General features: G+C 38.2%; 53 protein-coding genes and 2 pseudogenes (2 of these 55 cut by a window edge). 45 read left to right on the top strand and 10 right to left on the bottom strand.

Translation table 11 applies throughout. The features are described 5' to 3' along the window. The 21 genes from ACFQRG_RS20925 to ACFQRG_RS20825 all read left to right on the top strand — a co-directional run. Window positions 1–1,185, top strand: partial view of a glycerol-3-phosphate dehydrogenase/oxidase gene (locus ACFQRG_RS20925; protein WP_380969864.1) — the 3' portion only. 480 nt of this gene lie to the left of the window's left edge; only the last 1,185 of its 1,665 coding nucleotides appear in the window; its start codon lies off the left edge, out of view; its stop codon occupies window positions 1,183–1,185. A gap of 181 nt (window positions 1,186–1,366) precedes the next feature. Continuing rightward, window positions 1,367–2,530 carry a S8 family peptidase gene (locus ACFQRG_RS20920; protein ID WP_380969861.1) on the top strand — a complete coding sequence of 388 codons (1,164 nt, stop codon included), beginning with the start codon at window positions 1,367–1,369 and terminating at the stop codon, window positions 2,528–2,530. Between the two features lie 391 nt (window positions 2,531–2,921). After that, window positions 2,922–3,683, top strand: coding sequence for a LamB/YcsF family protein (locus ACFQRG_RS20915; protein WP_380969859.1), 762 nt, complete (start codon window positions 2,922–2,924; stop codon window positions 3,681–3,683). 106 nt (window positions 3,684–3,789) lie between these two features. Then, window positions 3,790–4,953, top strand: coding sequence for an NRAMP family divalent metal transporter (locus ACFQRG_RS20910; RefSeq protein WP_380969953.1), 1,164 nt, complete (start codon window positions 3,790–3,792; stop codon window positions 4,951–4,953). Window positions 4,954–4,971: 18 nt separating this feature from the next. Then, window positions 4,972–5,763 (top strand): putative hydro-lyase, encoded by a 792-nt coding sequence (locus ACFQRG_RS20905; protein WP_380969857.1) that lies wholly within the window; start codon window positions 4,972–4,974, stop codon window positions 5,761–5,763. A 15-nt stretch (window positions 5,764–5,778) separates the two neighbouring features. Further along, complete coding sequence (gene pxpB / locus ACFQRG_RS20900; RefSeq protein WP_380969854.1) at window positions 5,779–6,519, top strand: 5-oxoprolinase subunit PxpB; 741 nt, start codon at window positions 5,779–5,781, stop codon at window positions 6,517–6,519. Beyond that, a complete protein-coding gene (locus ACFQRG_RS20895) occupies window positions 6,516–7,514 on the top strand; it encodes a 5-oxoprolinase subunit C family protein (protein ID WP_380969852.1) in 999 nt (332 codons plus the stop codon). The genes pxpB and ACFQRG_RS20895 overlap by 4 nt, the downstream gene beginning before the upstream one ends. Window positions 7,515–7,537: 23 nt before the next feature. Beyond that, the gene (accB, locus tag ACFQRG_RS20890; protein WP_380969950.1) at window positions 7,538–7,987 is read left to right on the top strand and encodes an acetyl-CoA carboxylase biotin carboxyl carrier protein; all 450 of its coding nucleotides are present in this window, start codon (window positions 7,538–7,540) and stop codon (window positions 7,985–7,987) included. A gap of 30 nt (window positions 7,988–8,017) precedes the next feature. Continuing rightward, entirely contained in the window at window positions 8,018–9,370 is a 1,353-nt protein-coding gene (accC, locus tag ACFQRG_RS20885) for an acetyl-CoA carboxylase biotin carboxylase subunit (protein WP_380969850.1), read from the top strand. Between the two features lie 138 nt (window positions 9,371–9,508). Next, the gene (locus ACFQRG_RS20880; RefSeq protein WP_380969848.1) at window positions 9,509–10,264 is read left to right on the top strand and encodes an IclR family transcriptional regulator; all 756 of its coding nucleotides are present in this window, start codon (window positions 9,509–9,511) and stop codon (window positions 10,262–10,264) included. Window positions 10,265–10,555: 291 nt separating this feature from the next. After that, a complete protein-coding gene (locus ACFQRG_RS20875) occupies window positions 10,556–11,347 on the top strand; it encodes a DUF4396 domain-containing protein (protein ID WP_380969845.1) in 792 nt (263 codons plus the stop codon). 109 nt (window positions 11,348–11,456) lie between these two features. Continuing rightward, window positions 11,457–11,783 (top strand): metal-sensing transcriptional repressor, encoded by a 327-nt coding sequence (locus tag ACFQRG_RS20870; RefSeq protein ID WP_380969843.1) that lies wholly within the window; start codon window positions 11,457–11,459, stop codon window positions 11,781–11,783. 17 nt (window positions 11,784–11,800) lie between these two features. Then, complete coding sequence (locus ACFQRG_RS20865; protein WP_380969840.1) at window positions 11,801–14,203, top strand: heavy metal translocating P-type ATPase; 2,403 nt, start codon at window positions 11,801–11,803, stop codon at window positions 14,201–14,203. Window positions 14,204–14,230: 27 nt separating this feature from the next. After that, window positions 14,231–14,440, top strand: a complete 210-nt coding sequence (copZ, locus tag ACFQRG_RS20860) for a copper chaperone CopZ (RefSeq protein ID WP_380969838.1) — start codon at window positions 14,231–14,233, stop codon at window positions 14,438–14,440. 228 nt (window positions 14,441–14,668) lie between these two features. Next, window positions 14,669–17,455, top strand: coding sequence for a sigma 54-interacting transcriptional regulator (locus tag ACFQRG_RS20855; RefSeq protein ID WP_380969836.1), 2,787 nt, complete (start codon window positions 14,669–14,671; stop codon window positions 17,453–17,455). Between the two features lie 85 nt (window positions 17,456–17,540). Beyond that, window positions 17,541–17,960 (top strand): PTS sugar transporter subunit IIA, encoded by a 420-nt coding sequence (locus tag ACFQRG_RS20850; RefSeq protein WP_380969834.1) that lies wholly within the window; start codon window positions 17,541–17,543, stop codon window positions 17,958–17,960. A 21-nt stretch (window positions 17,961–17,981) separates the two neighbouring features. After that, on the top strand, window positions 17,982–18,452 hold the full coding sequence (locus ACFQRG_RS20845; protein ID WP_380969832.1) for a PTS sugar transporter subunit IIB: 471 nt from the start codon (window positions 17,982–17,984) through the stop codon (window positions 18,450–18,452). A 25-nt stretch (window positions 18,453–18,477) separates the two neighbouring features. Then, entirely contained in the window at window positions 18,478–19,260 is a 783-nt protein-coding gene (locus ACFQRG_RS20840) for a PTS mannose/fructose/sorbose/N-acetylgalactosamine transporter subunit IIC (RefSeq protein ID WP_380969830.1), read from the top strand. Continuing rightward, complete coding sequence (locus ACFQRG_RS20835) at window positions 19,238–20,104, top strand: PTS system mannose/fructose/sorbose family transporter subunit IID (protein ID WP_380969828.1); 867 nt, start codon at window positions 19,238–19,240, stop codon at window positions 20,102–20,104. Before ACFQRG_RS20840 ends, ACFQRG_RS20835 begins: the two co-directional genes overlap by 23 nt. Window positions 20,105–20,131: 27 nt before the next feature. Next, a complete protein-coding gene (locus ACFQRG_RS20830; protein WP_380969826.1) occupies window positions 20,132–21,241 on the top strand; it encodes an SIS domain-containing protein in 1,110 nt (369 codons plus the stop codon). 335 nt (window positions 21,242–21,576) lie between these two features. Continuing rightward, on the top strand, window positions 21,577–22,236 hold the full coding sequence (locus ACFQRG_RS20825; protein WP_380969824.1) for an HAD family hydrolase: 660 nt from the start codon (window positions 21,577–21,579) through the stop codon (window positions 22,234–22,236). A gap of 206 nt (window positions 22,237–22,442) precedes the next feature. Here ACFQRG_RS20825 and ACFQRG_RS20820 read toward each other — a convergent pair whose 3' ends face one another. Further along, window positions 22,443–24,098: a flavin-containing monooxygenase gene (locus ACFQRG_RS20820; protein WP_380969822.1), complete on the bottom strand. Its 1,656-nt coding sequence runs from the start codon at window positions 24,096–24,098 to the stop codon at window positions 22,443–22,445. Window positions 24,099–24,314: 216 nt separating this feature from the next. Here ACFQRG_RS20820 and ACFQRG_RS20815 point away from each other — a divergent pair, with 216 nt between their 5' ends. The 9 genes from ACFQRG_RS20815 (at window position 24,315) to ACFQRG_RS20775 (ending at window position 31,295) form a co-directional block, all read left to right on the top strand. Next, entirely contained in the window at window positions 24,315–25,037 is a 723-nt protein-coding gene (locus ACFQRG_RS20815; RefSeq protein ID WP_380969819.1) for a GntR family transcriptional regulator, read from the top strand. Window positions 25,038–25,200: 163 nt separating this feature from the next. Further along, window positions 25,201–26,709: a peptide MFS transporter gene (locus ACFQRG_RS20810; RefSeq protein WP_380969817.1), complete on the top strand. Its 1,509-nt coding sequence runs from the start codon at window positions 25,201–25,203 to the stop codon at window positions 26,707–26,709. A 47-nt stretch (window positions 26,710–26,756) separates the two neighbouring features. Beyond that, window positions 26,757–27,878 (top strand): NAD(P)/FAD-dependent oxidoreductase, encoded by a 1,122-nt coding sequence (locus ACFQRG_RS20805; RefSeq protein WP_380969815.1) that lies wholly within the window; start codon window positions 26,757–26,759, stop codon window positions 27,876–27,878. Window positions 27,879–28,402: 524 nt separating this feature from the next. Then, window positions 28,403–28,738, top strand: a complete 336-nt coding sequence (locus ACFQRG_RS20800) for a hypothetical protein (protein ID WP_380969813.1) — start codon at window positions 28,403–28,405, stop codon at window positions 28,736–28,738. 514 nt (window positions 28,739–29,252) lie between these two features. Beyond that, complete coding sequence (locus ACFQRG_RS20795; protein ID WP_380969811.1) at window positions 29,253–29,903, top strand: CS domain-containing protein; 651 nt, start codon at window positions 29,253–29,255, stop codon at window positions 29,901–29,903. Between the two features lie 44 nt (window positions 29,904–29,947). Continuing rightward, a complete protein-coding gene (locus ACFQRG_RS20790; protein WP_380969810.1) occupies window positions 29,948–30,193 on the top strand; it encodes a hypothetical protein in 246 nt (81 codons plus the stop codon). Between the two features lie 29 nt (window positions 30,194–30,222). Next, window positions 30,223–30,468, top strand: coding sequence for a hypothetical protein (locus tag ACFQRG_RS20785; RefSeq protein ID WP_380969808.1), 246 nt, complete (start codon window positions 30,223–30,225; stop codon window positions 30,466–30,468). 31 nt (window positions 30,469–30,499) lie between these two features. Further along, entirely contained in the window at window positions 30,500–30,748 is a 249-nt protein-coding gene (locus ACFQRG_RS20780; protein WP_380969806.1) for a hypothetical protein, read from the top strand. Window positions 30,749–30,899: 151 nt separating this feature from the next. Then, a complete protein-coding gene (locus tag ACFQRG_RS20775) occupies window positions 30,900–31,295 on the top strand; it encodes a hypothetical protein (protein ID WP_380969804.1) in 396 nt (131 codons plus the stop codon). A gap of 52 nt (window positions 31,296–31,347) precedes the next feature. On the opposite strand, the gene ACFQRG_RS20770 is transcribed toward ACFQRG_RS20775, so the two are convergent. Continuing rightward, window positions 31,348–31,587 carry a hypothetical protein gene (locus tag ACFQRG_RS20770; RefSeq protein WP_380969801.1) on the bottom strand — a complete coding sequence of 80 codons (240 nt, stop codon included), beginning with the start codon at window positions 31,585–31,587 and terminating at the stop codon, window positions 31,348–31,350. A 610-nt stretch (window positions 31,588–32,197) separates the two neighbouring features. Here ACFQRG_RS20770 and ACFQRG_RS20765 point away from each other — a divergent pair. The 6 genes from ACFQRG_RS20765 (at window position 32,198) to solA (ending at window position 37,722) form a co-directional block, all read left to right on the top strand. Further along, window positions 32,198–32,521 (top strand): (2Fe-2S)-binding protein, encoded by a 324-nt coding sequence (locus ACFQRG_RS20765; protein ID WP_380969798.1) that lies wholly within the window; start codon window positions 32,198–32,200, stop codon window positions 32,519–32,521. Then, window positions 32,511–33,620: an NAD(P)/FAD-dependent oxidoreductase gene (locus ACFQRG_RS20760; protein ID WP_380969797.1), complete on the top strand. Its 1,110-nt coding sequence runs from the start codon at window positions 32,511–32,513 to the stop codon at window positions 33,618–33,620. Before ACFQRG_RS20765 ends, ACFQRG_RS20760 begins: the two co-directional genes overlap by 11 nt. Window position 33,621: 1 nt before the next feature. Further along, on the top strand, window positions 33,622–33,957 hold the full coding sequence (locus ACFQRG_RS20755) for a (2Fe-2S)-binding protein (protein WP_380969795.1): 336 nt from the start codon (window positions 33,622–33,624) through the stop codon (window positions 33,955–33,957). Next, window positions 33,950–35,041, top strand: coding sequence for an NAD(P)/FAD-dependent oxidoreductase (locus tag ACFQRG_RS20750; protein ID WP_380969794.1), 1,092 nt, complete (start codon window positions 33,950–33,952; stop codon window positions 35,039–35,041). The genes ACFQRG_RS20755 and ACFQRG_RS20750 overlap by 8 nt, the downstream gene beginning before the upstream one ends. A 1-nt stretch (window position 35,042) precedes the next feature. Next, entirely contained in the window at window positions 35,043–36,458 is a 1,416-nt protein-coding gene (locus ACFQRG_RS20745) for a sodium:solute symporter family protein (RefSeq protein WP_380969792.1), read from the top strand. A 139-nt stretch (window positions 36,459–36,597) separates the two neighbouring features. Further along, the gene (gene solA / locus ACFQRG_RS20740) at window positions 36,598–37,722 is read left to right on the top strand and encodes an N-methyl-L-tryptophan oxidase (RefSeq protein ID WP_380969790.1); all 1,125 of its coding nucleotides are present in this window, start codon (window positions 36,598–36,600) and stop codon (window positions 37,720–37,722) included. 155 nt (window positions 37,723–37,877) lie between these two features. On the opposite strand, the gene ACFQRG_RS20735 is transcribed toward solA, so the two are convergent. Both ACFQRG_RS20735 and ACFQRG_RS20730 read right to left on the bottom strand, forming a co-directional pair. Then, window positions 37,878–38,465, bottom strand: coding sequence for a YdeI/OmpD-associated family protein (locus tag ACFQRG_RS20735; RefSeq protein WP_380969788.1), 588 nt, complete (start codon window positions 38,463–38,465; stop codon window positions 37,878–37,880). 512 nt (window positions 38,466–38,977) lie between these two features. Then, entirely contained in the window at window positions 38,978–39,730 is a 753-nt protein-coding gene (locus tag ACFQRG_RS20730; protein WP_380969785.1) for a class I SAM-dependent methyltransferase, read from the bottom strand. Between the two features lie 629 nt (window positions 39,731–40,359). Here ACFQRG_RS20730 and ACFQRG_RS20725 point away from each other — a divergent pair. Next, window positions 40,360–40,869, top strand: a complete 510-nt coding sequence (locus ACFQRG_RS20725) for a DoxX family protein (RefSeq protein WP_380969783.1) — start codon at window positions 40,360–40,362, stop codon at window positions 40,867–40,869. Between the two features lie 375 nt (window positions 40,870–41,244). Here ACFQRG_RS20725 and ACFQRG_RS20720 read toward each other — a convergent pair whose 3' ends face one another. Then, window positions 41,245–42,060: a glycerophosphodiester phosphodiesterase gene (locus ACFQRG_RS20720; RefSeq protein ID WP_380969780.1), complete on the bottom strand. Its 816-nt coding sequence runs from the start codon at window positions 42,058–42,060 to the stop codon at window positions 41,245–41,247. Window positions 42,061–42,445: 385 nt separating this feature from the next. Here ACFQRG_RS20720 and ACFQRG_RS20715 point away from each other — a divergent pair, with 385 nt between their 5' ends. Both ACFQRG_RS20715 and ACFQRG_RS20710 read left to right on the top strand, forming a co-directional pair. Next, window positions 42,446–43,249, top strand: coding sequence for a sugar phosphate isomerase/epimerase family protein (locus tag ACFQRG_RS20715; protein WP_380969778.1), 804 nt, complete (start codon window positions 42,446–42,448; stop codon window positions 43,247–43,249). A 113-nt stretch (window positions 43,250–43,362) separates the two neighbouring features. Beyond that, window positions 43,363–44,739: an MFS transporter gene (locus ACFQRG_RS20710; RefSeq protein ID WP_380969776.1), complete on the top strand. Its 1,377-nt coding sequence runs from the start codon at window positions 43,363–43,365 to the stop codon at window positions 44,737–44,739. A 249-nt stretch (window positions 44,740–44,988) separates the two neighbouring features. Here ACFQRG_RS20710 and ACFQRG_RS20705 read toward each other — a convergent pair whose 3' ends face one another. Further along, window positions 44,989–46,059 carry a PrsW family glutamic-type intramembrane protease gene (locus tag ACFQRG_RS20705; protein ID WP_380969774.1) on the bottom strand — a complete coding sequence of 357 codons (1,071 nt, stop codon included), beginning with the start codon at window positions 46,057–46,059 and terminating at the stop codon, window positions 44,989–44,991. A 478-nt stretch (window positions 46,060–46,537) separates the two neighbouring features. Here ACFQRG_RS20705 and ACFQRG_RS20700 point away from each other — a divergent pair, with 478 nt between their 5' ends. From ACFQRG_RS20700 to ACFQRG_RS20685, 4 genes and pseudogenes are all read left to right on the top strand, one after another. Continuing rightward, entirely contained in the window at window positions 46,538–48,682 is a 2,145-nt protein-coding gene (locus ACFQRG_RS20700; protein WP_380969771.1) for a glycosyltransferase family 39 protein, read from the top strand. A gap of 62 nt (window positions 48,683–48,744) precedes the next feature. Further along, window positions 48,745–49,713, top strand: a pseudogene (locus tag ACFQRG_RS20695) (glycosyltransferase family 2 protein). Window positions 49,714–50,023: 310 nt separating this feature from the next. Further along, window positions 50,024–50,701: a response regulator transcription factor gene (locus tag ACFQRG_RS20690; protein ID WP_380969768.1), complete on the top strand. Its 678-nt coding sequence runs from the start codon at window positions 50,024–50,026 to the stop codon at window positions 50,699–50,701. A gap of 3 nt (window positions 50,702–50,704) precedes the next feature. Next, window positions 50,705–51,932, top strand: a pseudogene (locus tag ACFQRG_RS20685) (sensor histidine kinase). Between the two features lie 41 nt (window positions 51,933–51,973). Here ACFQRG_RS20685 and ACFQRG_RS20680 read toward each other — a convergent pair. The 4 genes from ACFQRG_RS20680 to ACFQRG_RS20665 are packed head-to-tail and all read right to left on the bottom strand — an operon-like array spanning window position 51,974 to window position 55,577. Continuing rightward, on the bottom strand, window positions 51,974–52,918 hold the full coding sequence (locus tag ACFQRG_RS20680) for a siderophore ABC transporter substrate-binding protein (protein WP_380969765.1): 945 nt from the start codon (window positions 52,916–52,918) through the stop codon (window positions 51,974–51,976). Between the two features lie 13 nt (window positions 52,919–52,931). Continuing rightward, window positions 52,932–53,690: an iron ABC transporter ATP-binding protein gene (locus ACFQRG_RS20675; RefSeq protein WP_380969763.1), complete on the bottom strand. Its 759-nt coding sequence runs from the start codon at window positions 53,688–53,690 to the stop codon at window positions 52,932–52,934. Continuing rightward, entirely contained in the window at window positions 53,684–54,634 is a 951-nt protein-coding gene (locus ACFQRG_RS20670; RefSeq protein WP_380969761.1) for an iron chelate uptake ABC transporter family permease subunit, read from the bottom strand. Before ACFQRG_RS20670 ends, ACFQRG_RS20675 begins: the two co-directional genes overlap by 7 nt. Continuing rightward, a complete protein-coding gene (locus ACFQRG_RS20665) occupies window positions 54,624–55,577 on the bottom strand; it encodes an ABC transporter permease (protein ID WP_380969759.1) in 954 nt (317 codons plus the stop codon). The genes ACFQRG_RS20670 and ACFQRG_RS20665 overlap by 11 nt, the downstream gene beginning before the upstream one ends. 593 nt (window positions 55,578–56,170) lie before the next feature. On the opposite strand from ACFQRG_RS20665, the gene mdcH reads away from it, so the two are divergent. Beyond that, window positions 56,171–57,103, top strand: coding sequence for a malonate decarboxylase subunit epsilon (mdcH, locus tag ACFQRG_RS20660; RefSeq protein WP_380969757.1), 933 nt, complete (start codon window positions 56,171–56,173; stop codon window positions 57,101–57,103). Between the two features lie 42 nt (window positions 57,104–57,145). Continuing rightward, window positions 57,146–57,671, top strand: the beginning of a protein-coding gene (gene mdcA / locus ACFQRG_RS20655) for a malonate decarboxylase subunit alpha (RefSeq protein WP_380969754.1). It continues 1,121 nt past the right edge of the window; the window shows 526 of its 1,647 coding nt (coding positions 1–526); it begins with the start codon at window positions 57,146–57,148; its stop codon lies beyond the right edge, outside the window.

The following is a 57,671-nucleotide window of genomic DNA, read 5'->3' as shown; positions in this document are numbered from 1 at the left end:
GGATATTACGTAGAATATCGAACTGACGATGCCAGATTAACAATTGAAGTGATGAAAGAAGCCGTTTCCCGAGGGGTTAAAGCTGTTAATTATACGAAGGCCGAAGATTTACTTTACGATGATCATGGGAAGGTAACAGGTATTAAAGCAGTCGATCAATTGACCGGCGAATCATATGACATCTATGCTAAAAAGATTGTCAATGCGGCGGGGCCTTGGGTTGATACATTAAGAGAAATCGACCATTCGAAAAAAGGGAAGTATCTGCATCTGACAAAAGGTATTCATATTGTTATCGATGGCAAACGTTTTCCTATGAAGCAAGCAGTATATTTTGATACAACAAATGGGGACGGCCGTATGATTTTTGCTATCCCTAGAGAAGGTAAAGTATACGTTGGCACTACAGACACAACTTATACAAGTGATCCAATTAATCCGCGAATGACGTCTGAAGATCGCGATTATTTAATTGAAGCGATAAATGGGATGTTCCCAAGTGTTAAGCTGACAGCTGAAGACGTTGAGTCGAGCTGGGCCGGGGTCAGACCGCTTATTCATGAAGAAGGCAAGTCGCCGTCTGAAATTTCCCGTAAGGATGAAGTTTTCCTATCTGATTCAGGGTTAATCACAATTGCCGGCGGCAAATTAACCGGTTATCGGAAAATGGCTGAACGTGTGGTGGATATTGTTTCTGAACAGCTTCATCAGGAAGAGGGGCAACAATATCCGAAATGCGCAACAGACAGTATTAAACTTTCCGGCGGTAATGTTGGAGGGTCAGACAGTTTTAATGCCTATATAGAAGACAAGATAAAAACAGGAACGGCCATGGGGCTCTCACACGAACAGGCTGAGCAATTGGTTAAAAAATACGGTTCTAATGTTGAACAATTATTTGAGATCATTGAAAAAGAAAAAGATCATGCATTAAAATACAATATACCCATTAATATTCTTGCAACTGTCATTTATGGCATTGAAAACGAAATGGCAGTCACTCCGGTTGATTTCTTTTTAAGAAGAACAGGGGCGCTGCTGTTCCATATTGATTGGGTTCGCCAATGGAAAGAGCCGGTGATTGAATTTATGGCAAATTACTTTAAGTGGACAACGGAAGAACAAAGAAAATATACGGAAGAGCTTGACCAGGCACTTGACCAGGCGGTTCATCCAGCGGATTAAAGGAACAGGGTTTACTCCTGTTCTTTTTTTTGAAAGCTAATACCAATAATTGATATGGAAAGTAAACGTATAATCCGATTCTCCTATTTTTAGATAAATTTAAAGGGGTTTGTAGAATCTTGTAGAAGCTTTTATCTAACCAAGTGTATGTGCTTGGCAAATAGATAATAGGAGTGAGTAGATGATTAAGCGTTTCAAAGCTTTTATTATGTCATTAGCCTTATTAGCAGGCCTTGCTTTGCCCGTTTCGGCTGCAGAAGCAAATACGAACCAACCCGCTTCTGACCAGCAGGCTGCTCCGCATGAACTTATTATACATTTTAAGAAAACAGCTTCTGCAGCTTTATCAAAGGATGTTGTTTCAAAGGCCGGCGGAAGGATCGTTGATAAAACTAACAATTTTGTCGTCGTCAAGGTGAATGGGAATCTAACGGATGCTGTTAAAGCATTTGAACAGCAAAATTCTGTTGATTATGCTGAACCAAACACCATTTTCCACGTAAGCTATGTTCCAAATGATCCTGCTTTTAGAACTTTACAGTATGCACCGGAAAAGGTTGGAGCTGAACAGGCTTGGGATGTCACTCAAAGCTCTCCAAGGGTTAAAATTGCCGTGGTTGATACAGGCGTGGATTATAACCATCCTGATTTAATCGGAAAGGTGATAAAGGGCCGTGATTTTGTTGATAAGGATAACGATCCGTTGGATGAAAATGAACATGGCACACATGTTGCAGGAATCGCTGCTGCTAACACAAATAACGGCCAAGGAATTGCAGGACTTGCACCAAAGGCTTCAATTTTAGCTGTTCGTGTATTAGATGCAAGCGGCAATGGTACACTTGATAATATTGCACAAGGTATTCGCTATGCGGCTGATCAGGGAGCCCAAGTTATTAATTTGAGTCTTGGAGGAAATACGGGTTCCAAAACGCTGCAAGATGCGGTGAATTATGCATGGAACAAGGGATCTGTCGTTGTTGCGGCTGCCGGTAACGCTGGATCAACACTGCCAAGTTACCCTGCTTACTACTCTCACGTCATTGCAGTTGCAGCGACTGACAAAAATGATAAGTTAGCCTCTTTCTCAAATCGTGGTAAATGGGTAGATCTCGCTGCACCTGGTGTTGATATCTATTCGACGGTACCCGGGGGGAATTATGCCAGATTGTCGGGTACGTCCATGGCTTCTCCGGTTGTAGCCGGAATAGCGGGATTGCTCGCATCACAAGGGGAAAACAATTCGCAGATTGTTTCTTCTCTTGAAAACACAGCTGATAAAGTTCCCGGTACAGGGACGCTTTTCCAGAATGGGGTTGTGGATGCAGCAAAAGCGGTTAAATAGTAAAACATTTCTTGAGATATTATAAGGACTGACATTTGGCTTTATTATTACAACACTGTATTTTTTAAGATACACAGGAAAATAAAAAGGCTCCTAATCGCTTTAGCGATATAGGAGCTTTTTAATGGCTGTAATTAGTCGTGTACCTACTGTTAAATTCTGAAATAGAACATATTTTTGTCGGATACTAATAAAAGTCGAATCAAGGGGAAATAAACGGACAATTCTTATATATTGTTGCGTAAATAAGAAAATTATGATAAAGTCAATATGTAACCAAAATTCGGAACTTTTATACCGTTTTTCGGAACTTCATGATATTTAGCAAGGTTTATACGATTTATTTATTTATTGAGTAATGATATCGCTTACAAATTGGGGAGGAATAATCATGAGCATAGTTGATTTAAATTGTGATTTAGGTGAAAGTTTTGGAGTTTATAAGATTGGTAATGATGAAGACATTTTAAATGATGTCACTTCAGTGAATGTTGCTTGCGGGTTTCATGCGGGTGATCCGTCTGTGATGAGAAAAACTGTACAACTTGCTTTAAATAAAAATATCCGAATCGGCGCTCATCCAGGGTTGCAAGATTTAATCGGTTTTGGTCGAAGAAATATAAAAATTTCGCCAAAAGAAGCTTTTGATATCGTGGTTTATCAAATTGGTGCATTAAACGGTTTTTTACAAGCTGAAGGCGGTCGTATGCAGCACGTTAAACCGCATGGCGCATTATATAATATGGCTGCAAAAGATAAGGATTTATCTGAAGCGATTGCTGAAGCGGTTTACAAAGTGAACCCTGAACTGATTTTATATGGCTTATCAGGCAGTGAATTAATACGGGCAGGGCAGGCCATTGGCTTACGGACCGCAAGTGAAGTTTTTGCCGACCGAACATATCAGCAAGATGGTTCATTAACGCCCCGTACTGAAGAAAATGCCTTAATTGAAAAAGATGAAGATGCTGTTTCCCAAGTTATCCGAATGGTTAAGGAAGGGAAAGTTATGTCACAACAAGGTGTCGATGTACCTATACAAGCCGATACCATTTGTATTCACGGGGATGGCGCGCACGCCTTAACCTTTGCCCGCTACGTAAGATCGTCTTTGGAATCGTCGGGAATTACAGTTAAAGCAATTACCGGATAAACAATTCAGGAGGTATGATATGGCAACTAATAAAACATCCCATAAAGTTGAATCGCCGAAAAAATCATCGTCAAAAGGCGCTCCTCGGAAAGTAAGCTGGGCTTTAATGCTGGGTGCGGCATTTCTTATGGCTACATCAGCCATTGGCCCAGGCTTTTTAACACAAACGACAGTTTTCACTCAAAGCCTTGCCTCGAGTTTTGGATTTGTCATCTTTATTTCTATAATTATTGATATATTTGCACAAACAAATGTATGGCGTATTATTGCTGTTTCTGAAAAAAGGGGCCAAGATATTGCAAATATGGTGCTTCCCGGACTTGGTTACATTATCGCGGCGCTTATTGTTATAGGCGGACTCGCATTTAATATCGGGAACATTGCAGGAGCCGGACTTGGCTTGAATGTTATAACTGGCATATCTCCAAAGACTGGCGCGTTAATCAGCTGCGTCATTGCTCTCTTAATTTTCTTGGTCAAAGAGGCCGGTAAGGTCATGGATCGCTTTACACAAATTGCCGGACTTATAATGATCGTCCTCATGGTATTCGTTGCATGGAAAACAAGTCCTCCAATAGGCGAAGCGGTTATCAAATCATTTGCACCGGACAAAATTGATGTTTTCTCAATTATTACAATCGTCGGCGGTTCAGTTGGCGGCTATATTACATTCGCAGGCGGACATAGATTATTAGATTCCGGAACCAAAGGGATCAGCGCATTGCCTGAAGTTACAAAAAGCTCTGTGATCGGTATTTTAATAACAGCTGTCATGCGAATTGCGTTATTTTTAGCTGTTCTGGGTGTTGTATCTAAAGGTCTGCACATTGATTCTAATAACCCTTCCGCATCAGTTTTTCAGCTTGCAGCAGGAAACATTGGTTATAAAATTTTCGGTATTATCATGTGGGCCGCATCCATCACATCAGTCGTCGGCGCTGCTTATACGTCGGTTTCCTTTATTAAAACATTCAGTAAAAAATTAAATCGAAATTCAAAATGGATTATTATTGGTTTTATTGTTTTTTCAACATTGTGTTTCTTATTTATTGGACAGCCGGTTAAAGTATTGGTTTTAGTTGGTGCACTTAACAGCATGATTTTACCGATTGCCCTTGGTGTCCTTCTAATTGCTGCTTACAAGAAAAAAATTGTTGGTGATTATAAACATCCTATTTGGTTAACCATTCCAGGTGTTCTGGTTGTCATCGTTTTGTTCTTAATGGGCGGCTATACAATGATAGAACAGCTGTTATCACTTTTTAAATAATTTTAGGAGGCATATCAAATGATTAATCTTTCACAAGCAAAACCGTCCGAACTTCGTGAAATGATTCGCGGCAACCAATTAGTTAAACCAACTGCAGGTATGGCGGGCGGTTATGCTCAAGCCAACTTAGCTATTTTGAAAAAAGAACATGCTTTTGATTTCCTTCTGTTTTGCCAGCGCAACCCTAAGCCATGTCCTTTGCTCGATGTAACAGAAGCTGGTTCGCCGGTTCCTAAATTTGCCGCGCCATCTGGTGATATTCGTACGGATATACCAAAATATCGGATTTACAAACATGGAGAGCTGGCGGAAGAAGTAACAGATATCACAGACTATTGGAAAGACGATATGGTGGCATTCTTAATCGGCTGCAGTTTTACATTCGAACATGCCCTTTTAAACAATAATATTTCGGTTCGTCATATTGAAGAAGACCGCAATGTACCAATGTATAAAACAAATATCTCATGTATTGAAGCAGGCATATTTCACGGGAAAATGGTTGTAAGCATGCGCCCGATTCCTCAAAAAGACGTTGTACGGGCAGTGCAAGTGACTTCACGTTTTCCTGATGTTCACGGTGCACCTGTTCATATAGGAGATCCCGGTGCCATCGGCATTAAGGATATTCAGAAGCCTGATTTCGGTGATTCGGTAACGATTCGTGAAGGAGAAGTGCCGGTCTTTTGGGCATGCGGAGTTACTCCGCAATCTATCGCAATGGAAACAAAGCCGTCTATTATGATTACCCATGCGCCAGGTTATATGTTTATTACGGATATTCGTGATGAAAAATTAGGTGTTATATAGAAAGCGGTGAGCATTATGTCACAAGCCCCTTTAAATAAATCCACATTTGATCTGTCACCTTTAGGCGATTGCGCCGTTGTGGTTACTTTTGGGGATGAAATCAAGTATGAGACTCATAAAAAAATAAAAATGTTTATGGATTTACTTAAGAAGGAGCCATTTACTGGATTTATTGAATGTGTTCCTGCTTTTGTAAATTTGACAATCTATTACGATCCGTTTGTTGTTTATAATGAGCATAAAAAAAATTCACCTTTTGAAGTAGTGAGTTCAATTATTGAAAAGAAATTAAAGAAAATAGAATCTGATAAAGAGCTCAATCATCGGACAATGTCAATACCCGTATGTTACGGCGGAGAATTTGGGCCTGATTTGGAATATGTGGCCCGTTCTAATGATTTAACGACTGAAGAAGTGATTCATATTCATACTAATGGCGAGTATCTTGCTTACATGATTGGATTTGCGCCAGGCTTTCCGTTTTTAGGAGGCCTTTCAGAAAAAATTGCCACGCCTAGACGCTCCTCTCCAAGAACTTCAATTCCGGCAGGATCTGTTGGCATTGCCGGCATGCAAACAGGCGTTTATCCTATCTCAACGCCGGGGGGATGGCAGCTCATTGGAAAAACACCAATGAAACTATTTTTACCAAATGAAAATCCCCCGAGTTTATTGCAGGCCGGTGATATGATCAAATTTTATCAAATCTCCCGTAAGGAGTATGAAGAGATGGTTCATAAGGAGGGGGGACAATGAGCTTTCGTGTCATTAAGCCAGGGCTGTTAACAAGCGTTCAGGATCTTGGAAGGAAAGGGTTTCAGCAGCATGGTGTGATTGTCAGCGGCGCCATGGATGCATACTCATTTCGAATAGCCAATTTATTAGTCGGAAATAACGACAATGAAGCAGCACTTGAAATAACGTTAACGGGCCCAACGCTAAAAATAGAAAAAGATTGCTTAATTGCCATTACAGGCGGGGATATATCACCTAAAATTGACGGCCAGCCCGTTCCTATGTGGAAGCCTGTCTATGTTAAGAAAGGAAATACCCTTAAATTCGGATCGTGTCAATCCGGATGCCGTGCATACTTATCTGTTTCGGGAGGATATCAGATACCGGAGATTATGAACAGTAAAAGCACCTATTTAAGGGGTGAACTTGGCGGATATAAAGGAAGAGCATGTCAGGCGGATGATGTTATTCCCTTTAATGAACATGATCATTACCACAACCAGTTTCAAAAGGAAGAATTTACAGGTGCATTTACTGCTGCAAATTGGTCTGTTAATTATAAACAATTTATTCCGCTTATTGACAACCCGGTCATTCGTGTGACAAAAGGCAGGCAATTCGGCTATTTTACAGACTCCAGTCAAGAAGAGTTTGTGAAAAAGCCATTTGTCGTTTCCAATCAATCAGATAGAATGGGATACCGATTAACAGGGCCTTCAATGGAATTAGAAAATAAACGCGATTTATTGTCCGAGGCTGTCTCAAATGGCTCCATTCAAGTAACGCCTGACGGAAATCCTATCATTTTGCTGGCGGATCGGCAAACAACAGGCGGATATCCAAAAATTGCTCAAGTGATTACGGCAGACTTACCTTTAATCGCCCAAGTCAAACCGGGACAGTCTCTGAGATTTTCATATGTTTCTTTAGAAGAAGCAGAGCATTTATATATACAAAAAGAACAACAGCTGCAACAATTAAAGATTGCCATTTCATTGGCTTTTAAAGATAAATAATCGTATGTCAAAGGAGCTTTATGATGATAAACGTACGCGAACTAGAAGAAGTTATTCATTTAATGGATAAGTCATCGATTCGGAAAATTCATGTAGAACATGAAGGAACGAAAGTCATTATTGACAAAACGGAAGGATCTAGTGCTCCCATAACTAGTGAACATAAAGAGCACAACCAAACACAAGTAACAACTGCCGAAGAATATTCTGAAGCGAAAGAAGAAAAGGAAGAAAGTCATACTCAACAAATTCTCTCCCCTATGGTCGGTACCTTTTATTCCCGGCAGGAAGAAGGGGCTGAACCGTTCGTGCAAATAGGGTCACAAGTAAAAAACGATGATCCTGTTTGTGTTATAGAAGCTATGAAATTGTTTAATGAAGTCGAAGCCGGCGTGACCGGCGAAGTGATTGACATATTAGTTGAAGACGGACAAGTTGTAGAATACGGACAACCGCTTTTTGTCGTAAAATAAGCCATTTAATTGTAAAAAGGGGCAGTAATCATGTTTAAAAAAATTGTAATTGCGAATCGCGGCGAGATAGCGGTTCGTATTATTCGTACTTGCCGGGAGATGGGGATTGCGACGGCAGCTGTTTATTCAGAAGCGGATAAAGAAGCTTTACATGTTAAATTAGCAGATGAAGCTTTTTGTATTGGAAAAACATCTTCTAAAGACAGTTATTTAAATATCCGCAATATAATAAGTGTTGCTAGTGTAACTAATGCGGATGCCATTCACCCCGGATACGGTTTCTTAGCGGAGAATGCAGAGTTTGTCGATGTTTGCAAATCATACGATGTGACATTCATCGGGCCGGAAGCGGATGCGATCCGTAAAATGGGTGCAAAGGCAACAGCCAGAGAAACAATGAAACAAGCCGGTGTGCCAATTGTACCTGGATCGGACGGGATTATTCAACATCTAACTGATGCCATCCGTAAAGCTAAACAAATTGGCTATCCCGTTATCGTAAAAGCAACTGCCGGCGGGGGCGGAAAAGGCATGCGGATAGCGCATACCGAAGAAGAATTGCAAAAAGCGATTCGTCAAGCACAGCAAGAAGCGGAAACAGCATTTGGGGATGGCGGTGTTTATCTTGAAAAATATTTAGAGGAACCTCGGCATATTGAAATACAGATCATTGGTGATGAAGATGGCAACGTTGTTTACTTAGGTGAACGTGACTGTTCAATCCAGCGCCGGCACCAAAAACTTTTAGAAGAGGCGCCTTCTCCTGCTTTAAGTGAAGATCTGCGGGAAAAAATGGGCAAAGCCGCAGTATTAGCTGCAAAGGCCGTAAACTATACAGGAGTTGGAACAGTCGAGTTTTTATTAGATAAAGATGAAAAATTTTATTTTATGGAAATGAATACACGTATTCAAGTCGAACACCCCGTTACAGAGCTTGTCACAGGCATTGATTTAATCAAAGAACAAATCTCTGTTGCGGCCGGCAATGCATTGCCGTTTAGACAGGAAGATATCAAGTTAGACGGCTGGGCTATTGAGTGCCGTATTAATGCGGAAAATCCAGCCAAAAATTTTATGCCTTCCCCGGGCAAGGTTGACATGTATTTACCCCCGGGCGGTTACGGCGTCCGTGTTGACAGCGCTGTTTACCCCGGGTATGACATTCCGCCTTTTTATGATTCCATGGTCGCCAAACTGATTGTAAAAGGCAAAGATCGTGATGAGGCCATTCGCCGAATGAAACGGGCGTTAGATGAATTTGATATTGCCGGTATTCATACAACGATTCCGTTCCATAAAACATTATTAGATAATCCTTTATTTATAAAAGGAGATTTCAGTACAAAGTTCTTAGAGGAAAATCCTATTTACTGTGAAGTATAGAATTAGGTTTTTGCATGCTGTTTTTCTTTAGTCCGTAAAGTTTTATAATAAGGAGAAAGGAAGGGGCGACATTTATATAGGCCTTCTTTTCTATTAAGCCCTGAGCTTTGAAATATAGTAATATAAAGGAGAAATGCTATGCAGGCCAGTAATAAAACGGTTGTAAAATCTATGAAAATACTTAAACTTTTCCTGAACCATTCAAAGCTCACTTTTAATGAAATGATGGAATACTCAGGTATTCCGAAAACCTCTTTACATCGGATGGTTGGTTCGCTTGAAGAAATGGGATTCTTAACAAAAGATGAAGAAGGTTATTATTCACTTGGATTATTATTTTTACAGTTCGGGCAGCTTGTAGCCGATCGTCTGGATATTCGGACAATTGCCCGGCCCATCATGAAAGAACTTAGGGATGATGTGGAAGAAGCTGTGAATCTGATTGTCAGATACGGGAACGAAGCGATGTATATTGAAAAATTAGATACACCGCAACCTGTACGTTTATATACTTCAGTTGGACGACGGTCGCCGCTCTATGCCGGCGAATCCCGAATTATTCTTGCCTATCTGCCAAAGGGTGAACAAGAAACTTATATTGAAAATACAGATTTAAAGCCGATTGGAATTGGCACGATTACAGATAAGCATGTGCTCCGTCAATCATTAGATGAAGCAAGAAAAAATGGTTATGTCGTTACCCGATCTGAATTAGAAAATTATACAGCATCTGTAAGTGCGCCAGTATTAAATGGTCAAAATCAAGTGGCTGCCGCGATTAGCGTTGCCGGAATTGAGGCGCGTTACCAAGAAGACCGTTTGCCGGAATTAATTAAAAAAGTAAAGAAAGCGGCTATGGAGATCTCTAAAAAGCTGGGTTATTCTTATCTTTGAAAAACTATTATATAAACACTAAAGCTGAATTTTATTTGTTGAATAACGGTTTAACGGTCAAACCTTTTAGGAATAAGCAGCGGAGAAGTCCTGGAAAAATATATAATAAAATACATTAAATAAAACGGGCTGCCTTAAGGCAAGCTCGTTTTATTATGTAGATAAGTAAAGATTATTTTTGAAAAAGGCTAAGGTGATACCCTAATATTTTCGCATAGAATTTCGATTCTATGCGAAAACTTTTTATAATAAAATGTGTTTACTTTAATACATAACGGGGGTATTGTATAAATGGTTGAATTAATTTTAATTGAGGGAGATTCGAGAATGATTTGGTTAAACATTATTTCCTACGCGGCAATTGCAATAGGAATTTTCCAAGCTATCATTATTCTCATTGATATCATTCGTTATCCGCAAAAAATGATGCCGATTATGAATATCGTTTGGCCGTTAACAGGTTTATATTTTCCGGTCTTTGGTATATGGGCTTATTTTAAACTTGGTCGGGAAAAAGGAAAAATGAATATGGATATGAGCCATATGGATATGAGCCATATGGATATGGAAACGGGAATGGATATGAGTTTGGACATGCCGCATCATGAGCACATGGTCCATCACAGCCACAGTAAAAAACCGTTCTGGCAAAGCGTACTGGTATCAACCACACATTGCAGCAGCGGCTGTTCGCTCGGCGATTTAATCGGTGCGCCGCTCGTATTTGCGTTAGGTTTGACAATTGCCGGAAGTATGTTATTTGCTGATTATGTTGTTGAATTTATTTTGGCGTATCTCTTTGGCATTGCTTTTCAGTATTACGGAATGGGGTTCCAAAAACATGATCATCCCGGGGAAGCGTTGAAAGATGCAATAAAAGCAGATACGTTATCGCTTATCTGTTTTGAAATCGGTATGTTCATTTGGATGGCGCTTGTCCACTATGTCTTCTTTACCAGCCCGCCCATGCCTAATACTGCCGTCTTTTGGTTTATGATGCAATTGGCAATGATGTTTGGTTTCTGTACAAGCTACCCGGCAAACTGGTATCTTGTCAGAAAAGGAGTTAAACATGGGATGTGAAACCTTATACCCCTATTGAGTTTTAAAAAAACAATAACATCAAACAAAGGGTTTGCGTAAAATACATTACCGGGGTATAATACAATCAAACGATAAAGAGGTGAAGGCAATGTGTGAACATCATTTTGAAGATATAGATATGCAGCCGGAAAAACAGCCAAAGATTCCGAGAAGTGAACAAGAAAAGAAACAAATTGTCAATCGGCTGAAAAGAATCGAGGGCCAAGTTCGAGGGCTTCAAAAGATGGTTGAGGATGACCGTTATTGTGTTGATATTTTAATTCAAATTTCTGCTATTCAAGCCGCTCTTAAAAAAGCTGGGTATTCATTGCTTGAACGCCATACGAAAACATGCGTAGCCAGTGCTATTAAAGAAGGAGAAGGCGAGCATCACATCGATGAATTGATGAAGGTTATCCAGCAATTCTCTAAATAAGCTGGGAGGTGGAAGATATGAGCAAGGAATTAAAGCTTGGCATTACGGGTATGACATGTGCTGCTTGTTCATCTCGTATTGAAAAAGTATTGAATAAGATGGACGGCGTTAATGCTAATGTCAACTTGGCTTTAGAAAAAGCTAATGTGAAAATTGATGAAGATCAAGTGAACCCTAATGATGTTGTATCCAGAATAGAGAAACTTGGCTACGGCGTTAGAAAAGAAAAAGTTGATTTGGATATTAAAGGGATGACATGCGCGGCATGTGCCAACCGTATTGAAAAAGGTCTTAAGCGTATGGACGGCATTACAATGGCTAATGTTAACCTGGCGGCAGAATCAGGAACCGTTGAATTTGAACCAGGTATTGTTAATTTAGAGGACATTACGAATAAAGTGAAAAAACTTGGCTATGAGGCTGTTCTTAAACAAGATCAAAAAGAAAAGGAAAATGCCAAGGAGAAAGAAATCAGGGCTAAGGAGATAAAGCTGATCATTTCAATCATTCTATCTCTGCCGCTTCTTTACACAATGGCAGCCCACTTGCCTTTTGACACAGGATTACCTGTGCCGGGTATTTTAATGAACCAATGGTTTCAATTTGTTCTTGCTACTATTGTTCAATTTTATATTGGCGGACCATTCTATATCGGTGCATTCCGGGCACTCTCAAATAAAAGCGCCAATATGGACGTGCTGGTTGCTTTAGGCACTTCCGCCGCTTATTTTTACAGCTTGGTCGAAGCGGTACGCTATCAATTTGGCGCGCTGGCAAAACCTGATTTATACTTTGAAACAAGTGCCATTCTAATTACTCTTATTCTATTAGGAAAATTATTTGAAGCTAAAGCAAAAGGACGAACGACTGAAGCAATTAAAAAGCTTCTCGATCTTCAAGCAAAAGAAGCAACCGTCATTCGCGACGGCCAAGAAATTAAGATTCCAGTTGACCAAGTGCAAGTCGGCGATCAGCTTCTTGTTAAACCCGGCGAAAAAATACCTGTAGACGGTACCGTTATCGAAGGCCGCTCCTCGATTGATGAATCGATGATTACCGGCGAATCGCTCCCTGTTGAAAAATCCGCAGGTGATACAGCTATCGGTGCAACTTTAAATAAAAACGGAACGATTAAAATGAAGGCCGAGAAAGTTGGCAAGGATACTGCTCTTGCAGGTATTGTTAAAATCGTCGAGGAAGCGCAAGGATCTAAAGCGCCTATTCAACGCTTAGCTGATGTTATTTCAGGCATTTTTGTTCCAATTGTTATTGGTATAGCCGTTCTTACCTTTTTATTATGGATCATTTTTGTATCACCAGGTAACCTTTCACAAGCGTTAGAACCTGCCATCGCTGTTTTGGTTATTGCTTGTCCATGCGCTTTAGGGCTCGCGACACCGACTTCAATTATGGTCGGTACAGGAAAAGGAGCTGAACGCGGTATTCTCTTTAAAGGAGGTGAATACTTAGAAACAACGCAAGGACTGAATGCCGTTTTACTAGATAAAACAGGTACAATTACTAAAGGAAAACCTGAAGTGACTGACTTCTTACCTTTAAATAAGGAAGAAAGTTCAATGATCCTGTCGATGGTATCAGCCGCTGAAAAATCAAGCGAACACCCATTAGCCCAAGCAATTGTTGACTACTCAGATGAACAAGGCATTGAAAAAACCAAGATTGATTCGTTTGAAGCGGTACCCGGTCATGGTATTCAGGCTGAGGTAAATGGAAAATCATTGTTCATCGGCACCCGCAGGTTAATGAAACAAGAAAACATTGATTATGCCAGTCTAGAAGATAAAATGTCCCAACTTGAATCAGAAGGCAAGACAGCAATGCTGATTGCTTATGATCATGAGATAAAGGGCATCATAGCAGTCGCGGATACTATTAAAGAATCTTCGGCTCAAGCCATCAAAAAGATGAAAGAACTTGGCATTGATGTCTATATGATCACTGGTGATAACGCGCGAACAGCCCATGCCATTGCTGAACAGGCGGGTATTGATCATGTCTTCGCGGAGGTTCTTCCCGAAGACAAAGCAGAAAAAGTACAAATGCTGCAAAAGAAAGGCATGAAAGTAGCGATGGTTGGCGATGGTATTAATGATGCACCTGCCTTAGCCGCTGCCGATATCGGCATGGCCATTGGCACAGGTACTGACGTAGCTATTGAGACAGCTGACATTACGCTTGTCGGCGGGGACTTAGATCATATACCGAGAGCGATTGAGCTGAGCCGAAAAACAATGGGAAATATTCGCCAAAATCTATTCTGGGCACTTTTCTATAATGCTATCGGTATCCCAATTGCAGCAATCGGATTACTCGCCCCATGGGTTGCCGGAGCTGCAATGGCATTCAGCTCCGTATCAGTTGTAACAAACTCATTGCGACTCAAGCGTGTAAAAATATAAATCATGATAAAAGAGGAGATTTTAATTATGGAAAACACAACACTTAATGTTCAAGGTATGACATGCGGCCATTGTGAAGCAGCTGTGACAAGCGCATTGAAAGAATTAAACGGTGTATCCGATGTTAAAGTACATCTTAGCGAAGGTAAAGTTGACGTGAGCTTTGACAGCAGCAAAGTCTCTATTGATCAAATGAAAGAGGCTATTGAAGATCAAGGTTATGATGTCGTTGCATAATTGAATCATGTGAAAAAACACAGCGCCTTATGCAAATAGGCGCTGTGTTTTTTTGTTGGGATATAATGGGGAAAATATTTTAAAATCGTAAATTTAAACCGATTGTTATAAGAGTATTAATTTTTGAAAAAAACCATTTAAATGATATGGTAACATGTAATTGTCAATCAATCAAATTAAGCAATTGATTGAAAACATTATACTGTATTACTTTAGGTGGTGAGTAAGATGTTAAAAGAAGATTTGCTTTCGTATCTTGATAATGAAACAAGCCAATTTAATTGGGATCATCCTTCAGAAAATTTTACCGCTACGAGGATATCTGAAGTTTTTCATGTGAAACGGAACACGGTCAGTCATTACCTGAATCGAATGGTTAAAGATGAACTCGTCATTAAAATTAATACTAGACCGGTATATTTTTTAAGCCGGGCTGTTTTTGAGCAAAAGTTTTTTCGGCTGCTCACTTGTACATTTGGAAGTTTCCAGGAACTAAAAGAGAGCAGGGTGGAAACAAAGATTAATGATGATTTATTTGATCGTTTAATTGGGTCTGATGGAAGTTTATATAAATCGATAGAACAGATAAAGAGTTCAATTTTTTATCCTGACGGCGGGCTGCCAATTATATTAAATGGACCAACTGGTGTTGGAAAAAGCTTTATAGCTAACCTTATTTTTCAATACAGTATTGAAAAAGGAGTCCTTTCTAATGATGCACCGTTTATAAGCTTTAATTGTGCCCAATATGCAAATAATCGGGAGTTGCTGTCAAGCAATTTGTTTGGTTATGTAAAAGGAGCCTTTACAGGTGCCGATTCAACGAAAAAAGGAATGCTTGATGCGGCTGACGGCGGAATTCTTTTCTTAGATGAAGTGCATCGGCTAAATGAAGAAGGGCAAGAAAAATTATTTACTTTTATGGATCAAGGTGTTTTTCGGCGAATGGGTGAAAGTGATGGAGGACACAGAGCTAATGTCCGTCTTGTTTTTGCAACAACAGAGAATTTAGAAGAGAGTTTTCTAAAGACATTTATACGCCGTATTCCAATTCGCGTATGGATTCCCGGGCTTGATGAACGAGGAGAGAAAGAGAAAAAACAAATGGTCTATCTGTTTTTAATTGATGAAGCCCGAAAACTTGGTTTACCGTTAAAAATTTCCAGCCGAACGCTCGATGTTTTAATTAAGCATAGTTATTCCGGAAATATAGGAGATTTGAAAAATACGATTAAATATATCACAGCTGCTGCCTTTATGAAAAAAACGAACGAACAAGAAGTAGCAATTACGCTTCATGACTTGCCCGAGGATATTTTAGAAAACACCATTCGTTACACTGATAATAAATATAAACAGAATAATGAAATCGTGATTTCGCCAGGTTCTACGTTGGATCAGCTCTATGAATCAAGTCTATCAAGATTGCAACTGATCAAAAAAACATATGATAATATCTTAGACCTCTTTCAAGCTTACTTACTGAAAAAGAGTGATCAAACCTTTTTTGAACAACATGTTTTTAATGAGATACTTGTTTTATTTGATAACCTTATTTTTAATACATCTAAGGAAAATACAGGAATTATGTTGGAATTTACAACGGTTAATGTTCAAGAAATTATTCGCTTTCTTGAAAATACGTATAATGTTAAATTTAACGGCAATAGCGTTTTTGCAATGGCGCACTTTCTATATTATAAGGGGAATACAGAATTACGATGGACGGATAAACAGAAAGCCGTCATTGACAAAATCAATCAATTTGTAGACTCGAATTGGAAAATGGAACAGCAATTGGCCAAACAGTTTGTTCATCTCTTACAAACTAAATTGGATGTCAAGTTATATAAAATTGATGAAATATTCCTTGCTTTTTATTTAAAAAGCATGTCTATTGAATGTACGAACAGCAAAGTAAAGGCAGTTATTCTGGCTCATGGCTATGCAACGGCAAGCAGTATAGCGAACGTTGTGAATCGGTTGTTGGGGTGTAATATTTATGAAGCTTTTGATATGCCAATTGATGTTTCTGTAGAAGAAATTTCAACTAGAGTTTTGAATTATATTGAAGCCAATGATGTATCGAGGGGTCTCGTTATTTTAGTAGACATGGGTTCATTAAAGGACATCTATTCGAAATTTCAGGATCATGTTAATGGTCCAATCGCTATTGTTAATAATGTAACGACACAAATGGCCTTATTCCTTGGCGAATTGCTTGATAAGGAACTGTATTTGGAAGAAATCGTTGAGAAACTTCAACATGCCAACAAAACAGAGTATAGCATCATCTACCCTCAAAGCGACAAAGAAAAAGTGATTGTTACTTCATGTTTGACTGGCATGGGAACAGCCATTCAAATTCAGAAATTGCTTGAAGCAAGTATCCCTGAGGATTTATCAATCAAAATTATTGCTCACGATTATCATCGGTTAAAGGAACATGGGACATCGGAAGCCATTTTTCAAATGTACCAAGTCATGGCGATTGTGGGTACGGCTGATCCGGGTCTTAAACAAGTCGATTATATTTCTCTTGAAGACTTAATTTCTGGTCAAGGTGAGGCAAAAATGCGTAAAACGTTTCAGCGTTTTTTCAGTGATGACCAGATTCAAGAAATTAACAATAATCTTATACGAAATTGTTCGCTTGAACGTGTCATAGAGTCTGTTACGATTTTAGATACTCAAAAAATCCTAACCCATGTTGAAGAATTCATTAATCGGTTAGAAATGCTTTTAAACAAACGGCTGACAAATGATAAAAAGATAGCATTATATGTTCATATTAGTTGTTTGGTCGAGCGTTTAATTAGACAAGCTCCGATTGAAAACTATGCAAATATCGAGGAACTGGAACAGTGTCAAGAGGAAATGATTAATCATATAAAAGAAGCATTTAGTGTCATAGAAAATATTTATAATGTCAAAATCAATCTTGCTGAAATTGGTTATATCTATGATTATTTAGTTGAGGAAACCCAGTACAGCAATGGAAGTTTGAATTTTTAGTCAATATGAAATTATAAAGCCACTGATTGGCACATTTTTTGCTTATAAAAAAATAAAAGCTTTTATAAAAGGGGGGAGACAATCGGTGAGATATTTTTTATTTGCATCGCACGGACGATTTGCTGATGGGATTCTCGATTCAGTAGAACTTATCATGGGAAAGCAAAATAACATTCGGACCATTAATGCTTACACCAAAGAAAATAAAGACATTAAGTCTGAAATTACAAAAATCATAGAGAGCATATCCGCCGAAGATGAATTAATAGTGGTAACAGATATCTTCGGTGGAAGCGTTAACAATGAATTTATGAATTTATTAAATGACCGGCGTATCTATTTAATTGCTGGGTTAAATTTACCGTTAGTGATTGAACTTATTTCACTTAGCCGGGTGAATAGTGATACCGATCAAATGATAAAGACTGCACTGCGTAACGCAAAAAATTCAATCCAATATTGCAACTATCAGTTATCCCAAGCGGGAAAAGATGAAGACTTTTAAAAAGGAAAGGAATGTTTTTAAATGATTAAATTGTTACGTGTTGATCATCGGTTATTACATGGACAGGTGGCTTTTTCCTGGACTCAAAACTTAGGGGCGGATTGCATTTTAATAGCGAATGATGACGTGCCGGTTAATGAATTGCGGAAAACAACGATAAAATTAGCAAAACCACAAGGCGTTAAATTAGTGATCAAGAATATTGAAGACTCAATTAAAGCGCTGCAAGATGGCGTTACTGATAAATATAAACTTTTTATTGTGGTTGAATCAGTGGCAGATGCCGAAAAACTTGTTAGCGCCTATCCGGAAATTCGGCAAGTTAACTTAGGCGGTGTTAAAGCAAAAGAAGGCACCCGCAATATTTCTAAAGCCGTTAATCTTACACCAGAAGAGGAAGAGTTAGTGAAAAAGATGGTCAAGCAAGGAGTTGAAGTGGAAATCAGACAAGTTCCAAATGATAAAAAGATTTTCACCGAAAGTGTTCTATAAAAATTCTAATAAAGGGAGTTAGAATATGGTTACTGCGCTTTTACTAGGGCTCGTGGCTTTTGTTGTCACATGCGAGTTCGCCTTAGGAACATGTCTTTTAACACGGCCTATTGTCACCGGATTGCTGACAGGAATGGTAATGGGTGATATCAAAACGGGTATTATTATGGGTGCTACCTTGGAATTAGCTTTTATCGGTTCATTTTCTGTTGGAGCAGCACTTCCGCCCGATATGGCTACAGGAGGAATATTAGGTACAGCATTTGCAATTTCTTCACATGCTGGGGCAGAAACAGCATTATTGCTTGGATTGCCAATCGCAACATTAACACTTATTTTAAAAAATATTTATATCGGGTTTTTTTTACCGATGCTGTCACATAAGGCTGATAAATACGCGGAAGAGGCGAATACGCGAAAAATTGAAATGATGCATTTAATCGGCGGGTTTGGCCAATCTCTTTTGATAGCTATAATTGTGACTGTTTCATTTTATTTAGGAAGTGATGCAATTAAGCATGTATTAGATGCTATTCCAGGTTTTGTTAAAAATGGATTGCAGGTAGCAACAGGGATTCTCCCAGCACTTGGCTTTGCTATGTTAGCAAGATTACTTATCAATAAAAAAGTTGTCCCTTATTTCTTCTTAGGTTTTATCATTGCTTCATATTTACATGTTCCTGTCACAGGTATTGCAATATTTGGCGCTATTGTTGCTGTTATTATGGTTAACGTGATGCAAACCAAAAAGCCGCAAATGGCTGTGAGCGAGGGAGGAGTCATTGATGACGACGATGAAGACTTCTGAACATGAACATCAAACGCCGGTTGAAAATAAACCATCTAATGAATTAAGTAAGAAAGATCTCAATCGCTTGTTTTGGCGCTCGTTTCAAATGGAATTTTCATGGAATTACGAAAGGCAGCAGAATATTGGTTACGTATATGCTATGATACCAATTTTAAAAAAGTTATATAAAAAGAAAGAAGATTTATCGAAAGCATTGAAGCGTCATTTAGAATTTTTTAATACAACACCATATATCGTAACGATGATGTTAAGTGTATCAGCTGCCATGGAAGAGCAGAATGCAAAAAATCAGAAGTTCGAATCGGATTCAATTAACAATGTAAAGGCTTCCTTAATGGGACCGCTTGCAGGCATAGGCGATTCTTTCTTCTGGGGAACGCTGCGTCTTATCGCAACAGGTATTGGTACATCGCTTGCTTTACATGGCAACATCCTTGGCCCAATCTTATTTTTACTAGTTTTCAATATACCTCATATTGTTATTAGATATATTTTAACAGGGTTTGGTTATAAGTTGGGAACCGGGTTTTTGCAGCGATTGCAACAAAGCGGAGCAATGGGCAACTTGACGTTTGGTGCAGCCATCCTGGGATTAATGGTGATTGGCGGAATGAGTGCCACAATGATTAATATGCATGTTCCATTGAAGATTGGCAGCGGTCATAGTGCTTCGAGTGTCCAAGGAATATTAAATAATATAATGCCGGGATTGTTGCCGTTATGTGCGTTTGGCATTATTTATTGGCTGCTTGGCAAAGGGGCAAAGGCAACAAGTATTCTAATTGGGATTGCCGTTGTTAGTATATTAGGAACATGGATTGGAATTTTCGGAGTAAAATAATCGTTTTAAGAAAGGATTTGAATAATAATGAAAGAAACGATGATGACCTATATTCTTGAGGAAGAGCAAACCTGCCGCAAAATTTTAAATAACTATGAAAATAATTTAAAGCCTTTTAAACAACTGGCAGCAGAAAAAAAACCAAAAAACTGGCTTATTTTAGCCACTGGTTCTAGTTTAAATGCCATGTTAAGCGCAAAATATTACATTGAAAAGTCTGCAGGTGTATCCATTGAAATTAAAGAGCCGTTTAATTTTGTCCATTATGAAAAAGTAAGTGATGCAACAGATTTAGTTATTGCCGTTTCTCAAAGCGGGCAAAGCTATTCCACGATTGAGGCTTTGAAAAAAGTTCATGAAAGTGGAAAACTGTCGACAGTTGCTTTAACGTCACGGTTGGACAGCCCTATAACCCACCATACGGATAAAGTGATTGATATTGGCTGCGGTATTGAAAAAGTAGGATTTGTCACAAAAGGATTTACGGCAACTGTGCTGACAGCTATGTTAATAGGCATTACTGCTGGATTAACTGTTGGTTATTTAAAAAAAGAAGATGCAAAATCAGAAGTTGGAAAATTGGAAAAGTTAACAAAGCAAATTCCGTTTATCATTGAAAAATCGGAACAGTTTTATAAACAACACGCAGAGGAACTTACTTCTATTCCGCGCTTTTCAGCCATTGGATACGGCCCAACAGTCGGAACAGCAAAAGAATGTGAAACAAAATTCACTGAAACGATTAGGGTACCGTCACAAGGATTTGAGTTAGAAGCTTATATGCATGGTCCATATTTGGAATTAAACGATACGCATGGTTTGTTCTTTATTCAAACCGATAGTGCGGTTACAGAGAGATCCGAAAAATTGAAACAGTATTTCCGCCCTTATACCGAACATTGCTTTACAATTACAAGTTTAGGTGACAAAGCGGACGAAAAAACACTTGCATTAGATATTGAGGTTGACGAACTCATGAGCCCGCTTTTGATGGTCATGCCGTTTCAGCTATTAGCTTATCGGATTGCAACAGACAAGGGTATTGACTTAGGGGTAAAAGTTTTTAAAGACTTTGATCAAGTTTTAAAAAGTAAAGTTAAAAATCAAAATATGAGTGAATGTGATATGAAAATTTAACGAAAATGCTTGTATTATGTTATTTATTGACAGGTTCAATATTTTAAAAATACACCAGTCGATTGAACATTAATGAGAAATGGATCCAATATCTATTGGATCCAATTTCCGATTTAGAATAACTACTGGGATTTAATTTGAAAAAATAGTAAGTCATGCAGTAGAGACTGGTAAGAAACAAATTGATGTATTTAAATATAATTGAAACAGCTGGGTGAATGAATAGACTTTTCATGTATAGACATCAATCTTTGTTTTAGTATCAACCTTTTCTATAATTAAACAGAGCCTATTGTAAGTTTGTAAAGCCGAGCTGAAAAAGGATGTGAAGTTGAATGATTAAAGCGGTGATTTTTGATTTTGACGGATTAATTATTGACACGGAAACACGACACTTTCAGGTGATTCAGGAGCTGTTTCGAGAATATAAAGCAGAAATGCCGCTTAGTGTGTGGCAAAGATGTATCGGAACACATTTGGATGATTGGGATGAAATAAGCTATCTTGAAATGCAAATTTCTCAATCCATTGATAGGGATAAGTTTAATACCCGTTGGCAGAAAAAAGTTTTGGCTAAATTAGAAACAGACAAGGCAAGACCCGGTGTAGAAAATTATTTACTAAAGGCAAAAGCGCTTGGGTTAAAAATTGGTCTTGCAACAAGCTCAGGTTACGATTGGGTGAGTGGGCATCTGGAACGGCTCGGGTTATTGCAATCCTTCGATTGTATTCGTACAAGAGACGATGTGAAGCGCGTGAAGCCGGATCCGGAGTTATACTTAACAGTTGCTGAATGTCTTGGTGTCAAACCGGAAGAAGCGGTAGCATTCGAAGATTCATTAAACGGCTCGCTTGCAGCAAAACGGGCTGGAATGTATTGTGTCATTGTACCGAATGAGGTTACTGCAACAATGTCATTTGGCGATGTGGATCATCGTATGGAATCAATGGCAGACATAGAATTAAAAGAATTGATTGATTTTTTGAAGCGTTAAAAGGAATTCGCCTATTGACATTTATAATACTGTGAAATAATCTCTTCAGATCAAGGTTTGAGGAGGTTTTATATTTTTTGATATGAATTCTCTATGAGAAGGCCCTCTTTCTAAAAGTATTGGTCTGGGTAAACGGACGTTTAATAAAGGGGCCTTCTCCTTTTTTCTGGTAATTTTGTCCAAGAATAATTACATTATTAAATTTATTAACGTAACGCCGTCTTACCAGACGACATCAAAGAAAATCCCTTATAACCTTTATCCGCAACGTCGTTACATATCTTCCGGTATTGATCAACACCGCCAAGATAAATAAGAAATCCGCGGGGCTTACCGGCGATATTCGCACCCGTATACCAGGACTCCGTTTTGGAGTAGAGCGTGGCGTCGGCGACATCTTTGCAATGCTTGCTCCAAGCCTCTTCTGCTTCCGTCTTTGCCTCAATTGTTTCTATATTATGAACTCGAAGATACTGAAGACAATCCGCTATCCATTCAACATGCTGCTCAATTGACACTGGCATGTTGCTGATGACAGAAGGACTTTCAGGTCCGGTAATCATGAAGAAGTTCGGGAATCCGGCGGTTGCGATTCCAAGGTACGTTCTCGTCTGTGCCCCATTGTCCCATTTTTCCTTTAGTGCTTTGCCTTCTTTACCACAGATATCTATTTTAAATAAGGGTCCTGTCATCGCATCATACCCAGTGGCAAAAACTAAAGTGTCCAATTCATATTCCGTTTCTGTCGTTTTCACACCTTTAGATGTGATCTTCTCAATAGGTGATTCCTTAACATCTACTAAGGTAACATTCTCACGGTTAAAGGTCTCATAATAATGTGTGTCACAGATTGGACGTTTGGCAAGATAATAGTACGATGGCATTAATTTCTTGGCTGCCTCAGGGTCATGGACTTTTTCTTTTATCTTAACGCGGATGAATTCGGCTGCCGTTTCGTTAGCCGCTTCGTTTATTGCCAAATCATTATAGGCAGCTCCGAGTGTCCAAATGCCTCCTTTATTCCATGCCTCCTCAAATTTCAGCTTGCGTTCTTCAGGTGTATCATCCAGTGCCGACCGATCGTTACGCTTTATAGGTATACCAACCCTGGATTCAAGCATTTGCTTTTTAATTTCGCTGTAATTTTCTTTCGTTTCCCGTATGAATGCTTCATTATACGGATGATTTCTTGCCGGGACGCTGTACTGCGGCGTTCGTTGAAATACCGTAAGGTGTTTTGCTTCTTTTGCAATAACTGGTATGGATTGAACACCGCTAGAGCCGGTACCAATGACACCAACTCTTTTACTCTCGAAATCTACCTTTTCGTGCGGCCAGTTTCCGGTATGGTACCACTCGCCCTCGAACCTGTTTAATCCCTTAAAGTTAGGTATATTGGCAGAAGAGAGGCAGCCAACTGCAGTAATGAAATAATTTGCTGACACACTTGTGCCGTCGTCCGTGAGAACATTCCACATGCTATTCCCGTCATTATAGTGGGCAGATGTGATTCTTGTTTTGAATTGGATGTCTCGGCGCAAATCAAACTTATCTGCAACAAAGTTGAGATAACGCAGAATTTCCGGTTGCTCAGGATATCTTGAAGACCATGTCCATTCTTTGATAAGTTCATCAGAGAATGTGTAATTATAATAAATGCTGTCCGAATCACAGCGTGCCCCTGGATAACGATTCCAATACCAAACGCCGCCGACACCATCGGCCGCTTCATAGATACGGGCTGAGAAACCAGCTTCACGCAAACGATAAAGCATGTACAATCCCGAAAATCCCGCTCCAACGATGACTGCGTCAAAGCGGTCGGCCTGATCCGTCAAAAATTCCTGTTGATTAGATTTCATTTTGTTTCTGCCTCCCATAATAAAATGAACATTTTTAAACTCTTAATTACGAAATTCATTTAGTGTTAAATTAAAACCATGTAAACAAAAAAGTAAACAATTATAAATAACAACATCATGGTTTGATTATATTATAATATTCCAAAAATATTGACATCAACTAATTGAGAAAGTAATATAAATGATAAAGTTATAACTTTATTTGGAGGAACAGAAATGGAAATTAACAAGGACTTACCGACTCCATTATATTATCAGGTACAAGAAATTCTTGAAGATAAAATAATTTCCGGAGAATGGGCAGAAGGCTATCAATTACAAACAGAGAAGGAACTTGCAAAGCTTTATAACGTTAGCACGATTACAGTGAAGAGGGCTCTTCAAGAACTAGTCAATAAGGGGAAACTTTATCGAGTTAGAGGTAAGGGAACCTTTGTTTCAAAACAAGTAAAAGAAAATAATATTTTTAATGTCGTGACATTCGGGACGGAAAATGAAGAAGTCAATCCCCATAAGCTTTTACATTATTCAATTGGTAAAGCTGAGAAAACAGTCGCAAAAAAACTAGATTTAAGCGAAAGAGATCAGCTGATTCATTTAATTCGTCTGAAATTTGAGGATGAGGTACCTGCAGCATTAGAGTTTTCCTATCTTGTCTATGATTTGTGCCCAAATTTTTCACCGCTGCTTACTGAAAAAGACCTTATATACAATGTCGTTCAAGAAAATGATGATGTTCAGCTGGAAAAAGTAAAAATTCATTTTTCAACAATCAGTGCTAATGACTATGAAGCAGATCTTTTGCAAATTGAAGAAGGGACGCCGCTTATTGTATTAGAAAGGGTGACTTATGCGGATAAAGGAAGGCCAGTGGAATATTCGAAATTTATTATTAGACAAGATAAGGCAAACTACTATATTGAATTTAACTTAAAATAGTTTTCTTAAAAAATAATAGTTTATAAAATTATAATATTATAACTTTATGATAATACCGTTATTATTGATCCTAAATTTAAAATAAAATGCTATTTATTCACCGCTTCTTTTTATAAACAATGTACTGAATATTTTTAAAATAGTCGAAAAGGGGTGTTTTAAGGTGGATTCCAATGGAGATACTGGATTGAATTCTAAAAAAACTGAAGTACCCCCGCCGCCGCAATACGGTTTCTTCGGTCACCCGCTGGGCTTATCAACATTGTTTTTTACCGAGTTGTGGGAACGATTTTCCTATTATGGTATGCGGGCAATCCTTTTGTATTACATGTACGATCAGGTAAGTCACGGAGGTTTAGGGATCAATCAATCAACAGCTATTGCTTTGATGTCAGCATATGGCGCGCTCGTATATATGTCAAGTATTGTCGGAGGATGGGTTGCCGACCGGTTGTTAGGATCGCGTCGCTCTATTTTTTACGGCGGTGTTTTGATTATGTGCGGCCATATTGTACTGTCAATTCCCGGCGGTGTAACAGCATTATTTATTTCAATGGCATTAATTGTTTTAGGAACAGGGATGCTTAAACCTAATATTTCCACAGTTGTCGGCGACTTGTATGCTAAGGATGATCTGCGGCGGGATGCTGGTTTTAGCATCTATTATATGGGCATTAATATTGGCGCTTTTATTGCCCCGTATATTGTCGGAACCTTTGGGCAAAAGGTTAATTATCATCTCGGTTTTAGTTTTGCGGCTATCGGCATGGCATTAGGGCTCGCCGTTTATATGTTCAGCGGCCGGCGCACGCTTCCAGCTGTATCGTTATCTCCTAAGAATCCTTTAACATCGGAAGAACGTTCCCGGGTGTTATTTCAAGTCGGCGGGGGTATTTTGTTTGCCGTCATATTGATCGCTGTTCTTGAATTAACCGGTCTATTGGGGATAAAAAGCATCGTAAATATCATAACAATTCTCTCACTCGTCATTCCAATCATTTATTTTGCAGTCATGCTGTCAAGTAAAAAAACAACTGCAGTTGAAAGATCAAGGCTCCGTGCTTATATATTTCTTTTCATTGCTTCTATATTTTTCTGGATTATTGATGAACAAGGGTCAACTGTGCTTGCGGCATATGCTGACCATAGAACGGATTTAGAGATTTTTGGCTTTTCTATTCCTTCTTCTTGGTTTCAGTCGCTTAATCCAATATTTACTGTTATATTGTCACCGACCTTTGCCTTGATATGGATGAAATTAGGACGGCGGCAGCCAAATACACCAAGGAAATTTGCTTATGGACTTGTTTTTGCCGGCTTATCTTTTTTAATTTTAACGATACCGGCAATTGTTTCACATTCCGGAAAGGTCAATCCATTTTGGTTGGTTGCAAGTTATTTCTTAGTTATCGTTGGTGCGATGTGCTTATCACCGGTAGGCTTATCGGCAACGACTAAACTGGCGCCAACAGCCTTTTCCGCCCAGCTAATGAGTTTGTGGATGATTTCTGATTCAACTGCCCAGGGAATCAGTGCTCAGGTGGTTCACTTTTACAGTACAAATACTGAAGCTGCTTATTTTGGTATTGTTGGGGGCGTTGTTATTGTATTGGGCATTGTGATGTATCTGTTTGCACCGCAAATCCACCATTATATGCGCGGGATTGACTAGTTAACTATTAATAAAAAATTCTATTTTTGAGAAAGGAAAGTGTTAAGATGAAAAAAGTAATCGTAATCGGTGCAGGGATATTAGGTTCAAGTGCTGCTTATCACCTTGCAAAAAAGGGTGCAGAAGTGATTATGATTGATAAATGTCACCAGGGGCAAGCGACAGCGGCGGGAGCAGGAATTATATGCCCATGGATTTCTAATGTTGATGATCCGGATTGGTATAGGATGTCGAAAGCGGGTGCATTGTATTACCCTTCACTTATTTCTCAACTTAAAGAGGACGGGGAAGAAGATTTTGGCTACAGTCAGGTTGGGGCGTTAAGTGTAAGCAATGATCCGGAAGAGCTTGATAAAATAGAACAAAAAGTAAGACAGCGGAAGATGAATACACCCGAAGTCGGCGATATCTCCCGCTTAACTGCAGAAGAAGCGAGACGTCTATTCCCGCCTTTACGTGAAGATCTGGCAGCTGTCCATGTAACCGGCGCAGCGAGACTTGACGGACGGCTCCTTCGCGATGCCCTCCAATGCGCCGCCAAGAAACATGGCGCGGAATATAAAGCAGGTGAAGCTCGTTTAGCAGTGACAAATGGAAAGGTGACAGGTGCATACCTAGATAATGAATGGATTTCTGCCGATGCTGCAGTTGTTGCGGCTGGCGCTTGGACATCGAAGTTACTGAAGCCCTTAGGTGTAGAATTAACCGTAGAACCCCAACGAGGACAGATCTTACATATACAGATGCCTGAACAGGATACATCGCAATGGCCTGTCGTTCTTCCGCAAAGCAGCCATTATCTTCTAGCTTTCGCGGATTCTAGAGTCGTTGTCGGAGCGACAAGGGAAACAGGAGCTGGTTTTGATTATCGTGTGACTGTAGGAGGACTTGGAGAGGTTATTCGCGAAGCGCTTTCAGTAGCTCCGGGTCTTTCAGCCGGAACAATGCATGAGGTGCGCATTGGTTTTCGTCCGGCTGGACCGGATATTCTTCCGCAGCTTGGCACTGTTCCTAACATTTCAGGACTAGTCATTGCGACAGGGCTCGGAGCTTCAGGTTTGACAATGGGGCCATATGTTGGCTGTTTGGCCGCTAAAATGACTATTGATGAGCCTGTTGAAATGGACTTGACACCTTATAACCCTGTCAGGGGAATATCTAAGGTTTAATAATATAGAACAGTTGCTATATTAAATTTTATAAATTGGTATTGCTTATAAGAGTCTGTTTGGGAATATATCCAGAACAGACTCTTATTTTTTGTACTGTTTAAGTTGAATCAAAGGCGTCCCTTCTTCTAAGTTTTTGTACAGTTAATAGAATCAATTTCATAATGCCATTGTTTAAAGAAAAACAGACCTGCAGAATTTGTTACCCTTAAAAATTTTTTAATCTATGCAGCTTGTTGTTGATTTAATACGGCATTACTAAGGTGAAATTCGATTGCCTAAATGGCAATCTTTTTTTGCTTTTATGGCAAAGGTTTAGGAGGGAAATTTTTATAAAAGAGGTAAATATTGGCTATATATGGGGTTTCGCCGTCATTTCGCGGATTTTATCTCCGCTTAATGTCTTAGAACCCCTTGAACCAGATTTCCCTCTTTTCTGACTGGTATTCCCATTCACTTGGAATAGTCATAAATAATTTAACTGAATATTATAGTTAGGACATTAAATATAGGGGGTAATGTTCATGGCAAATTTTAAATATATCCCACTCCATGATTTGAGTGAATTAACAAAACATATAAATAAACCCATAAAGTTAAGTACGGTTGATGGGAAACTTTTTGATGGTATTCTCGGCCATGTTGATGGCCAAAACATTCATATTGTTGTTCCAATAAATATTGGCAGCAATCATGTCGGTAACATAGGGACTGACCATGTTGGAGATATTTATGAAACTAGGGTGTACGGAGCACCAGATGCAGCAGGGTATAGTTCTAGGGACAACATTCCTAGTTATTACTATGGTTATCTAACGTTGCCACGCGCATCACTTGCATATCTTACTACAAGATTTTAATAAATAAATCCTGCGTAACGGTGTTAAAAAGGGATAGGTTTTTTCATTAGTATCAGTCGGATTATGTAAACAACCAAACGATTTACCCGAAGAACCTGATTCTTCTTAAAAAGGAGAATCGGGTTTGTCATTCTTATAACGAGATTATTGTTAATACAAAACAAAATTACTTCACTGATGGTGCTTAAGGTCGAACACAAATTATAGGGATACATATCATGGGTTAAGGAGGAGTTCAATGGAATATTTCCAATGATATCAATGAGTTTAAAAAACATTTGTTCTAGACGGAATCCTTGGCGCATGTTTTCCGCGTTCGGTGAGACCCCATTAAGGAGCTTATGAGATCAGACCCGCAGCGATTAATACCGGAATTAAAAAACACACTTTTTGTCTGTAGCTGAATACTATACCTTAGATTAGATAATAGTCACTGTAATTAGACTCTGAATTAGGGTCATGGAAAATGGAAAATGCCGGGGATCCAAACAAACTTGAGAGGAGGAGGATTTGTTTGCAGCAACCTTTTGATGAAATAATACAAAAATTTTTTAAGCAAACGAACTTTCCAAATCCATTTGACCCTGAAATGTTTGGAAAATTCCTTCAAGAGCAAATCGGGAATGCCATACCAAATAACCTGACTTCCTCAGGCGAAACTGGATTAGAACCAACAGGTAAAGAGAAAATAAATCAAAGGAATTTAAATCAACATCCCTTAGCCAAAAATTTTGATCGTTCCAACATCCCAGATATAAGCGATTTACGGAAACGCCGAAAAGGAACTACCTCGGGTTTAGGGAGTCCAAATGCCCAAAGCAATCAGCAGAGTCCCGCTCACCAAGGGCAGGCTGAACAGGAATTAAACTATCAAGCCTTTGAAACACATGATGAACTGATTCTAAGGGTTCAAATACCCAGTGAAACGAATAGACACCCTAAAAAAATGATGTTAACAAATTATCAAATCACCTTTATTGGTAAAGAAGGAAGCAAGCCGCTATTACAAATCCCATTGCCAAAGGCTGTGGTTCCTGGAGAAACAAAATTGGGATTTAAGAAAGATCTATTGGAAGTAAAGTTATTTAAAATATCAGAAGAACCCGTAAAAGAATTTGATATTTCGCACCTACTCAGACAATCGGATGAAGATAAAGGTAACTAAATGTTAAGGTAAACTTATTTCAGTAAAAGGGAGGAAAATAATCCATGACCCTTGCCATTTTCTATAATGCCAATGTCGAGGCTACAGCATTGGATAATGCAGGTGTTTTTAATGGTGAAAACCAAGGTTTTTGTTGGAATTCGCATTTTAAACAAAACAACAATTTAAATCTTACCGGCTTTGTTAATCCCTCGGCTGGAAACATTACAATTGTTAGAGATGATGACGGGATTGATGCAACGATTAACGATCAGGATTTATCTGCCGGAGCAATAGGTCAATCGTTTTAATCGAATTTATATAGATGGGAGGAAGATGAATGGCAGTCCTTATTGCGTATAATCTTAATTACCTTCAATACTCTGCCGATAATGCAGGGGTATTAAATGGCCAAAACCAAATCTTTGGTTGGAACTCTCATTTTAAGATGAATCAAAACATTTATATTAAAGGAAGTGGCATGCCCACGTATGCGAACTTTAGTTACGTTGAAGACCTTGATGCGGTTGATGCCACTATAAATGACCAAGATGCTGCATTTGGTGTTAGTTACCAAGCCGTTTAGTAATTAAAATTAATTAGGAGAGGTTAAAATAATGCCGTTAAAGATAGTTTATGATACGATTACATGCACAACTGCTTTGGATAACGCAGGTATTTTTAACGGAGAGAATGAAGGGTATGGTTGGGGCTCCCATGGAAAACAGAACATATCTGCAACCGTATCGGGCCCTCCAAATAAATATGCTAACAATGCAACCTTCCAAAACCTAAATATGATTTTTGATAATGATTATATTGACACTTATATCAATGATCAGGATCTAACATGGGGGGAAATCTAATAATTGAATAATGAAAATGAGCTGTACCTTTTTTGGGGGAGCTCATTTTTTTTGATTATAGTACCAATTTCATATTTGAAGATGTGTGTCCCTTCCATTTAACACTAGACTTGCATAAAATAAGGACAAGTGATTTATGGAGGGAAAAGATTTGATTGTTATCAGTTTAAATGATTTAAATATTAAATCAATGTCGGATAATTCTGGTGTTTTTTTTGGCAGCAATTTTGAGCCCAACTGGGATGTGTTTACAAAGTCCAATACAAATATTAGTGGAAACACTAATAACAATAACCTGAATCTTATCATAGATAAAGACGGTTTGGATTTCGTTATTACAAATGAACAAAATGCGAAGCAAATTGTTATAAAAGATGACCCGGAAACCAATCAAATAACCATATCCAAATTGAAAACATACCCGAAATCCTCCAATTCTAATACTAAAACAAAGAAGGCTGGGGAAGCAAAGAAATCAGTTAAAACCAAGACTAAAAAATTGAAAAACAAAACCAAAAAAAACAAAAAATCTGAAAGAAAATCGTAAGAAAGGTCACCAAAAGGTGCTTAACGGCAGTTTTTGGTGACTAGATGTTTCCTCATTTATTTTCAATGGTGAAGTCACTGGTTGTACCAATGTAATCCAAACCATCGTTGTCGTTAATAATATTAATAGACCCCATTGTTGGCGATGAGTAGGAAGGTAATGAAATACTTGTTACATTAAGATTTTCTTTAAAATGGCCGTTCCACGTTGGGATGAAAGTCTCTCCGAAAAAAGCACCGGTATTATTTTTCATTGTATCAAATTTGACTTCTTTTCCTTTAATAATTAACAAATGGCTCCCTCCTATATTGCTCGAAATTTCCAGCTTTTATATATTATGATTTCTTCAACAATATGTAATAGATAGCCATCATGAGTTACAAATTAAAAGAAAAAAGCCTCATTTGGCCTTTGTACAATGAAAATTCTCAGTGTTTAATTCCCCGAATGATATCTTGTTCCTGAAAAGTGGCATCAATTAGTCACCATCAAATAATATATTCGTGTTTTTACGCCTTATTATGACAACCTCCAACGGTTCCTATCCTCCCCAAGCTAAAAATTTAATAATTACATATAATGGGTTAATGACTCTGATATTTTAAATGAATGGGCCTATTCTCTAAGTTAAGAAGAAAAGGTTTTTTAGTAATTCAGTAGATTGTTAGGTTGCTGAATAATAATTGAAGTTACCTCCAAAAGGTTAGACAATAACAATGGTTTTTGATAAATAATTGAAAGCAAAAATAATTATTCCAGTTATTAAATGCTCAAATCCACATATAAATGAAATAAGTACGTAAATTTAGGCTGTTACCATTAATAGAAACATGGCAGCACCTAAATTTCTAATTAATAAGTTATATTATTATAACTTTATAAAGATATAAGGAGGTTTTAACATGGGAATTTTAAATCATCCAGTATTAGGTGAAAACAGAAAAGAAGAAATAACTATTTTTCTTAATGGAAAACCATTAAAAGCAAGGAAAGGACAAACAGTTGCTGCTGCACTAATGGCCAATGGGATCAAAAAGTTCGGTATCACTAGAAAGTTGCAGCAAGCAAGAGGACTTTTTTGTGCGAATGGAAGATGCTGCAGCTGTTTTATGTCTGTTAACGGCTTAGATCATGTTCTTGCTTGCATGACTTTAGCTGAAGAGGGGATGAACATTCAACTTAATGAAGGTGACCCTGATGTGAGGAGAGATAAGAATGGAAACTGACTTACTGATTATAGGGGGCGGACCTTCTGGATTAAACGCAGCATATGAACCTGCAACTAAAGGGTTGAAGGTCACGGTTGTTGATGAGTCTTACGCATTTGGAGGGCAGTTAAAACAACAAACCCAGTTTTTAGAACCATCATCATCGTTTAAAAGAGAAAGAGGGATTGTTCTTCGGCAGCAATTGATTGACAGACTCCTTCCCTATCAAGTTAATTTTCTAGCTAAGCATACTTTTATAGGTACTTACAAGAACGGGCGAATTGGCATAAGTAACGGGGAAACAGTTATTCCTATTCATACAAAGAAAATGATTATAGCGACCGGAGCGGCAGAAGATGCAATAGTATTTCCAGGTTGGACATTACCGGGAGTTATGACAGTTGGAGCTGCTCAAATACTTATGAATCGTGAACTTGTGTTGCCTGGTAAAGATGCTATTATTCTTGGATCTCATGATTTTGCTTTAGAGGTGGCACAACAATTAGATGCCGTCGGCGTTAAAGTCCATGGGATTTTTGAAGGCGAAGAAAAAATAGCTGCGTCAAAACCTGAAGATATAGAACAAATAAAAAAATTAAATATTCCTATTTTCTTAAATACTGTCATTACCAGCGCACAAGGTAAAGAAAAAGTTGAAAAAGTTTATATGGAACAAAACGGAAAGGAGATGATGTGTCATGCTGATTTAGTTTGTATTAGCGGAGGTCTTTCGCCAATATTAGAGTCTTTAGAAATAATGAATTGCGAACTTACTTACCAAAAAGAGCTTGGCGGATGGCTGCCAAAGTATGATATCAACTTTGAAACGAGCCAAAACTCGGTCTATGTTGCCGGAAATGCTGCGGGAGTAACATCTGCAGGAGCGCTTTTAGTCACTGGGGAAATTGCAGGAACAAGCGTTTTAGAGTCTCTAGGTGTGTTAACCAGTGAAGAAGCAAAAGAAAGAAAGCAACGTTTATGGAAAGAACTGTACCAAATAGAAACTTCAAAAAGCAATGAAACTTTTAATGCCAGAACAAAGGTAATTAAAGATTTTCATCTTGAAACTAATCGGCCGCTGTCAGAGGAATTCGTTTTTGGATTGGGGTGTCAATAATTTGGACAAATCGACGATTATTTGCCGCTGTGAGGAAATAAACATTGATGAATTAGAAACGGCGATGAGGCTTGGCACGGAAACATTTGATGATATCAAAAGAATGACACGCTGCGGAATGGGCCCGTGTCAATCTAAAATATGTATGAATTTGGTGAACAAATTAATCAGCGATTTTACAGGCAACCCTATATCAGACATTTTGCCGGCAAGGATGCGGATGCCGCTAAGGATAACTAGGATTGGAACTTTAGCTGGTGATCTGACAGAAGAAACGAGTGTTATATCAGTATTTAATGAAACTGATACGGAAGAAGGTAGCGGTAGTCATGGTTGATAGTTACGACATTGCGATTATTGGGAGCGGGGTAATTGGTGCAAGCATTGCCTATCATCTGTCTGAAAGAATGCAGAAGGATATATTGGTCATTGACAAAGGCTTTCCGCTATCAGGGACTTCCGGGTCAACTCAAGCTTGGGTCTGGGTCCACAACAAAACGCCTTCCTGGTACGGGGAACTCAGCATGTACAGCGCTGAGTTATATCCATTTCTACAAAGAAAAATAGGGGATGTAGAATACCGGCGTACAGGCGGGATTGCCCCGTTTTTTTCTGAAGAAGATCGGGATAAAGCTTTAAGACTTGCAGAAAATCAGGCCAAAGTCGGCATCAAAATAAAAGTTTTAAATCGAGAGGAGGTGTTAGAGAAGGAACCCGCTTTATCCCCGAATATCGCAGGTGCGACGTTTAGTGAAATTGATGGGAATGTTAACCCGTTTCGCCTCGTCGAGCTATATATAAAGGCTGCAAAAAAAAATAATGTCCATTTTTCTTTTTATAACCAAGTGACTGAAATTCAAAAGGAAAAAGATAAATTTAAGATAAAAACTGAGAAAAAGGCAGTTACAGCGAAACAGCTGGTTTTGGCTGGAGGGCCGTGGACAAAAGAATTAGGCGCATATCTTGGCATAGACATTCCTGTAAAACAAGTACGCGGTCAAATCTTAGTTACGGAACCGTTAGCGCCGCTTCTTAAATATACAATTGGAGGCATGCGGCAAGCCAACAACGGAGAGATATTAATTGGTTATTCAAAAGAAGAAGTCGGATATGACCGCCGGACCACATTGGATGTTATTCAAGATACTGCAAGAATGGCTGCAGAGTATGTCCCAGATTTGGCTAAAGCAAATGTTGTCCGATGTTTTTCAGGTGTTCGGGTCGTACCGGAGGATGGCTTTCCTATTTTAGGAGACATTCCGGGGATTAAAAATGCTTATATAGCCGTGATGCACAGCGGAATAACATTATCACCGCTAGTCGGCACACTTATGGCTGAGTTATTAATGGACGAAGAAACATCTCTTCCGATAAACCGTTATAGCCTTAAAAGGTTTACAAATTTCACAACGGGAGGATAACATGAATCCTACTTTCGTTATCATTATTAGTACACTTGTCTTATTGGCAGTCGTAGGTATCTTTTCATTTATCATTGGAAGGCTTCAGAGGGATAGTGATAATTGGATGGTCGGCGGGAGATCGCTGCCTGTTTATGTCGTTGCGGGTACGCAGTTTGCTACTGGTATGGGCGGAGGTGTTCTTGTCGCTCATGTCGGTATAGGCTACACGTCGGGATGGTCTGCATTAACGTATGATTTAATCTATGCGATCGGCGTTGTAATTTTTATTATTTTAGCCAAATGGCTCAAAGAGCAAAACTTTACGACGATGCCAGAAATTATTAAAAAAATTTACGGCGACAATAAAGTGATGATGAGTATTGTGACTTTAATGTCTATTATTGTTCCTTTTGGATGGTTATGTACCAATTTGGTTGCCTTTGGCAATATGTTTTCGAGTATCACAGGGTTATCTTTTCCGCTGCTTGTTATCGTTTTTGCGATTATAAGTTTGATATTTGTTCTGCCAGGCGGCCTGACATCAGTTGCTTGGACTGACTTCATTTTCGGATGTATGATGGTTGTCATGTCTGTCGTTTCTATGATTTATGCATTAAATATGTCCGGAGGATGGGGACATATTACCCAGACGGTTTCTCATCACATGACCAATTTCCCTAAAGGCATGAGTGCCGTTGGATCAACGACAATCTTATTTTGGATTCTAGCTATTTTACCGGGGGCTTTGACGAATCAGATGTCTTACCAAAGGATCTATGCTGCTAAGAGTGTGGGAGTTGCCAAACAGGGATTTATCATCGCGGCTATCGTTGGGTTATTAAGCGGCGCATGGGCGGCTTTTATGGGCATTGCTATTCATTCAATGAATCCTCATCTTAAAGATTCCGAAATGGCTTCGGGTTGGTTTTTAACACAAATTCCGACATGGTTTCTTGCTTTGTACTCCGCATTTATTATTGCAACAATTATGTCAACAGTCAGCAGTGCCCTTCAATCTGTTGTTGTCAATATTACAAAAGATATCTATCAATCTTATATTAATGCTGACGTCAATGATAGAAAATTATTAAGCTTATCGAGAATCACGACAGTCATTATTCTTATTTTATCAGTTATTTTAGCATTAACTTATCCAAAAGCTTTAGGATGGCTGGTAGCAACTTATGCCTATTCTGCCGTCAGTTTACTCGTTCCTATTTTTGCCGGCTTTTTTCTTAAAAACACTCAATTTTTAACCTGCCAAGGCGCTATAGGAAGCATGGTTATTGGTATATTAAGTGCTGCTGCAGCGCAAATAATTGGCACTCATATTCCTTATGTTGCTTATGGCCTTATTGGTTCTTTTATTGGACTATTTGTTGTTAGTTTTTTAACTAAAAGCAAGAGTAAATCTGATACAGTAGCCCGAATGTAAAAAATTATCGGCTGATTATTTCAGAATATACTGGAAATTTGTGATATCAAGAACTCAAACCTTTTAATAAAACAATACTTGGCTCTTAACGTTTTAAATAGATTATCAAATGCTTATTAATAAGGAAGGGGTACTTTTAATGGATGCGGATGTAGGTGTGATTGGTGTAGGAACGATGGGAAGTATGGCAATGTGGCAGCTTGCGGAAAGGGGTGTTTCCGTAATAGGGTTTGAACAATTTGGAACCGGACACGATCGTTCAGCAGTAGGTGGAGGCTCACGTATTTTTCGAACTGCTTACCTTGAAGGGTCGGAATACGTTCCGTTATTAAAAGATGCCCGCCGGTTTTGGCAACAACTGGAGGCGGAAACTGGCAACCGCCTTTTAACGCTTAACGGCGGTCTAATGATTGGACATCCAGAATCAAAGCCTATACGAAACGTGATGGAAAGTATTGAAACTTATGATTTGGATTATGAAGTGCTAAAAGGCAAAGAGGCCGCAGTACGGTACCCGCAACATCGGTTGTTGCCTGAAGAGGTCATGGTATTAGATAAGCAGGCCGGTTTTCTTAGACCGGAAAAGGCAGTTGTTTCAGCCGTACAACTTGCTGAAGCATTGGGAGCAAAAATCCACCGCTATACAAAAGTTAAGGAAATTCTTCCAGATAACGAAGGTGTTACGATTAAAACAAAAGATAATGACTACCGGGTAGGAAAAGTGTTGCTAACAGCAGGACCGTGGGCAGGCAAGCTTTTTCCTAATTTAAAAAATAAACTCAGTGTCCGTCGTTTAATCATGACTTGGTTTGCCGCCAAAGATATTACGCTATTTGAGGAAAAACATTTCCCTGTTTTTGCACGAATGACTCAAGGTGAAAAAATAACAGGTGCACCTGCGATTGATGGCAGTATGGTTAGAATTTCAAACAATACGGCACTGGCTGAGATCAAAAATCCAGATGATCTTAACCGCAATATTCCTATTGAAGATCTTGCACCTGTCAGTCAAGCTGTTCAAAACTTTTTCCCGGATCTCATTCCATATCCAGTAAGAGCTAATGCATTTATGGACACCTTTACGCCTGATCAGCACCCGATTGTTGGCAAAGCACCTGGGGTAAAAAATGTTGTTATCCAGTGCGGTTTTTCCGGTCATGGATTTAAAATGGCTCCAGTGATGGGGAAAATTGCTTCGGATTTAATATTAGAGGGGGACACTGAACATAATATTAAACATCTTGACCCAAGCAGATATTTGTAAAATTATATTAATTATCGTTTCAAGCCGATTCTCTCCTGCTTTATGTTTGTAAAAGGAAACCTAAAAATTATAATGGAGATAAATCGGCTTTTTTATATTATCTTTCGATTCAACCCAAAAAGTTTTTTATTTAAGTTATTTTCTCATTTAAAATACTAATCATTTAATCCCTTTCCATTGAGAATTTGCTGCATATATTTTTCAACCCTTGACTCTCGAGTTTTGGATTGTTTGGGTTTAGAAAAATAAAGAATATATGCTCTTTGACGACCCGGCGTTAATGCTTCAAAAGCAGTTTTCAAGGCAGGGTTTTCATCGAATTTATTTTGAAGTTCTCCAGGAATTTTAAATTCTGTATTCCTTTTTACTTCCAAACCGGCTTTTTCAACTTCAATGGCTTCATAAATATAAGCTTTCAAGATGGTTTCCATTTCAATTATTTCTTGAACATTGGTGAACCGAATCTGGCGAGCCGCCTGTACATTCTCAGTTTGTTGGATTAGAATCCCATGGGTATCCTTTAACAAGGCACCTTTGTGAAACAGAAGCGCACAATATTCTTTAAATCCATGTATTAAAACGATGTTTTTTTTCTCAAATGTATAACAAGGATGCATCCACTTAAATTCTTCAGTCAACCCACAGTCAAGAATGATATTTCGTAACTTCTCATATTCTTCCTTCCACTTTTTAGATTTACTTAAAAATTCATCAACCTTAGGATTCAATCTGCTGTTTGTCATCAAGGAACACCTCTCTTCAATTTTTCGATCAGCTGACAGTTAAGAATGGCATTCTCAATTTCTCCAATTCTTTATGTCACTTTTTGGCTTAACTTGAATATTCAACAACTTTAAGTTTAAGTATACCACTTCGTAATATCAATAAAGTAAACTCTATTGATACAGACATAGAATCGTACAAAATAAGGATTTTTAATGTCTCATACGACTTGTCTTAAAACTATTGCCGTTGATTAATTCATATACCTTTACTTGTTATTTTTCTTACCGCTGCTAATCCGCATTTTCCTGTCTGTACCCTATAATAACCTATATATTTTTCTGATAAACATGGACGTATTTTTGTATAAAATGTTATGATGTCATTACAGAGCAATTAACAGAATTTACTGTATACTCTGCCAGGAATCTATGATAAAAAAATGATGCTCTAAGCAATAGCCTATCCTTAATTGAAAAAGAAAAGGGTGCTCCTGCTTTTTTGCAGGAACACTCTGCTTAAACAACTAAATTTATTTATTTGAGGCACTATTTTTCTTTTCCGTCGAGATCATTAAAAACATTGGTCTTCGGATCTCATCTTTCATTTCAGGTATACTTTTCAACATTTCTTCAGAAGGAACTGATTCCTTAACGGCCCGTATAATAAAACCAGTGTCAATTAAGTCATTTAGATATGTTGAAATCGTACGATGGTATTTTGTAACATTCTCATTTAAGAATGCTGTTTCACGAACGCCTTCTATTTGATAGTTGTCAAACGGCCAATGCAGGCGATTTCCTTGCTCATCATAATACCAATCTTGCTTATTCCGGGAAGTGAAAATTGGATGTTCAACCGAGAAAACAAAGCTTCCTCCAGGCTTTAGACAATCATAAACTTTTTCACAGATTGATTTAAACGATTTAATATAATGAAAAGCCAACGAACTGATGACCACATCAAACTGAGAGTCCGAAAAATCGATGTCTTCAATAGGCGCTTTTATATATGAAATTAAAGGATCATTTGTCATTTCAAGAGCTCTTTGAATCATTTTTTCAGATATATCTACACCTGTTACAGAGCTTGCTTCCCGCTCACGGGCATATCGGCAGTGCCAGCCAAATCCGCAGCCTAAATCAAGTACGTTTTTATCTTTCAGATCTGGTATCAGTTCTTTTAAAATATGCCATTCCCCAGCACCTTCAAGTCCTTTAACTGATCGCGGCATTTGTTCATACGCTGAAAAGAAATTTGGATCATCATATTTATTTTGTTTCATTATTATACATCTCCTGTTATTAAGATAGCCCCCCAAAAATTAAATCCCATTGATTTTAGGGGGCTAAAACGTCTCCTTCTGACCATTTCTTTCACCTCATTATTCTTTCTTTAATCTATTTTTATAATAACACGTCGTACAAAGGATATTATTATCATTCCTTGATTCCAAAAAAGGAGAAGCTGTTTCCTGTTTCTATAAAAAATGCTATCAGCAGGTAAAATAACAAATCTTTCTTTACCCTTAACGCATTGAATAACTAACTAAACTTTCTAGTCATTGGTCTGTTATTTGATTATAAGGTAAACTAAGTCTGATATATTTTAATAATAAAAGGGACGATTAATTTTGAAAAAACCGCGGATAGGCATGATTGGGTTAGGAAATATAGCTCAAAAAGCATACTTGCAAAAAGTTACCTAGATACTTATTATAGGTAGCTTTTTCTATATATTAGGAGACCAGTTTTTTTTATAAAAAAATTCGAAAAAGAGGTGTTGACGATTATCTAAAAATTATTTAATATGAAATCGATAATCATTATCAATTAAAGGGCCCTTCATAAACAAGCAACAAAAACGATAAAAGAAAGAAGAAAAACTAACTAAGTTTTTATTAGGAGGTATTCTATGGCTAATTTAATAAGAAAAAATGTTTATTTTTCTTTCATATTAACTATTCTGCGTCTTTACCTTGGCTTGCAATGGATCCAAGCTGGATGGGGAAAGATGACTGGGAATTTTGATGCTTCAGGTTTCTTAATCAGTGCTGTTAAACAATCAACGGGTGAACATCCATCTGTTCAAACATGGTGGGCCGACTTTTTAAAATGCCTTGTTGTTCCTAACATAGATCTGTTCAATTTATTAGTCCCTTGGGGAGAATTCTTAGTGGGAATTGGACTTATTTTAGGGACCTTCACAACCTTTTCCGCCTTGATGGGATTTGTTATGAACTTTTCTTATATGTTTTCTGGAGCGACAAGTACAAATCCTCAAATGGTGCTTATTGAAATAGTCATCATGATTGCTGGGTTTAATTCAGGGAAAATTGGCTTGGATCGCTGGATTATTCCTTTAATAAAAAAGAAAGTTTTATTATTAAAAAGGCAAAAAACATTTGATATTGATGCTGCATAAAAATTACATTCAATTGTGATTAAGATAATATGTTATTCTCAGAGTTGATCAAGTAGGTATACTTCCCTGAATAACTGTTGGCAAAGGTGCATCAAGCGGCCGATACCTACTATATTCCTTTTTATAAATCTGATTTTACTATTAGCTTTTGAAACCATTTATGATATTTATGCTGTAAAAAAATAAATCGTATTAAAGTTACAATTAAAAAGGGTAAAAAGCAAAAAAATGACCGAACAGCTCTTGCCAAGGGTTGTTCGGTCATTTTTTACGTTAATAAAGTTGTAGTTTATAAAGGTTCTTTATTTATCTTTAATATCTCCTGCCTTCTATTAACCAAACTGCAAGAGTGTATCTTAAAATAAACAATCTATTTTAAATACCCTTAATGAGATTACGGAGTACATCCGGGTAATTAGTAAACATACCCGTTACCCCCCAATCCAGCAACTTTTTCATATCATCTTTGTCATTTACTGTATATGGATGAATGAGAAGGCCGTTATTTCTTACTTTTTGTACATAGCCGCGATTGATAGCTTGATAATTTGGGCCAACGCCAACAGCGTATTTTTTTATATTATTGATTTCATTCTGGGAAATTTCCGCATTTTGAGAATACGAGAGCAGCTGGATAAGCGGAATATTAGCATCCATGGAGTGGATTTTCAAAAGGCTATCTTTGCTGAAGGATTGGATAATCACTTTTCCCGACTGACTGTTAGGCCCAATAAGCTTATATTTATTAAGTATATTAAGCAGTTTTTCTTCCATGCCTGGATAAACGTCCGGTGATTTTGTTTCTATATAATAATTTGCGCTCCGACCGAATGTTTGAATAATTTCTCCAAGTGTTGGAACCTTTAGACCAACATAGTTAGGATTTGCTTTTTCAGGATATTTTTTATTGAACCATGTACCAGCATCTAATTTCTTAATATCGTCAAGCGTATAATCTTTGACCAAGCCGCTGCCATTAGTTGTTCGATCTAAAGTTTCATCATGCATGGCAACCAGTCTGCCGTCCTTGGTCATCTGCAGATCGATTTCAATATAGTCGCCTTTTAGTTTCTTGGCTAGTTTGTAGGATGCTATTGTATGTTCAGGAGCATATCCCGATGCACCGCGGTGGGATATGTCTAAAATTTGATTTGGCATACGTTTGATGATTAAATACTGTAACAATACCAAGAACCGTAACAGATGCAGCAATGAGAGTTGTTTTCGTTAACTTTTTTAACATGCATTTTTCCTCCAATTCATCATTTATAGAAATAAATATTTAATTGGAAAGATTAATAGATTGAAGTTCAAAAAATATTTCCAACAAGTTGGTTACTGTCATACTAGCACGGGGATTCCTTGCTTTGAATGGGATTTACAGAATCCTTACAATTTATTTAAATTAGGTAAAACTTATTTTAACAATGGCAATCTATTATAGATAAAGAGATGATTAAAACAATTGAGAGTAAAGAGAGGGGAAGGTGGGTTTGTTAAGTGAAATAACGACATCGAAAGGAAGTATTTCTAATTATAAATCTATGTTAATAAACTCATAACAAGGGGTGAAAAAATGAACAAAGACATTTGTTATTCTGATTTAATTTTATTAACGAATAATGTTGAAAAAAATATCAACCAGCTTGTTAACTATGGCGCAGATAAAGTTGAATTGCTTATGGATGGTTTGGAATGGGATGAAATGGACAAACAAATTGAAAAAATGAAAAAGGCAGTAAAGCATTATAAAGTAAAATTTACGGTTCATCCTCCTGCTTGGGATACAAATTTGACTAGTGAGAATAAAGCAATCCGCGAAACTTCTTTTGAAGAATATAAAAAGTCAATCCTATTTGCCCATGAGATTGAAGCCGAACATGTCGTCATTCATCCAGGATTTTGCTTTTCACCGATCTTTGATAAAGCCATAGCTCGTAAAAGGGCAGAAGAATATATCGGGCGTTTATGTCAAATTTCCAAACCTCTTGGTGTAAAATTAGCAGTTGAAAATGTTGGATATAATGGAACATCAATTTTTACCGAAGATCAATTTGTGAAATTCCTAAATACTTTGGATAACTATGCAGGTTATTTAATTGATACTGGGCATGCGCATGTAAACCAATGGAATATCCCAAGAATGATCCGTTATACAAACTCACGGTTATTGGGACTGCACATTCATGATAATTCGGGGGCAAGCGATGAACATTTACCAATCGGCGAGGGAACAGTGGATTGGACACCGATTTTTGATGAATTAAGGAAAACCAACCAAAGTTGTCAATTGATACTGGAATATGCTCCTGGTACCGAGCTTGAAAAATTAAGAATTGGAAAACAATTGGTTTTGGAAAAAGCTCTGATTGTTCATTGATAGTTCTTTGTTTAATACTAGATGTTACCATTTATCTCTGAAATCAACTTTAAATTATATCATTTTCTTAAATTCATGTGATTAAAAAACATCAATGAAAGGAAGGAGAATAAATGGGGGTCGAACAACTAGATTCATTAAAGCTTAAAGCTTTTCAAAGGCGAGTCACTTTATTATCGGCGGCAGGTACATTTCTTGATGGGTTTGATTTGACCGTGATTGCTGTTGCCATGCCGCTCATTTTAAGTCAATGGGATGTGGGGCCCGGCCTCCAAGGATTAATGACTTCTTCTGCTGTTATCGGATCATTAATTGGTGCACTTTGTTTAGGGAATTTGACAGATAAATTTGGACGGAAAGCCATGTATATTATCGATTTACTCGCCTTTGTCGTGTTTGCCGCTTTAACTGCTTTCTCTCAAACAGCTTGGCAGCTAATACTCTTTCGCTTTTTATTAGGGATTGGGATTGGCGCTGATTACCCTATTTCTGCGACGCTTGTTTCCGAATTTAGTTCATCAAAAAGCCGTGGCATGCACAGTACTTTTTTAGGTGCCATGTGGTTTGTTGGAGCTGTTTTTGCTTATCTTGTCGGAATATTACTCATACCTTTTGGCCCCAATGCATGGCGATACATGCTTTTGGCAGGAGCAATTTTTGCATTAGTTGTTTTCTTTTTCAGAGTGACGCTTCCGGAATCACCGAGATGGCTCGCAGCGAGAGGTCGAGAGAAGGAAGCGGAAGATATCATGAAAAAAGTCACGGGGAAAACAGTTGTCATAAAAAGTAATCATCATCAAAGACAAAAAGTAAAAGATATATTTTCCAAAAAGCTTTTTCGCCGCACTTTTTTTGTCTGCGGGTTCTGGTTTTGTTATGCGGTCGCTTATTATGGTATTTCGATGTATACCCCAACGATTTTAAAACCTTTTACTCATGGATCTCAAATGATGGCTTACATTGGATCCGGAACGATTAGTGTACTTGGTCTGTTAGGAGCAATTATAGGATTAAATCTTGTTGAAAGGATTGGACGCAGACCGCTGATTATCACATCATTTTCTGGACTTTCACTAGCTCTTATTGTCTTAGCCGTTAATCCAAGCCCGACAATGGCCTTTTTAATTATTCTATTTAGTTTGGCTGTTCTTTTTGCCAATATGGGCGGCGGCATACTAAACTTTGTTTATTCTACAGAATTATTCCCGACAAGTATACGAGCAAGTGCATCAGGGTTAGCAACATCTATCAGTAGAATAGGATCAATAATGGGGATATTAGTATTCCCTAATTTAATTGCAGTATGGGGAAATAGTCATGCGCTTTGGTTCTTTGCGATTATTAGTTTGATGGGATTGATAATATCGGTGATGTTAGCGCCGGAAACAAAAGGCCGTCATTTGGAGGAATTAAATAATGAGCGTATGTTGCAACGCCAGACTTCAAACCCTGATCGAACTATACTTGAAAAATACCGGGATGATATGTAAGCCTAGTACTGTGAAACAAATCTAATCTATAACATGCTTTTTTCACATGAAAATAATTGGAGGACGTTAGAAATATTTACCCTTGAGGCACCGCCATTTACGAGTCATTTCCTTACCTTATTAAATGACAAAAGCGGTAAAACATAAAGGAAGCAGCGGCTGAATTTACTAATGCATCATTTAGCCGCTGCTGCTTTGCGTTTTTCGCTTTTCGGTAAAATCCATTAATCTAAGGGGCTTGTCTCTTTTTTATGTAACGGTAAGTCCCTTTTTCTTATCAGTGATTTCATTTAGTCCGATTCGAACCATTCGGAAAACAAAAATCCATGATATTATCATCAGAATGAGTTGTCCGAACGGATAAATACCGGGTATAGGTGAGTCCCAAAGAGCGTGCATCGCCACGACTAGAATAAATACAAAAACGAACTTTGGCTTCATCAACATGTTTAACCGAAATTTTGAGTCTCCTTGCACCCTGCACATTGCAGCTCCTGTTAAAGCTGCCCAGGCAACATGGCCTCCGGGAGAAAATATACTGCGCCATATGATTGTGTAATAAAGCATATGGAAGTTGCCGGAGAGGAGTGCCCGTAATTCATAACCAGCGGTTTCAAAAGCCCCGAAACCGGCCCCGACTGCAGCTCCAAGCAGCAGACCATTAAGAATATATTTATATTTAAGGTCACGAACAAATATAATAACCGCTACCACTTTAGCCAGTTCTTCAACGATTCCAATCGTGATGGGGTTGATGTTATTCCGAAGCAAATCATAAAAGACCAGCGCCACTAAAAGGGAGAGGATTCCCCCGATAAAGACCACATAGACAATTTTGTAAATAGCTATATTCTGGGGAGCGTTCATTTCCCAGAAAAAGATCAGCGTCGTAATTGGAACAGCAAAAGCACCAACGACAATAAGACCCGGTATAAAGTTTATATTTCCAAACAAGCTTACACCCAGGTATAATCCCAAATATGTGAAGAGCGCAATAAGGAACACCCTCGCAAAAAGCCAAGGTTTTGGCCATGTCGCCTCTACTTCTTCGATTGTTGGCGTAGTTAGCGAAGTGCCTACAATAAAAAGTCGTTCAGCCTCGACCTCTTTATGTTTTCGAAACACTCGCGAAAAGATATTTCGAAATTTAGGTTTGACAGACCGTTGGCTGCTCGGAATCTCGTCAACAATCTGTGCAAATTCATAAAAAAAGTTGTTTGGGTCCTGCTCTTGAGTGTTACGACTAAGCAACTTATGACCGCAGCTCAGGCAGAGCCTCAGCCCTTCCGGATTAGAATAGTCACAATGCGGGCATTTCATTTATCTTCACCCCTTCGTATACGTAAATATAACAAACCAAATGACTGTTAGTTGGTTTCAACCATTCCTTGATAATATGTGTAAAATAAAGGTGAAATACGCAAAAAAACCTAAGGCATGAAATTCTGTGCCCATTTGAATGCCTAATTCTATTGATAGTAAAAAGGCACAGCGAAAAATGGAAAAAGGATTATCAATCATGATTTTTAAACGAAATAGTAAACTCTTGAACGATTAAATTTAATTACCTCTACTGACTTTTTATAACATAAACCGAATTAACGGATTATCGCTTTTTTATGGATAGTATCCGTTTTTTTTAATACTCCCATTTTTGTATTAACCCATTTTCCTTCAGATACTTCTTTATAAATACTCCTTTAAAAATGCGTTAAGAAAAATTTAAGAAAACTTTTTTATAATTAAAAGCAAGCCATTAGAAAAAAAACTTCTTATTGAAAAGGAGTAAATGCGACATATGAAAATGAAAGTTAAAGGAAGGATCGACTTTTTATTAGCGGGTATTATTTTGCTATCTATTTTTCTTAACTTTTATCTTTTAAAGGATGCCGGATCAAATACTTACTATACGGTAGCGGTCAAAAGCATGTTAACGAGTTTTCATAACTTTTTCTATGCATCATTTGATCCGGCCGGATTTATTACGGTAGATAAGCCGCCTGTTGCGTTATGGATTCAAACGCTTAGTGCTTCTCTCTTTGGGTTGAGCAATTTTAGTGTTCTTTTACCGGAAGCGTTGGCAGGGGTGATATCCGTATGGCTCATGTATGTGATTGTCAAACATAAATTTGGGCGAAAAGCCGCTTTATTATCGGCATTATCATTAGCCTGTACACCGATCTTTGTAGCAGTTGTCCGGACAAATAATGTAGACAGTATTCTTATTGTGACGCTCTTATTTGCAGCTTGGGCCTTAATGAAATCAATAGAAAAGCAAAAATTGAGCTTGTTATTGTTAAGTTTTATTTTAGTAGGCATTGGATTCAATGTTAAAATGCTGGAAGCCTACATGGTATTACCCGCATTTTACCTTTTTTACTTTATCGCGGCAAAAGCAAAATGGACAAAAAGAATTGGCCAGTTAATCTTAGCAACTGTCGTATTGGCTGCCGTTTCCCTTTCATGGGCGACGACTGTTGACATGGTACCGAAAGATCAGCGCCCTTATATTGGAAGCAGTCAGACAAACTCTGTTCTGGAGCTCGCTTTAGGTTATAACGGCATCTCCCGTTTAACAGGTGACAAGCCGGGCCATGGCAAAGGCGGGGGACAAGGGATGCCTTGGAACACTAAACAAAGACAGGGAATGGAAAGCCAGTTTGGCAGTAAAAATAAAAACGCCCCTCAAAACATGCACAATATGAATGCTGACCAAATGCAGAAAATGCAGAAACAAGCGGGAAGCAAAAACCCATTCCAAATAAGCCAAAAAGGCGATAAACAAGCAATACTGAGACATGGGGGAATGGGAGGAGGAATGTTTGGAACAGGCACCCCGGGTGTCACCCGGCTTTTTTCTAAGGCATTATCCGGGCAAATTAGTTGGTTATTACCATTTGTCCTCTTTGCGGTTATTGGCTTAGTTGTATCACTAAGAAAAACCAAAGAGTTTACGATGCAGCATAAGTTTGCAACATTTTGGCTGGCGTGGCTTATCCCTATGATGATCTTTTTCAGTATTGCAGGCTTCTTCCATCAATATTACTTAAGTATTATGGGGCCTGCGATTGCGGGATTAGTTGGAATTGGCTGGACAGTCTTATGGGATTTCTATAAGAAGAAACAAGGGTGGGCAAATTGGCTGCTGCCTGTGTCTATCCTGGCTACGGCATTATTTGAAACATTAATCTTATTACAAAATAAAGAAGCTGTATCCAAGACATGGATAGCTGCTGCTGTGATTGTCGGCGTTGTCTTATTTACTTTATTGATTTTCTTCCGCAATAAAGTAAAAACGGCTTACTGCTTTTCGATAGCAGGGGTTATTGCTTTGCTTATTCTTCCATTCTATTGGGGATTTTCGACAGTTTTGCATGGAGGAAATAGTACGATGCCGGTTGCCGGACCTGTAAGTCAATCATCGTGGCCAATGATGGGGGGGAAAACTATTGATAGACAACTAGATAGTATGCAAATTAAGGGTCATGGTGCAGAAGCAGACCATATACAACAAAGTCAATGGCAGAACGGCAGAAACCGCGGCATGATGGGGGATGAGGTCGATCCAAAACTTCTCAGTTACTTAGAAAAACATTATCATGGGGAAAAATTTATGCTAGCTGTTGAAAGAGCAACGACCGCTGAACCATATATGTTGAAAACTGATCATGCTGTTATGGCTATGGGGGGATTTATGGGAAATGATCCAGTCTTGACCCCCGAGAAACTTGAAAAGATAGTCAAAGCGGGTGAAGTGAAATACTTCCTTATTTCATCAGGTATGGGTATGGAAGGCAATCAGAAAATCACTGAATGGATTGAAAAAAATTGTGAAGCGGTGCCGGCAAGCAAGTGGCAATCTACAAATAAAGCAAACAATAAAAACGACAATCAGCCATTTTCACGAGGACAAAACATCACACTTTACGTGTATAAAGGGTAAATAAGGGGAGGGCAGGAGTTTCTCCTCTTTACCATCCTTTATAAAGAAAAGGAGGACTAAATATGTTCACTCAAGTAAAGTACTCCATAGTCATTCCCGTGTACAACGAGGAAGAGGTCATTCATGAAACTTATAGACGGTTGAAAAAGGTGATGGATTCAACAGGAGAGGAATACGAACTGCTTTTTGTCAATGATGGAAGCTATGATCGAACGGCTGCTATTTTAAAAGAATATACGGAGAAGGATTATTCCGCGAAATTAATTGATTTTTCCAGAAACTTCGGTCATCAAATCGCTATTACTGCCGGCATGGATTATGCTAAAGGTGACGCGATTGTTGTGATTGATGCTGATTTACAAGACCCGCCGGAGCTCATTTTAAAGATGATTGAAAAGTGGGAGGAAGGGTATGACGTCGTTTATGCTAAAAGGACACAGAGAAAGGGGGAGACATTTTTTAAAAAACAAACAGCCGCTGTCTTTTACCGTATTTTAAGAGCCTCAACAAATATTGATATTCCCCTTGATACAGGCGATTTCCGTTTAATAGACCGCAGGGTGTGCGAAGAAATGAAAAGAATTCCTGAAAAAAACCGATTTGTCCGCGGATTGGTCAGTTAGGTGGGGTTCCGGCAAACTGCAATTGAATACACCCGTCATGAACGATTGGCAGGCAAGACGAAGTACCCTTTGAAAAAAATGCTTAAACTATCAATTGATGGGTTGGCTGCCTTCTCTTACAAACCATTAAAGCTTGCTTCATTTGCAGGAGGCCTCCTTTCTATTGCAGGTTTTATTTATATGTTTGTTGTACTCTATTTAAAGTTGTTTACGAATAATACTGTATCCGGATGGGCTTCAATGATTATTATTCAGTTATTTTTCAGCGGCATGGTCCTCATCATACTCGGCATTATCGGTGAGTATATTGGCAGGATTTACGATGAAACAAAAGACCGTCCTCTATATATTGTTCGTCAACTTTATGGCATAGAAACAAAACAAAGAAAAGTCTATGGGAGATTATAACGGATATGGTTATTTGGGGGATTTAGTAAAAAGAGAGAGTAAGAGGTAGATAAGTATTTGATATAGTAGAATAGAAAAAAAACCGGCTACATAGATAAAGATTTTGTTGCACTTAAATACCTAACAAAACATTGGGAGCTTAAAGGCTTCCTGTTTTACTTTTTTGCTTTTACAATATTTAAGTTGAATAATGGATGAAAGTATAAGAGCAACTAGGCAGTTGTCTGCGCCCTAAGGCTTGGCACCAGCCAAGTTTTCTTTACTCTAAAAATATGTAAATATTAATGAAAATAATGAAAGGATAAAAATAATGCGTATATTAATTGTAGAGGATAATGAAGATCTATTAGAGTCCATGCGTCAAATATTATGCGACGAATTTGAGATAGAATGTGCAACAAATGGTGAAGAAGGATTATTTTTAGGGCTGCAAAATATATATGATTTAATTTTGCTTGATGTGATGCTTCCGGAGTTAGACGGCTTTGAAATTCTCCGCCGGCTTCGTGCGGAACATATCATGTCTCCTGTACTTTTCGTTACAGCAAAAGACGGGTTAGAAGATCGTGTCAAGGGATTGGATATTGGGGGAGACGACTATTTAGTTAAACCTTTTCAGGCTCCGGAGTTGAAGGCGCGTATCCGGGCATTACTGAGAAGGGCTGGGAGTCTTACGATTGACCAAACGATACGTTATAGAGGAATTGAACTGTTTGGAAGAGAACAAGAGATTAAGATAGATCATGTTTCTATGAGACTGACGATTAAACAATATGAACTTTTAGAGTATCTTATTCAGAATAAGGACAAGATTTTAACTCGGGAACAAATCTATGATCGCGTTTGGGGATTCGAATCTGATACAACTGTGGCGATTGTAGAGGTTTATATTCATCACTTAAGAAAAAAACTGGAACCGTTTGGGTATCATAAGGACATTCAAACGGTGCGCGGGATAGGCTATATGTTGAAAGAGACTAAGGTGTAAAGCATGTTTCAAAAAACACGGCTAAAGCTAACAATTTTAAACTCTATTGTTTTGATTTTTATTATCAGTATCTTAGGCGGTGTCATTTATTACTATGTTCAGACCCGTCTGTATAAAGATGTCAACAAATCATTAAATCATACGCTTCAACATGTCGAAGAAACAGGAAGCATCCCGGAATTTAGCGGGCCTGACGGCAAACCTGCTGTGTTAATGTGGGATAAAAATAATAAAATAATATGGCATTCACCAGGACCGGATGCTGACTTTTTAATCCAGAACAGCTCTAAAGTTGTACCTCGTGAATTTAAAACGATGCAGGAAATAGAAGTCAATAACTTTTATTTTCAGATAATCTCAATGCGTACGAACGCTAACGGAGAACCGGTTAAAGTAGAATTCATCCGAAATATTACTCCAGAAAAATCGATGCTCCACATTCTCCTGATTATTATCATTGTTGGGTGTGTGATTGGAAGTGCACTCGCTATTATCGCAGGTTTCTTTTTAGCGGAGCGTGCGCTTATTCCTATTAAAAGGTCCTGGGATAAGCAGCAGCAATTTGTATCAGATGCCTCTCACGAATTACGGACGCCTTTGACCGTTATTCAATCAAGAATTGAATTATTAATTCAGAATCCTTCAACCCCTATTCAAGATAAGCTTTCTGATATATCTGTCGTGTTAAAGGAATGCCGGCGTTTATCAAAGCTCGTGGGAAGCTTATTAACACTAGCAAGATCTGATTCTAATGAAATTGAAATAGAGAAAAAAGAGTTTTCTTTAGATGGATTATTACAAAAAATAACTGAACACTATGCAGAAGTAGCTGTCTACCAAGGAAAAAGGATTTCATTTCTCCCTTCCTCGCCTATTTCTTTTGTGGGAGATAAAGATAGAATCCATCAGCTTATCGTTATTCTCCTTGATAACGCCATGAAGTATACAGAAGAATGGGAAGATTACACTTTCTTGCTTTGAAACAAAAAACTACGTCAGTATTGTTGTAGAAGATAATGGGGTTGGGATTAGTGAACAAGACTTGTCACGTATTTTTGATCGTTTTTATCAAGCCAATAAATCGAGGTCAAATACAGAAGGAATAGGTCTTGGGCTTTCAATTGCCCAATGGATATCAGAAAAACATAATGGGAAAATTAAAGTAGAAAGTAAGCTTGGGGAAGGGACCCGTTTTGACATTCAATTCTCAAAGCGCAAATTTATATCTTAGTGTTAGATAAATCCATAGGACCGGGCGCATTGCCCGGTTTCCTATTTAATACCATCTGCAACTTCCTTCACCATTTCCGGTACGGAAATGAGTCCGCCGCCTGATAAATACCAGTAATTCGGATTTAGGTAGACAATATGATGTTCTTTATAGGCTTTTGTCTTTTTAACAATCGCATTTTCAACCACTTGTTTTGCGGACGATTTTCCGCCGACAACGGCTCCTCTGTCAACAACGAAAAGGTAATCCGGATTTTTGTCCAGAATGTATTCGAAGGAAATACTTTGACCGTGTATCGATGCTTTAATGTTTTTATCCGCCGGTTTAACACCAAACACATCGTGAATCAAGCCAAATCGTGATCCTTCGCCATATGCGCTTGCTTTCCCGTCATTTGCGAGGATGATTAAACCTTTTTTATCTGATTTCGCTGCTTTGTCGTGTAATGCCTTAATTTGATCATCTATTTTGGTAAGCTGTTTGTCTACTTCGGATTTTTTATCGAAAATTTCCCCTAATGTTTCTGCATTATTTTTAAAGGACTTCATATAGTTCTTTGCATCTACCCCTAAATAAATCGTCGGCGCAATTTTTTTGAATTTATCATAAAGGTTTGCTTGTCTTCCTGAAATAATAATTAAATCAGGATGAATTTGGTCAACTTTTTCAAAGTCCGGTTCTTTTAAACCGCCAACATTCTCATATTTCGCATTTTTATATTTTGATAGATACGAAGGCAAGCCATCTTTTGGTGCTCCAGTGACGTTAACTCCTAATTTGTCCAAGGAGTCCAATGCTCCCATATCAAAAACAACAACCTTTTTAGGATTTTTCGGGACTTCCGTGGTACCTAATTCGTGCTTGATCGTAAGCTTTTCATCACTTAATTTCGCTTCATTGGTTGATGTATCTTTACTGTTTGACCCACAGGCTGCCAGTACAACGGCGAGCATTGCTGCTATCAATAGTGTAGCTAATTTTTTCATTGTCTCTTCTCCTTTAAGCGTAATACACGCAAATTTTATTATCTTGGAAATTTTCAATTTCAATATCCATATCATAAATCTCTTTTAATACTTTAGAATTAATCATTTCATCGGTTTTGCCTTTTTTCACAACCTTTCCATCTTTAAGAGCCACAATGTAATCTGAATAACATGAAGCAAAATTGATGTCATGAATCACAATCAAAATGGTTTTGCCAAGCTCATCAACTAACCTCCTTAATATTTTCATAATTTGCACGGAATGCTTCATATCTAAGTTATTAAGCGGTTCATCTAACAAGATATATTCCGTGTTTTGTGCGATAACCATAGCGATAAAAGCGCGTTGCTGCTGTCCGCCGCTTAATTGATCAAGGTATTTGTCTTGAATATCTTCAAGCGCCATATAGCGAATCGCTTGATCGACCTGTTCCCAGTCTTCTTTCGTAAGCCTTCCTTGAGAATAAGGGAAGCGCCCAAATGATACGAGTTCTCTAATCGTCAGCCGAAGATTAATATGGTTGGACTGCTTTAAAATCGCAACCTTTTTGGCCAATTCATTACTTTTCCATTCGCTTAGCTCTTTCCCGTCTATGTAAACTTCTCCGCCGTCTTTTTTTATAAGTCTTGCAACGATTGATAAAACCGTACTTTTCCCTGCACCGTTCGGGCCAATGAATGAAGTGATAGTCCCTTTATCTATTTTCAAGGAAACATCTTCGACCACATTTTTTTGATTGTATCTTTTAAAAATATGTCTAACATCTACCATGCTTTATTCTCCTTTAAGAGCAGATAAATAAAATAAACTCCGCCAATAAAATTAATAATGACACTTAACGTCGCAGTAAATGTAAATACCCGTTCAACAATTAATTCTCCGCCGACCAGTGCAATGATGCTGATTAAAATGGCACCTGTAATTAAATACGAATGGCGATACGTTTTTAAAAACACGACAGCCACATTAACAACAAGCAAGCCTAAAAAGGTGATCGGTCCAACTAAAGCAGTTGCAATTGAGATAAGAATCGAGACGATGATTAACAGCCGTTTGACGACATAGTCATAATCAACTCCTAAATTAATCGCTTGATCCCTTCCTAATGAAAGGGCATCTAAATATTTAAAGAACCTAAGAAAATACAAAAGAACAAGCAATACGAGAATACTAGGAATAAGAAGGATGTCGGTATTCACATTATTAATGCTGGCAAACATTCGGTCTTGGACGATTTGAAATTCATTTGGATCGATCAGCACTTCCATAAAAGATGAGCCGCTTTTAAACAGCGTGCCAAACACGAGACCGATTAATAATAGAAAATAAATATTATGGGCTTCACCCTTAAAGAGCAGTTTGTACAGAATAACCGAAAACACTACCATACACCCGACGCATATTAAGAAGTTAATGTTTTGGTTCATCATTGTTAACGTCGTTGATCCGAACATAAAAACGACAAATGTTTGGATTAATAAATAGAGTGAATCCAACCCTAAAATGCTTGGCGTCAATATTCGATTGTTAGTAATCGTCTGGAACACAACCGTCGAAAGTGCAATTGCTCCCCCAGTTATAATGATTGCAAATATTTTTATCGATCTGTTCGGAAGGGCATAGCCCAAATCGCTTCCAATCTGTGTAAATAGAAAAACCGCAACTAAAATCATTGCAATCATAGCCAGAATACCTGTTTTACTTTTATAATCCATATGCCTTTCTCCTCATTAGTAAGTAAATGAATATCCCGCTTCCAATAACGCCGACGGTAAGGCTAATTGGAATCTCATACGGATAAATGATCATTCGGCTAAGTATATCGCAGCCTAATAAGAATACAGCCCCGAGCAATGCAGTATGAGAAAGACTTTTCTTTAGATTGTCCCCTAAATAAATAGAAGCAATATTTGGAATGATTAGGCCAAGAAACGGAATCGTTCCCACTGTTACAACAACAGAAGCAGTTACTAACGCAACGATGATGAGACCGATATTTACAATCCGCTTGTAATTCATTCCAAGATTTTTAGAAAAATCTTCTCCCATTCCGGCAACTGTAAATTTATTAGCAAACAAATAGGCAAGTATCACAAGCGGAATACTTATGTAAATAAGCTCATAGCGGCCTTCCATAATCATCGAAAAATCGCCCTGCAGCCAGGAGGACATATTTTGGATCAAATCATTCTTATATGCGAAAAACGTAGCAATCGAACTCATAATATTACCGAACATGATTCCAACGAGCGGAATAAAGATCGTATCTTTAAATTTAATTTTTTCGAGTATTTTCATAAAGAGAAGCGTTCCGGCCAGTGCAAAAATGAAAGACACAGCCATCTTAATTAAAGGACTTTCGCTCGTAAACAACATTAAAGAAACTAAAATTCCCAGTTTTGTTGAATCAAGCGTTCCAGCGGTCGTTGGTGATACAAACTTATTCCTGCTTAGCTGCTGCATGATTAATCCGCAAATACTCATGCTTACACCAGCGATGATAATACTCACTAATCGGGGGATTCTGCTAATTAAAATAATTTGTGTTTTATCGTCCGTTAAATGAAAAAGATCGAATGGCGATATATCTTTTACACCGATGAATACTGAAACAAATGATAAGACAATTAATGCAAATATTAGATATCTTTTTTTCATAACGTCCCCTTCCATTTAATAATAATGATAATCATTATCATTTATGATTTTATCATTAATCAAAAATCTGTCAATAAACTTTTCAAAAAGTTTGATAAGGAAGCCTTTATTATTGCAGAAATGAGGGTCATTTAGAATTGACAAAAAATAATCGGTAACAAAAGAAAGCTTTCATATGTCCGTTTCGCGGTTTAAGCTTAAATCTTTGTTTCAAGTCAAAGGGGAATTACAAAGGATTCCAAATTTTTTAAGAACGTAACTAAGCTATTAAGCTTTAATACTTGCAAATTTATTTGAAAAATGGTAAATTTCAATTGTCGACAGTCGACCCTGATTAATGGAAATATCAAAAGAATACTTACTTAGTAGAAACAATCATTGAAGAGCTGTCACAAAAGGAAGTTATCAACCTTTAATATTTAACATTATTAGGTGAAGGATACACGACAGAAAGCTCGAAGTTAGCATAACAGGGGATGGCATGCCAACAGCTGCCATTACTGTTCCAAGAAGATACTCCCATTGCTAAAAACAATAAAAATCACAGATATCAATCATTTAAAAAGCGTATTTAAAAAGATTGGAGGAAGTCTATGGGGACAGCCTTTTTATTTCCCGGTCAAGGTTCGCAATATCCGGGAATGCTGCACGATTTACCCGAGCATTCAATTATTGAAAAAACAGTGCAAGAAGCCAGTGACGTGCTGAAACAAGATGTCCTTTTATTGGATACATCAGAGCAATTAAAATCAACTGTCGCTGTCCAAATTTGTTTATTGGTTTCCGGCGTATCGATCGTAAGGCTGCTTCAGGAGGAATCTGCTCACCCTGATATGGCGGCAGGTCATTCAGTTGGTGCATTCGGTGCAGCTGTAACTGCAAATGTATTATCATTTCAAGATGCACTAGCGTTAGTTAAGCGCAGGGGAGAGTTAATGGAGCAAGCGTATCCAAAAGGGTATGGCATGGGCGTGGTATTAGGCATGCAGGAAAAGCAATTATCAAATATCCTTTGTCAGATCCATACACCTGAAAATCCCGTATATATTGCAAATTTAAATTCATCTTCACAAATGACGATTGCCGGGGAACTTTCCGCTTTAAAAAAAGTATTTGAGGCAGTTAAAGAAGTTGGCGCGCGAAAAGTACATATGCTTAATGTCAGTGTGCCCTCACATTGTCCTCTTTTAAAATCTGTGTCAGGGGAATTAAGCAAAATACTGGATGAAGTGTCATTAAAGCATCCCGATATACCATATGCCGGAAATCGAACCGCCCGGCCGCTTCGTACGAAAGAAGCGATTAAAGAAGATCTGGCTTCCAGTGTATCTCATCCCGTTCGCTGGCATGAGGCAACAACAGTACTATTCGAACTTGGGGCGCGTTTATATGTAGAGATGATTCCGGGACGGGTTCTGACAAACTTGGCGAAAGAAGCTTTTCCTGAAGCCCGTGCTGTTTCCGTATCGGACAGCGGTTGGAAAACAGCATCGATTTTGATTAAACGTCATAAAGAATTAAGCTGACCCTTATGGTTTTAAATGGGGATATGAAAGGAGCAGGAGAATATGAATATAGATTCAACACGTTCATGGACAAAGCGCCGTGATGAGAAAGCCAAGCGTCTTTCAAAAGTAAAACATTTAGCCGATGGACGGATCTTGCCAACAGATAAAATGGTCGAAGCCTTGGAAATGTTGATATCACCGAAGGATAAAGTTGTGCTTGAAGGCAATAACCAAAAGCAAGCATCCTTTCTTTCAGCTGTATTAGCGCAAGTAGATCCGGAAAAAGTAAACCAGCTTCATATGATTATGTCGAGCATCTCGCGGCCTGAACATTTGAATATTTTTGAAAAAGGCATTGCGGAAAAAATGGACTTTTCCTATGCCGGTCCGCAAAGTCTTCGTGTTGCGCAAATGCTGGAGGATGGGGTTTTAAAGATCGGAGAAATCCATACTTACTTGGAGCTTTATGGAAGATTATTTGTCGATTTGATTCCGAATATTGCTCTTGTAGCAGCTGATAAAGCTGATCAAAACGGTAACTTATACACTGGTGCTAACACGGAGGAAACACCGACCATTATTGAAG

This window comes from Scopulibacillus cellulosilyticus (genome assembly GCF_042665295.1).
Lineage (GTDB): Bacteria > Bacillota > Bacilli > Bacillales > Sporolactobacillaceae > Scopulibacillus_A > Scopulibacillus_A cellulosilyticus.
The sequence above is the reverse complement of the archived record's forward strand: the minus strand, read 5'-3'. Positions and strand labels throughout refer to the sequence as shown.

Coding starts and splice junctions, on each gene's coding strand:
- ACFQRG_RS20905 (WP_380969857.1), top strand. CDS start 4,972: ATGATTAATCTTTCACAAGCAAAACCGTCCGAACTTCGTGAAATGATT.
- ACFQRG_RS20750 (WP_380969794.1), top strand. CDS start 33,950: ATGGTTGATAGTTACGACATTGCGATTATTGGGAGCGGGGTAATTGGT.
- ACFQRG_RS20675 (WP_380969763.1), bottom strand. CDS start 53,690: ATGGTAGATGTTAGACATATTTTTAAAAGATACAATCAAAAAAATGTG.
- mdcH (WP_380969757.1), top strand. CDS start 56,171: ATGGGGACAGCCTTTTTATTTCCCGGTCAAGGTTCGCAATATCCGGGA.
- ACFQRG_RS20700 (WP_380969771.1), top strand. CDS start 46,538: ATGAAAATGAAAGTTAAAGGAAGGATCGACTTTTTATTAGCGGGTATT.
- ACFQRG_RS20690 (WP_380969768.1), top strand. CDS start 50,024: ATGCGTATATTAATTGTAGAGGATAATGAAGATCTATTAGAGTCCATG.
- ACFQRG_RS20745 (WP_380969792.1), top strand. CDS start 35,043: ATGAATCCTACTTTCGTTATCATTATTAGTACACTTGTCTTATTGGCA.
- ACFQRG_RS20780 (WP_380969806.1), top strand. CDS start 30,500: ATGCCGTTAAAGATAGTTTATGATACGATTACATGCACAACTGCTTTG.
- ACFQRG_RS20815 (WP_380969819.1), top strand. CDS start 24,315: ATGGAAATTAACAAGGACTTACCGACTCCATTATATTATCAGGTACAA.
- ACFQRG_RS20705 (WP_380969774.1), bottom strand. CDS start 46,059: ATGAAATGCCCGCATTGTGACTATTCTAATCCGGAAGGGCTGAGGCTC.
- solA (WP_380969790.1), top strand. CDS start 36,598: ATGGATGCGGATGTAGGTGTGATTGGTGTAGGAACGATGGGAAGTATG.
- ACFQRG_RS20765 (WP_380969798.1), top strand. CDS start 32,198: ATGGGAATTTTAAATCATCCAGTATTAGGTGAAAACAGAAAAGAAGAA.
- ACFQRG_RS20865 (WP_380969840.1), top strand. CDS start 11,801: ATGAGCAAGGAATTAAAGCTTGGCATTACGGGTATGACATGTGCTGCT.
- ACFQRG_RS20730 (WP_380969785.1), bottom strand. CDS start 39,730: ATGAAACAAAATAAATATGATGATCCAAATTTCTTTTCAGCGTATGAA.
- ACFQRG_RS20805 (WP_380969815.1), top strand. CDS start 26,757: ATGAAAAAAGTAATCGTAATCGGTGCAGGGATATTAGGTTCAAGTGCT.
- ACFQRG_RS20735 (WP_380969788.1), bottom strand. CDS start 38,465: ATGACAAACAGCAGATTGAATCCTAAGGTTGATGAATTTTTAAGTAAA.
- ACFQRG_RS20915 (WP_380969859.1), top strand. CDS start 2,922: ATGAGCATAGTTGATTTAAATTGTGATTTAGGTGAAAGTTTTGGAGTT.
- ACFQRG_RS20710 (WP_380969776.1), top strand. CDS start 43,363: ATGGGGGTCGAACAACTAGATTCATTAAAGCTTAAAGCTTTTCAAAGG.
- ACFQRG_RS20910 (WP_380969953.1), top strand. CDS start 3,790: ATGCTGGGTGCGGCATTTCTTATGGCTACATCAGCCATTGGCCCAGGC.
- ACFQRG_RS20760 (WP_380969797.1), top strand. CDS start 32,511: ATGGAAACTGACTTACTGATTATAGGGGGCGGACCTTCTGGATTAAAC.
- ACFQRG_RS20870 (WP_380969843.1), top strand. CDS start 11,457: ATGTGTGAACATCATTTTGAAGATATAGATATGCAGCCGGAAAAACAG.
- ACFQRG_RS20830 (WP_380969826.1), top strand. CDS start 20,132: ATGAAAGAAACGATGATGACCTATATTCTTGAGGAAGAGCAAACCTGC.
- ACFQRG_RS20680 (WP_380969765.1), bottom strand. CDS start 52,918: ATGAAAAAATTAGCTACACTATTGATAGCAGCAATGCTCGCCGTTGTA.
- ACFQRG_RS20790 (WP_380969810.1), top strand. CDS start 29,948: ATGACCCTTGCCATTTTCTATAATGCCAATGTCGAGGCTACAGCATTG.
- ACFQRG_RS20670 (WP_380969761.1), bottom strand. CDS start 54,634: ATGGATTATAAAAGTAAAACAGGTATTCTGGCTATGATTGCAATGATT.
- ACFQRG_RS20785 (WP_380969808.1), top strand. CDS start 30,223: ATGGCAGTCCTTATTGCGTATAATCTTAATTACCTTCAATACTCTGCC.
- accC (WP_380969850.1), top strand. CDS start 8,018: ATGTTTAAAAAAATTGTAATTGCGAATCGCGGCGAGATAGCGGTTCGT.
- ACFQRG_RS20825 (WP_380969824.1), top strand. CDS start 21,577: ATGATTAAAGCGGTGATTTTTGATTTTGACGGATTAATTATTGACACG.
- ACFQRG_RS20725 (WP_380969783.1), top strand. CDS start 40,360: ATGGCTAATTTAATAAGAAAAAATGTTTATTTTTCTTTCATATTAACT.
- ACFQRG_RS20665 (WP_380969759.1), bottom strand. CDS start 55,577: ATGAAAAAAAGATATCTAATATTTGCATTAATTGTCTTATCATTTGTT.
- ACFQRG_RS20715 (WP_380969778.1), top strand. CDS start 42,446: ATGAACAAAGACATTTGTTATTCTGATTTAATTTTATTAACGAATAAT.
- ACFQRG_RS20840 (WP_380969830.1), top strand. CDS start 18,478: ATGGTTACTGCGCTTTTACTAGGGCTCGTGGCTTTTGTTGTCACATGC.
- ACFQRG_RS20880 (WP_380969848.1), top strand. CDS start 9,509: ATGCAGGCCAGTAATAAAACGGTTGTAAAATCTATGAAAATACTTAAA.
- ACFQRG_RS20845 (WP_380969832.1), top strand. CDS start 17,982: ATGATTAAATTGTTACGTGTTGATCATCGGTTATTACATGGACAGGTG.
- ACFQRG_RS20800 (WP_380969813.1), top strand. CDS start 28,403: ATGGCAAATTTTAAATATATCCCACTCCATGATTTGAGTGAATTAACA.
- ACFQRG_RS20820 (WP_380969822.1), bottom strand. CDS start 24,098: ATGAAATCTAATCAACAGGAATTTTTGACGGATCAGGCCGACCGCTTT.
- ACFQRG_RS20855 (WP_380969836.1), top strand. CDS start 14,669: ATGTTAAAAGAAGATTTGCTTTCGTATCTTGATAATGAAACAAGCCAA.
- ACFQRG_RS20895 (WP_380969852.1), top strand. CDS start 6,516: ATGAGCTTTCGTGTCATTAAGCCAGGGCTGTTAACAAGCGTTCAGGAT.
- pxpB (WP_380969854.1), top strand. CDS start 5,779: ATGTCACAAGCCCCTTTAAATAAATCCACATTTGATCTGTCACCTTTA.
- copZ (WP_380969838.1), top strand. CDS start 14,231: ATGGAAAACACAACACTTAATGTTCAAGGTATGACATGCGGCCATTGT.
- ACFQRG_RS20920 (WP_380969861.1), top strand. CDS start 1,367: ATGATTAAGCGTTTCAAAGCTTTTATTATGTCATTAGCCTTATTAGCA.
- accB (WP_380969950.1), top strand. CDS start 7,538: ATGATAAACGTACGCGAACTAGAAGAAGTTATTCATTTAATGGATAAG.
- ACFQRG_RS20835 (WP_380969828.1), top strand. CDS start 19,238: ATGACGACGATGAAGACTTCTGAACATGAACATCAAACGCCGGTTGAA.
- ACFQRG_RS20875 (WP_380969845.1), top strand. CDS start 10,556: ATGGTTGAATTAATTTTAATTGAGGGAGATTCGAGAATGATTTGGTTA.